Source organism: Klebsiella sp. RHBSTW-00484, assembly GCF_013705725.1.
Lineage (GTDB): Bacteria > Pseudomonadota > Gammaproteobacteria > Enterobacterales > Enterobacteriaceae > Klebsiella.
This window is the reverse complement of record NZ_CP055483.1, coordinates 1-57671: the sequence shown is the minus strand read 5'-3', so window position 1 is coordinate 57671 and position 57671 is coordinate 1. Positions and strand designations below refer to the sequence as shown.

The 57671-nt window shown below is 50.9% G+C and carries 51 protein-coding genes and 6 pseudogenes (1 of these 57 running past the window's edge); 24 read left to right on the top strand and 33 right to left on the bottom strand.

The window, feature by feature from the left end; all coding sequences use genetic code 11:
- A protein-coding gene (locus tag HV213_RS31490) for a non-heme ferritin-like protein (RefSeq protein ID WP_001752509.1) crosses the window boundary here: on the top strand, positions 1-51 show its end. The gene continues 450 nt to the left of window position 1, outside the view; only the last 51 of its 501 coding nucleotides appear in the window; its start codon lies off the left edge, out of view; it ends in the stop codon at positions 49-51.
- A gap of 316 nt (positions 52-367) precedes the next feature.
- Here the strand turns inward: HV213_RS31490 and HV213_RS31485 are convergent, their stop codons facing one another.
- From HV213_RS31485 to HV213_RS31465, 5 genes and pseudogenes are all read right to left on the bottom strand, one after another.
- Positions 368-1348, bottom strand: a complete 981-nt coding sequence (locus tag HV213_RS31485; RefSeq protein ID WP_000019450.1) for an IS5-like element ISKpn26 family transposase — start codon at positions 1346-1348, stop codon at positions 368-370.
- Positions 1349-1625: 277 nt separating this feature from the next.
- Complete coding sequence (locus tag HV213_RS31480; RefSeq protein WP_000780222.1) at positions 1626-1907, bottom strand: helix-turn-helix domain-containing protein; 282 nt, start codon at positions 1905-1907, stop codon at positions 1626-1628.
- Complete coding sequence (locus HV213_RS31475) at positions 1888-2217, bottom strand: type II toxin-antitoxin system RelE/ParE family toxin (RefSeq protein ID WP_000493286.1); 330 nt, start codon at positions 2215-2217, stop codon at positions 1888-1890. The genes HV213_RS31480 and HV213_RS31475 overlap by 20 nt, the downstream gene beginning before the upstream one ends.
- 1059 nt (positions 2218-3276) lie before the next feature.
- Entirely contained in the window at positions 3277-3981 is a 705-nt protein-coding gene (locus tag HV213_RS31470) for an IS6-like element IS26 family transposase (RefSeq protein WP_001067855.1), read from the bottom strand.
- 46 nt (positions 3982-4027) lie between these two features.
- Positions 4028-4725 (bottom strand): annotated as a pseudogene (locus HV213_RS31465) (IS6 family transposase).
- A 498-nt stretch (positions 4726-5223) separates the two neighbouring features.
- On the opposite strand from HV213_RS31465, the gene HV213_RS31460 reads away from it, so the two are divergent.
- Together HV213_RS31460 and HV213_RS31455 are read left to right on the top strand one after the other, a co-directional pair.
- A complete protein-coding gene (locus HV213_RS31460; protein ID WP_017900603.1) occupies positions 5224-5547 on the top strand; it encodes a type II toxin-antitoxin system TacA family antitoxin in 324 nt (107 codons plus the stop codon).
- Positions 5531-6079 (top strand): GNAT family N-acetyltransferase, encoded by a 549-nt coding sequence (locus HV213_RS31455; protein ID WP_017900604.1) that lies wholly within the window; start codon positions 5531-5533, stop codon positions 6077-6079. Before HV213_RS31460 ends, HV213_RS31455 begins: the two co-directional genes overlap by 17 nt.
- Before the next feature lie 264 nt (positions 6080-6343).
- On the opposite strand, the pseudogene HV213_RS31450 reads toward HV213_RS31455, so the two are convergent.
- The 6 genes and pseudogenes from HV213_RS31450 to cadR all read right to left on the bottom strand — a co-directional run.
- A pseudogene (locus tag HV213_RS31450) lies at positions 6344-6475 on the bottom strand (IS5/IS1182 family transposase); the annotation flags it as partial.
- 106 nt (positions 6476-6581) lie between these two features.
- The gene (locus HV213_RS31445) at positions 6582-9263 is read right to left on the bottom strand and encodes a TrlF family AAA-like ATPase (protein ID WP_032744126.1); all 2682 of its coding nucleotides are present in this window, start codon (positions 9261-9263) and stop codon (positions 6582-6584) included.
- Positions 9264-9548: 285 nt separating this feature from the next.
- Complete coding sequence (locus HV213_RS31440) at positions 9549-10481, bottom strand: S-4TM family putative pore-forming effector (RefSeq protein WP_020805035.1); 933 nt, start codon at positions 10479-10481, stop codon at positions 9549-9551.
- A 3-nt stretch (positions 10482-10484) separates the two neighbouring features.
- Positions 10485-11480: a nucleotidyltransferase family protein gene (locus HV213_RS31435; RefSeq protein ID WP_032744124.1), complete on the bottom strand. Its 996-nt coding sequence runs from the start codon at positions 11478-11480 to the stop codon at positions 10485-10487.
- Positions 11481-11910: 430 nt separating this feature from the next.
- Positions 11911-12015 (bottom strand): annotated as a pseudogene (locus HV213_RS31430) (reverse transcriptase/maturase); the annotation flags it as partial.
- 88 nt (positions 12016-12103) lie between these two features.
- Complete coding sequence (gene cadR, locus HV213_RS31425) at positions 12104-12511, bottom strand: Cd(II)/Pb(II)-responsive transcriptional regulator (RefSeq protein WP_004364961.1); 408 nt, start codon at positions 12509-12511, stop codon at positions 12104-12106.
- Positions 12512-12606: 95 nt separating this feature from the next.
- Here cadR and HV213_RS31420 point away from each other — a divergent pair, with 95 nt between their 5' ends.
- From HV213_RS31420 to HV213_RS31375, 10 genes and pseudogenes are all read left to right on the top strand, one after another.
- Positions 12607-13503 carry a cation efflux transmembrane domain-containing protein gene (locus tag HV213_RS31420; RefSeq protein WP_004364974.1) on the top strand — a complete coding sequence of 299 codons (897 nt, stop codon included), beginning with the start codon at positions 12607-12609 and terminating at the stop codon, positions 13501-13503.
- A gap of 3 nt (positions 13504-13506) precedes the next feature.
- The gene (gene lspA, locus HV213_RS31415) at positions 13507-14019 is read left to right on the top strand and encodes a signal peptidase II (protein WP_003821921.1); all 513 of its coding nucleotides are present in this window, start codon (positions 13507-13509) and stop codon (positions 14017-14019) included.
- A 21-nt stretch (positions 14020-14040) separates the two neighbouring features.
- Positions 14041-15330: an ISL3-like element ISPpu12 family transposase gene (locus tag HV213_RS31410; protein WP_004574636.1), complete on the top strand. Its 1290-nt coding sequence runs from the start codon at positions 14041-14043 to the stop codon at positions 15328-15330.
- Between the two features lie 135 nt (positions 15331-15465).
- A pseudogene (gene tnpA / locus HV213_RS33840) lies at positions 15466-15768 on the top strand (IS200/IS605 family transposase); the annotation flags it as partial.
- Positions 15769-16360: 592 nt separating this feature from the next.
- Complete coding sequence (glgB, locus tag HV213_RS31400) at positions 16361-18553, top strand: 1,4-alpha-glucan branching enzyme (protein ID WP_181486553.1); 2193 nt, start codon at positions 16361-16363, stop codon at positions 18551-18553.
- 129 nt (positions 18554-18682) lie between these two features.
- Complete coding sequence (glgC, locus tag HV213_RS31395; RefSeq protein WP_032690514.1) at positions 18683-19966, top strand: glucose-1-phosphate adenylyltransferase; 1284 nt, start codon at positions 18683-18685, stop codon at positions 19964-19966.
- Positions 19967-20055: 89 nt separating this feature from the next.
- Positions 20056-21489, top strand: coding sequence for a glycogen synthase GlgA (glgA, locus tag HV213_RS31390; RefSeq protein ID WP_004197677.1), 1434 nt, complete (start codon positions 20056-20058; stop codon positions 21487-21489).
- Between the two features lie 18 nt (positions 21490-21507).
- Positions 21508-23955, top strand: a complete 2448-nt coding sequence (glgP, locus tag HV213_RS31385) for a glycogen phosphorylase (protein ID WP_032690516.1) — start codon at positions 21508-21510, stop codon at positions 23953-23955.
- Positions 23956-24059: 104 nt separating this feature from the next.
- The gene (pgm, locus tag HV213_RS31380; RefSeq protein ID WP_032743938.1) at positions 24060-25703 is read left to right on the top strand and encodes a phosphoglucomutase (alpha-D-glucose-1,6-bisphosphate-dependent); all 1644 of its coding nucleotides are present in this window, start codon (positions 24060-24062) and stop codon (positions 25701-25703) included.
- Positions 25704-25849: 146 nt separating this feature from the next.
- Positions 25850-26419, top strand: coding sequence for a helix-turn-helix domain-containing protein (locus tag HV213_RS31375; RefSeq protein WP_032743937.1), 570 nt, complete (start codon positions 25850-25852; stop codon positions 26417-26419).
- An 83-nt stretch (positions 26420-26502) separates the two neighbouring features.
- Here the strand turns inward: HV213_RS31375 and HV213_RS31370 are convergent.
- The 6 genes and pseudogenes from HV213_RS31370 to HV213_RS31345 form a co-directional block, all read right to left on the bottom strand.
- Positions 26503-26952 (bottom strand): annotated as a pseudogene (locus HV213_RS31370) (MFS transporter); the annotation flags it as partial.
- Between the two features lie 151 nt (positions 26953-27103).
- Positions 27104-27307 carry an HHA domain-containing protein gene (locus HV213_RS31365; protein ID WP_049077905.1) on the bottom strand — a complete coding sequence of 68 codons (204 nt, stop codon included), beginning with the start codon at positions 27305-27307 and terminating at the stop codon, positions 27104-27106.
- 33 nt (positions 27308-27340) lie between these two features.
- The gene (locus tag HV213_RS31360; protein WP_049077904.1) at positions 27341-27709 is read right to left on the bottom strand and encodes a hypothetical protein; all 369 of its coding nucleotides are present in this window, start codon (positions 27707-27709) and stop codon (positions 27341-27343) included.
- 43 nt (positions 27710-27752) lie between these two features.
- The gene (locus tag HV213_RS31355; protein ID WP_135721020.1) at positions 27753-28247 is read right to left on the bottom strand and encodes a DNA-binding protein; all 495 of its coding nucleotides are present in this window, start codon (positions 28245-28247) and stop codon (positions 27753-27755) included.
- Between the two features lie 30 nt (positions 28248-28277).
- Positions 28278-28844 (bottom strand): hypothetical protein, encoded by a 567-nt coding sequence (locus HV213_RS31350; RefSeq protein ID WP_029497543.1) that lies wholly within the window; start codon positions 28842-28844, stop codon positions 28278-28280.
- Positions 28841-29104 carry a hypothetical protein gene (locus HV213_RS31345; RefSeq protein ID WP_004118691.1) on the bottom strand — a complete coding sequence of 88 codons (264 nt, stop codon included), beginning with the start codon at positions 29102-29104 and terminating at the stop codon, positions 28841-28843. The genes HV213_RS31350 and HV213_RS31345 overlap by 4 nt, the downstream gene beginning before the upstream one ends.
- Positions 29105-29417: 313 nt before the next feature.
- On the opposite strand from HV213_RS31345, the gene HV213_RS31340 reads away from it, so the two are divergent.
- Together HV213_RS31340 and HV213_RS31335 are read left to right on the top strand one after the other, a co-directional pair.
- Positions 29418-29678 (top strand): type II toxin-antitoxin system ParD family antitoxin, encoded by a 261-nt coding sequence (locus HV213_RS31340; RefSeq protein ID WP_017146633.1) that lies wholly within the window; start codon positions 29418-29420, stop codon positions 29676-29678.
- A complete protein-coding gene (locus HV213_RS31335) occupies positions 29665-29961 on the top strand; it encodes a type II toxin-antitoxin system RelE/ParE family toxin (protein ID WP_017146632.1) in 297 nt (98 codons plus the stop codon). The genes HV213_RS31340 and HV213_RS31335 overlap by 14 nt, the downstream gene beginning before the upstream one ends.
- A 179-nt stretch (positions 29962-30140) precedes the next feature.
- Here the strand turns inward: HV213_RS31335 and HV213_RS31330 are convergent, their stop codons facing one another.
- The 7 genes from HV213_RS31330 to pcoA all read right to left on the bottom strand — a co-directional run bounded on the left by HV213_RS31330 (position 30141) and on the right by pcoA (position 36990).
- Positions 30141-30575, bottom strand: coding sequence for a hypothetical protein (locus tag HV213_RS31330; RefSeq protein ID WP_004118347.1), 435 nt, complete (start codon positions 30573-30575; stop codon positions 30141-30143).
- A 215-nt stretch (positions 30576-30790) separates the two neighbouring features.
- Positions 30791-32191 (bottom strand): copper resistance membrane spanning protein PcoS, encoded by a 1401-nt coding sequence (gene pcoS, locus HV213_RS31325; protein WP_002436614.1) that lies wholly within the window; start codon positions 32189-32191, stop codon positions 30791-30793.
- Complete coding sequence (pcoR, locus tag HV213_RS31320) at positions 32188-32868, bottom strand: copper response regulator transcription factor PcoR (RefSeq protein ID WP_181486552.1); 681 nt, start codon at positions 32866-32868, stop codon at positions 32188-32190. The genes pcoS and pcoR overlap by 4 nt, the downstream gene beginning before the upstream one ends.
- Positions 32869-32922: 54 nt before the next feature.
- A complete protein-coding gene (pcoD, locus tag HV213_RS31315) occupies positions 32923-33801 on the bottom strand; it encodes a copper resistance inner membrane protein PcoD (RefSeq protein WP_080821469.1) in 879 nt (292 codons plus the stop codon).
- A 55-nt stretch (positions 33802-33856) separates the two neighbouring features.
- Entirely contained in the window at positions 33857-34237 is a 381-nt protein-coding gene (pcoC, locus tag HV213_RS31310) for a copper resistance system metallochaperone PcoC (RefSeq protein WP_000025662.1), read from the bottom strand.
- Positions 34238-34276: 39 nt separating this feature from the next.
- Positions 34277-35167 (bottom strand): copper resistance outer membrane transporter PcoB, encoded by an 891-nt coding sequence (gene pcoB / locus HV213_RS31305; RefSeq protein WP_001378118.1) that lies wholly within the window; start codon positions 35165-35167, stop codon positions 34277-34279.
- A gap of 5 nt (positions 35168-35172) precedes the next feature.
- On the bottom strand, positions 35173-36990 hold the full coding sequence (gene pcoA / locus HV213_RS31300; RefSeq protein ID WP_000925242.1) for a multicopper oxidase PcoA: 1818 nt from the start codon (positions 36988-36990) through the stop codon (positions 35173-35175).
- Positions 36991-37224: 234 nt separating this feature from the next.
- On the opposite strand from pcoA, the gene HV213_RS31295 reads away from it, so the two are divergent.
- Positions 37225-37674 (top strand): copper resistance protein, encoded by a 450-nt coding sequence (locus tag HV213_RS31295; protein WP_181486551.1) that lies wholly within the window; start codon positions 37225-37227, stop codon positions 37672-37674.
- Between the two features lie 288 nt (positions 37675-37962).
- Positions 37963-38700, top strand: a complete 738-nt coding sequence (locus HV213_RS31290; protein WP_004388332.1) for a peptidoglycan DD-metalloendopeptidase family protein — start codon at positions 37963-37965, stop codon at positions 38698-38700.
- Positions 38701-38733: 33 nt separating this feature from the next.
- Here HV213_RS31290 and HV213_RS31285 read toward each other — a convergent pair whose 3' ends face one another.
- The 7 genes from HV213_RS31285 to silC all read right to left on the bottom strand — a co-directional run bounded on the left by HV213_RS31285 (position 38734) and on the right by silC (position 48412).
- The gene (locus HV213_RS31285; protein ID WP_004388331.1) at positions 38734-38931 is read right to left on the bottom strand and encodes a DUF2933 domain-containing protein; all 198 of its coding nucleotides are present in this window, start codon (positions 38929-38931) and stop codon (positions 38734-38736) included.
- A 40-nt stretch (positions 38932-38971) separates the two neighbouring features.
- Complete coding sequence (gene silP / locus HV213_RS31280) at positions 38972-41419, bottom strand: Ag(+)-translocating P-type ATPase SilP (protein ID WP_181486550.1); 2448 nt, start codon at positions 41417-41419, stop codon at positions 38972-38974.
- 126 nt (positions 41420-41545) lie between these two features.
- Positions 41546-41986, bottom strand: a complete 441-nt coding sequence (locus HV213_RS31275) for a DUF411 domain-containing protein (protein WP_181486549.1) — start codon at positions 41984-41986, stop codon at positions 41546-41548.
- Between the two features lie 86 nt (positions 41987-42072).
- A complete protein-coding gene (gene silA / locus HV213_RS31270) occupies positions 42073-45219 on the bottom strand; it encodes a Cu(+)/Ag(+) efflux RND transporter permease subunit SilA (protein ID WP_167737060.1) in 3147 nt (1048 codons plus the stop codon).
- A 10-nt stretch (positions 45220-45229) separates the two neighbouring features.
- Entirely contained in the window at positions 45230-46522 is a 1293-nt protein-coding gene (silB, locus tag HV213_RS31265) for a Cu(+)/Ag(+) efflux RND transporter periplasmic adaptor subunit SilB (RefSeq protein WP_033939200.1), read from the bottom strand.
- A 113-nt stretch (positions 46523-46635) separates the two neighbouring features.
- Positions 46636-46998: a cation efflux system protein CusF gene (gene cusF, locus HV213_RS31260; RefSeq protein WP_110820886.1), complete on the bottom strand. Its 363-nt coding sequence runs from the start codon at positions 46996-46998 to the stop codon at positions 46636-46638.
- Between the two features lie 28 nt (positions 46999-47026).
- Positions 47027-48412 carry a Cu(+)/Ag(+) efflux RND transporter outer membrane channel SilC gene (gene silC / locus HV213_RS31255; protein WP_009654314.1) on the bottom strand — a complete coding sequence of 462 codons (1386 nt, stop codon included), beginning with the start codon at positions 48410-48412 and terminating at the stop codon, positions 47027-47029.
- A 189-nt stretch (positions 48413-48601) separates the two neighbouring features.
- On the opposite strand from silC, the gene silR reads away from it, so the two are divergent.
- The 6 genes and pseudogenes from silR (at position 48602) to HV213_RS31225 (ending at position 53105) form a co-directional block, all read left to right on the top strand.
- Positions 48602-49282, top strand: a complete 681-nt coding sequence (gene silR, locus HV213_RS31250; protein WP_181486548.1) for a copper/silver response regulator transcription factor SilR — start codon at positions 48602-48604, stop codon at positions 49280-49282.
- Entirely contained in the window at positions 49275-50750 is a 1476-nt protein-coding gene (silS, locus tag HV213_RS31245; protein WP_032433718.1) for a copper/silver sensor histidine kinase SilS, read from the top strand. The genes silR and silS overlap by 8 nt, the downstream gene beginning before the upstream one ends.
- 250 nt (positions 50751-51000) lie before the next feature.
- Positions 51001-51432, top strand: a complete 432-nt coding sequence (gene silE / locus HV213_RS31240; protein WP_000790483.1) for a silver-binding protein SilE — start codon at positions 51001-51003, stop codon at positions 51430-51432.
- A 143-nt stretch (positions 51433-51575) separates the two neighbouring features.
- Positions 51576-51707 (top strand): annotated as a pseudogene (locus HV213_RS31235) (CopM family metallochaperone); the annotation flags it as partial.
- A 59-nt stretch (positions 51708-51766) separates the two neighbouring features.
- Positions 51767-52914 (top strand): IS3 family transposase gene (locus tag HV213_RS31230; protein ID WP_181486547.1). Its coding sequence is split into 2 segments (ribosomal slippage): positions 51767-52004 and positions 52004-52914, totalling 1149 coding nucleotides; the frame shifts between segments, so codons are not numbered across the junction.
- 20 nt (positions 52915-52934) lie between these two features.
- Positions 52935-53105 (top strand): EAL domain-containing protein, encoded by a 171-nt coding sequence (locus HV213_RS31225; protein ID WP_004152066.1) that lies wholly within the window; start codon positions 52935-52937, stop codon positions 53103-53105.
- Between the two features lie 26 nt (positions 53106-53131).
- Here HV213_RS31225 and HV213_RS31220 read toward each other — a convergent pair whose 3' ends face one another.
- On the bottom strand, positions 53132-54079 hold the full coding sequence (locus HV213_RS31220) for a sensor domain-containing diguanylate cyclase (protein WP_022064516.1): 948 nt from the start codon (positions 54077-54079) through the stop codon (positions 53132-53134).
- 1143 nt (positions 54080-55222) lie between these two features.
- Between HV213_RS31220 and HV213_RS31215 the strand changes: the two genes are divergently transcribed.
- Entirely contained in the window at positions 55223-55963 is a 741-nt protein-coding gene (locus HV213_RS31215) for a tyrosine-type recombinase/integrase (RefSeq protein ID WP_001515717.1), read from the top strand.
- 697 nt (positions 55964-56660) lie between these two features.
- On the opposite strand, the gene HV213_RS31210 is transcribed toward HV213_RS31215, so the two are convergent.
- The gene (locus tag HV213_RS31210; protein WP_000200070.1) at positions 56661-57671 is read right to left on the bottom strand and encodes a RepB family plasmid replication initiator protein; all 1011 of its coding nucleotides are present in this window, start codon (positions 57669-57671) and stop codon (positions 56661-56663) included.

Here is a 57671-nt window from a genome sequence, read left to right as displayed (position 1 = left end):
ATGCAGCAAACCGACCACTATCTGGTTGGCGTGATCGATCGCTATCACTAAATCAATTTCGCAGTACGAGGAGGTTTTACGCCTCCTCAGAAAATCTGTTTTACATCAGAAACAGAGGTTTATGCCAGTGAACATTTGATACCCAACACGTCATAGTGATTTTTTAACTTAGCGTTTTTATATCGTGCCAAAAATGTCTCTGCTTGTGTCTTTATATTAAGGAAGGTGCGAATAAGCAGGTCATTTCTTCCCAAGCTGACTCGCTGATTAAAATTTCGCGGATCTGGGCCGATTTTTTTCCCGCAAACACATCGAATCAGCCTATTTAGGCTATTTTTTCCACCATTTCTGGCGTTATTTCCGGTTTTTACTGAGATCTCTCCCACTGACGTATCATTTGGTCCACCCGAAACAGGTTGGCCAGGGTGAATAACATCGCCAGTTGGTTATCGTTTTTCAGCAGCCCCTTGTATCTGGCTTTCACGAAGCCGAACTGCCGCTTGATGATGCGAAACGGGTGCTCCACCCTGGCACGGATGCTGGCTTTCATGTATTCGATGTTGATGGCCGTTTTGTTCTTGCGCGGATGCTGCTTCAAGGTTTTTACCCTGCCGGGACGCTCGGCGATCAGCCAGTCCACATCCACCTCGGCCAGCTCCTCGCGCTGTGGCGCTCCTTGGTAGCCGGCATCGGCTGAGACAAATTGCTCCTCTCCATGAAGCAGATTACCCAGCTGATTGAGGTCATGCTCGTTGGCCGCGGTGGTGACTAGGCTGTGGGTCAGGCCACTCTTGGCATCGACACCAATGTGGGCCTTCATGCCAAAGTGCCACTGATTGCCTTTCTTGGTCTGATGCATCTCCGGATCGCGTTGCTGCTCTTTGTTCTTGGTAGAGCTGGGTGCCTCAATGATGGTGGCATCCACCAAAGTGCCTTGGGTCATCATGACGCCTGCTTCGGCCAGCCAGCGATTGATGGTCTTGAACAATTGACGGGCCAGTTGATGCTGCTCGAGCAGGTGGCGGAAATTCATGATGGTGGTGCGATCCGGCAGGGCGCTATCCAGGGATAATCGGGCAAACAGGCGCATGGAGGCGATTTCGTACAGGGCATCTTCCATGGCACCGTCGCTCAGGTTGTACCAATGCTGCATGCAGTGAATACGCAGCATGGTCTCCAGCGGATAGGGCCGTCGGCCATTGCCCGCCTTGGGATAAAACGGCTCGATGACAGCGGTCATATTCTGCCATGGCAGAATCTGCTCCATGCGGGAGAGGAAAATCTCTTTTCGGGTCTGACGGCGCTTAGTGCTGAATTCACTATCGGCGAAGGTGAGTTGATGGCTCATGATGTCCCTCTGGGATGCGCTCCGGATGAATATGATGATCTCATATCAGGAACTTGTTCGCACCTTCCCTAAGTCACCGGCGGCTTGCCTGCCACACATTGAACATTACAGACCAATTAGCACTTTGTCACCGGGGAAAGATGTAAAGATTATGTATAAATAGATTGGCTTAGAAGTGACATTTCAACTTTGGAGAAACAGGTGACATTTTAAACTTGCTTTAACAAAATTTTGGGACTGACCGAAACAAAAAGGCCAGCCCCGGAGGGCTGGCTATTCAGTACAGGGCAATGACAGGTTTCTTGATGCCGCAGGCGTGAGCGTAGCGGGTCAGTGTGTCGATGCTGGCTTTGGTGATGTTGTTTTCCAGGCGAGAAATAACCGGAGGTGTAACCCCCATGCGTTCAGCAACCTGCGCTTTTGTCAGGTTGTCATGCTTGCGCCATTCAGCAAGCAGCTCCCTGAGCTTTTCCTTACGTTCTTCTTCCTGCCATGCAGCGCGATATTCATCGTCCTGCATCCACTCGTTATGCAGTTCTTTATGGCTTACCAGTTTCATTAAGTACCTCCGCTAACCGCTTTTTGGCGAGATCGATTTCTTTCGCTGGCGTTTTCTGTGACTTCTTGATGAAAACACGGAGCATGATGATGGTATTGCCTTTGTGGTATACCCAGATTCCCCTGGCTATGTCCGTCCCCATCGTGCGGATCTCAAAAAGTCCATCGCCCAGGGGCTTCGTGTCCGGCTCCCGCAGTAATCGGGCGTCATACTCCAGTTTGCCGATGAGACGGTCAAACTTCACCCTGATTTTTACGGGTAATGCTGTGGCTTCTTCCCTGGCTTCCGGGTGATAAACAACGCTAAACATGTGACCTCCCATTTCTATTAATATTAACCTATAGGCTAATTTCAGACAAGGTAGAATTAACCTATAAGCTAATTTTGTTGGCAGTTATCGTGGCTACCCGGTCACTACCCTGTTAGCGTGAGTTTTCGTTCCACTGAGGAACGGGGATTTATGCGCGTTAGCGCATGTAAGGCGGCAGGATGAAATGACAGGTAGCACCGAGGGTTAGCCGCCGATACCAGTGAGGGATCGAAAGGGATCGCCTATCCATCCCTTCACCTTGCAAAGCCATATTCCGCTAAAAGCGGCTCAGAGGCTTTTGTGCGCGGTCGGAGTGGTCACAACAAGGCGAAGCCGCAGTTGGGGCGTATCTCCGCGTTAGCGGGTCGTAAGAGCCGCTTACGAGCGTGTAAGCTAATTCTTCAGCGATATTTGCTGACGTATCCGGCGTGGCCGGATTTGTCCAATCCCTCGATGGCTAACAGGCGAGCTGTTAGCCATCGAGGGATTCCGTTCTGAATGCCCCGCGCTTTAGCGTGGGGAGCTACTTTTGAGGCGCTCGCGCCGATGCTGTTCGGTTATCCACTTTTTAAAGGGGATAACAGTAATGTCTTTTATTTTTTGGTTTATCTTTTAATACGTAAGTAATTAAAAGATAAACCAAAAGAGTATTTGCGCCATCTCGTTTGCACTTCATTATCACTTACCCACAAGCTATACAGCAGTTGTGGTGGGTCTACGCCGGAACCGCCGAAAAATCCGTCATTCCTGTAGGCGGGATGGGTTGGATTTCGAAAATTATTGTACTATAAGGGCTTCCCCGGCGTGTCAACGCCGGTGTTTATGGTTTCTGTCTGCTCTTCAGTAAAAATAAAGGGGAGAGACTGCGGTACTATAAACGGCCATGATGAATCGTCATCGATTCGGACCCTGATGAAAGACGCGCGTGAGGTTCTTGTTCGTTAAGCGGATACGTATATCCTGTACAATAGCCAGATAGGCCTCACGGGGTCTAACCCTTTATCATCGGCACTGTTGCAAAGTTAGCGATGAGGCAGCGTTTTGTCTTATTCAAAGGCCTTACATTTCAAAAACTCTGCTTACCAGGCGCATTTCGCCCAGGGGATCACCATAATAAAATGCTGAGGCCTGGCCTTTGCGTAGTGCACGCATCACCTCAATACCTTTGATGGTGGCGTAAGCCGTCTTCATGGATTTAAATCCCAGCGTGGCGCCGATTATCCGTTTCAGTTTGCCATGATCGCATTCAATCACGTTGTTCCGGTACTTAATCTGTCGGTGTTCAACGTCAGACGGGCACCGGCCTTCGCGTTTGAGCAGAGCAAGCGCGCGACCATAGGCGGGCGCTTTATCCGTGTTGATGAATCGCGGGATCTGCCACTTCTTCACGTTGTTGAGGATTTTACCCAGAAACCGGTATGCAGCTTTGCTGTTACGACGGGAGGAGAGATAAAAATCGACAGTGCGGCCCCGGCTGTCGACGGCCCGGTACAGATACGCCCAGCGGCCATTGACCTTCACGTAGGTTTCATCCATGTGCCACGGGCAAAGATCGGAAGGGTTACGCCAGTACCAGCGCAGCCGTTTTTCCATTTCAGGCGCATAACGCTGAACCCAGCGGTAAATCGTGGAGTGATCGACATTCACTCCGCGTTCAGCCAGCATCTCCTGCAGCTCACGGTAACTGATGCCGTATTTGCAGTACCAGCGTACGGCCCACAGAATGATGTCACGCTGAAAATGCCGGCCTTTGAATGGGTTCATGTGCAGCTCCATCAGCAAAAGGGGATGATAAGTTTATCACCACCGACTATTTGCAACAGTGCCAATAAAACTGTTCCGCAGGTGACATTCCATCACCTGCCGGATGTTGATATTGTCCTTTGCGTATCATGTGGAGCAATTCAATGCCGGCCAGAATGGCCTGTGCCCGGCGAAACGATTTAAATCCCAGCATCGGGCGTATTCGACGTTTGATATTTCGATCATCTTGCTCAACCAGGTTGTTCAGATACTTGCTTTGCCTGATGGTAATCGTTTCCTCATCGGGTTTGCCGGCGTTGAGCGTGGCCAACGCTGCGGTGTTGGCGCCACTTTTATCGATAGTGACCACTTCCGGTTCGCCGTGATGGCGAATCGCCTTGCAAAAGAAGCGTAAGGCGGCAGCAGAGTCCCGTCTGGCGGTCAGCAAAAAGTCGATGGTGTGCCCTGATGTATCGACCGCGCGATACAGATACTTCCACTAGCCTTTAATTATGTGTAGGTTTCATCCATTCGCCATCGACGACCTACCGCCCGTTTATGCCGACGAAACACAGTATCCAACAATGGTACCAGACGGATAACTCAGCGGTGAAGCGTGGAGTGGTCAACATGAAGACCACATTCCGCGATCATCTCTTCGAGATCACGCAGACTCAGTGAGTAAACCAGATACCAGCGGACACACTGAGCAATAACGTCGACGGGATCGTGCAGACGTTTGAAGGTATTTCGGATCAGAGACATTAACTGTAACTATCGGCAACATTACAAAAAAACAGCATGTTATCTGACGCGGCCTTAATGCGACAGAGCCTAAACGGCACCCGTACAACACCCGGATATATTGTACGTACAGCGTACGGCTTTAGTTGACACTGGTTACGAAGCATGCAAAACTATGTGGGTAGCTAAAGAAAGTTAGCTAAAAATTTAAATTCAATAAAACACGATTAAATTACTTAAATATCAATCATATATACTTATTCATGTCATCTACTATAAAAGGAAATTCTATGTCTATCAAAGCGACTTCTATTAATTCAGCTGGTAATGAGTCAATCAAACAGTCACGTGAAAATTATTTAAATATCAATCACATAATATGTAACAGTCAGATGAATGGAAACAGTAGGGCCATACGTCTTCTTATAGAAACCAACACAAAAGGAAATTTACGATGATCATTAATTGTGGAGGTATATAACTGAATTTTTTAATAAAAAAATTGTTCGTGGAGAATACATGATGAGAAACACCAATGTGACTGGTGGTTCCGCAAGCCTGGCTTTGGCTGGAGCCAAAGACACACGTGTCGAGCTGAGAACCAGCGCCGACATAAAAGAGAAGTTGAAAGAAGCAGCCTCGCTGGTTGGGGTGGATATGAGTGCGTTTATTTTGATGGCTGCTACACGCGCAGCTCAGCAGGCGCTAGATGAACAGCGAATGCGAGTGCTCAGCGAACAGGAGTGGAATCATCTAAACGACATCATTAATTCACCTCGTCAGCCGGGAGAGAAACTCCGTGCGCTAATGACAAGGGAAACAAGGTATGTCCGAGATTACTAATGAGCAGTTCCGCGTAATAAAGGCTGATTCCGATGTAGAAATCACCGGGATTAAGCAGTTCGATTGTGGCGAAAAAGTGCTGAATGGTTATTTACAGCAGTTAAAGCGCCAGTGTGGCCGTGACAACATCCACGGGTTATTGCTTCTTAAAGGCGATAAAGTTGTAGGGTTTGTGACGGCCTCTTTGTATCAGTTGGGCCGCGATGAAGTTCCTGATGGAACATTCCCATATTCGGTACCACCTGTGTTTGCGGTGATGAAAATCCCAATGATTGCCATCGATAAGCAATACCAAAGGCAGGGCTGGGGTGAAGAGTTGTTGCGCGCTATTCTCGATTACTGCGTCGAGAGCGCTGCATTTGTGAAGGGCATTAAAGGGGTTTACCTTGATGCTAAAGTTGGTGCAAGGGCTTTTTACGAAAGCTTCGATTTTGAAGCTACGCGTGAAGAGGTCTCTGCCAACGATACAATCCCAATGTTCATTTCAATGGACACGTTACGGGAAGCTAAAGAACTGGAAAAAAGCGCCTGATGGCCTTTTTACAGATCACAGTGGTGAAGCCATAGCAGTGTGGCTTCACAGCGACTCACTCATCGCTGTTTGAGTGACCTCATGGATTTGCTTCTCCCTTAGGTCAGGTGATGATGAGCCAAAAGCAGACAGCGTTTGCGATAACCACCCAATGGGTGGTTATCGCGTTTTTGGGGTTCCGAGCCTGTACCCTACACAACCCCTGAAAGGTTTTGTGGAATAAATCAGATTTGGGATAAGCATCCCCATAGCCGGTTGCTGATGTCAGGCAATACGCTCGCTTTCTGGCATTCCTGCCTTCGTCATTATGCTCAGCGCACGTATCATGGTCAGAGCCTTTGCAACCTGTCCATCCTAGTCCCGCAGCGTCAGTGAACCACCGAACAGCTGCTTCACGCTATCGGATGATATTTTAAACGGCGATCCGATGACATTAAATTTTAATTTAAACAATGAATTAAATCCTTAACGTACGTTTCCGTTCCATTGGCCCTCAGACCCCTTAGATGGCTTTAAGCCACAACATGCCGTATTTTTGCTCACGGGCTTCGAACGCCTGACGGCCTCCCTCAAGCACATCGCATATTGCCTTGCGCATGCTGTTTGGCGCATCATGATCTCCGTATTCAAGCGCCCCGCTACGGTAACTGATGACTTCATCATTATTAGTGGCGATGATGACCTGCTCAGCATCACAGTTCACCACCAGGTTGGCGTTATGCGTCACGATAATGACCTGCCTGTACTGTTTTATTTTTCTGAAGAGAGGTACCAGACTGTGCATGATGAAGTCATTGTCTAGGTCATCTTCTGGCTGATCGAATACAAATGGCGATCCGAAGGCGTCCGTCGCCAGTTTAAGGCAGACATAGAAGGTCCCCCGTTGACCGGCTGACAGTTTTTCGACCGTTTTGCCTTTGTATTCAAATTCCGCCCTGACGTTCAGATAGCGCTGGATCTGCTCCGGACTGAACAGATAACTGAGTAGTGAATCCGGTCCCTGACTGTTAAAATATTCATCACGCCAGAAGAACTCTTCGACGGTCAGTTTTTTGTCCGAAAATTCCGGCAGAACCAGCATGGGTTCATTTGCCTGCAGTGCCCGAAACTCATCAATACCGCTGACCCTGAACACCTCCCGAAGCCTGTCAACAGAGGTCAGCTCCCCGCTAGCCCTGAATCGTCCTCGGTTCAGACAACTGAGCATTCCATCATAAAAGGCCTTTATATCAAAGTGTGGCTGTCCATAAATGCGGATATCCGTAAGAATGTCTTTTATCAGGGCCTGCTGGTCCTGCGTCAGATGTGGTTTTTTGGTTAGCGACGCGAAAGCCGTATCGATCACACCCTGTCTGGACAGCAATCCATCCATGAATTCAGCCGCAACCTTGGCGCGTTGTTCCAGTCCGGTCTGGTACTGTGTCTCTCGACGCGCTATTTCACGCAAATGCGTTTCCGCAAGCTCCGTTTGACGCTGATATTCATGTACTTTTTCCAGCAACCCTGTGATGTCCTGTCCCAGTCCCTGCTCACGGAAAGCGCCAATAATCTCGTCGTTATCACGCCCGAACTGTGCCGTCTGCTCCTGCACGGATAGAAGCCTGCGCGCAACAGCCTCTGTCTGTGCTGACAGATCTACGAGCGGGATCGCTTCTTGAGCGGTAGAGTCAGCATTAATAGCCGCTATGCTGGCATTCAGGTTATGTTCGGCCGTCGCAATGTCCGCACGCACACCCGTTAATTTATCCCGCATCTGAACCAGCAATGTCTGACGCCGGCTGTTTTCACGAAACGTCTCAATCAATGCCTTATTGCGGTCACTTGTGAGAACCTCAATTTTTTCCTGAGCGCCTCTGATGATCTGCTGCTGAAACTCACGCGTATTCACCGGCTCTGAATGCTCATTCCTGTACAAACTGAATTCACGCCAGGCACGCCAGGCGCTGAGGTTTTCTGCCAGTTGTGTGGCCGTATCACCCGCCTCATGAACCGGTGTCAGCCTCAGCATTTTCTTGATCTCATCACTGATGAGCCCCGGCTCCTGGCAGAGTTTTTTGATTTCCCCCTGAGACACATGCAGATACTCATACCCTTCTGAACGGGCATCAAATCGTATCTTCTCACCATTGGCTTTATCCAATTCAATACTTAGATACTGAACATTCACTTCACGTTGCTCGCTTCCCCGTGCCGCGGTACCGGCAAAGCGGGAACGGAGCGCATCAAGCAGCAGGCTTTTACCTGTGCCCCGGCCGCCAATAATCGCCACCATATCCTGACTAAGGGGGATGGACAGCTTCCTGAAGCTGATTTCCTGGCCATCAAAAATCGTCCCTTCAATATCGATCTGACTGAAATGCGCTTTTGGCGTGAGCTCAGTCAGCCACTCATCCCCGAGCCTCAGTCGGCCTTCAGGCTCCAGTAACGCTTGGCGAAGCCCCTCGAAGGTCGGAAGCGCCTTTACCCAAGTGTAACGGCTGCCGATATCCTCCACCCGGTGTGCATCGGAGCAGAGGAAGACGGGTTTGACGCCAGCATCGTCATAACGATTCGTTTTCATAAAAAATTCACGATCGCCCTTTCCGCCGAAAATAATATGTCCCTGACGGTCGATCTCGGTTGCGATTGCCGCAGAGCGCCCATTTGCGTCGGGTCGATAACCGCCATACCCGTTCGGACAGACGGCCACTAGGTAATCCCTGAACGGGCGGAATGCGGAACTGAGATGCTCAAGCAGTGCACTGAACGCCACCACAATGGTATCCACACCATGGCCGCTTTCCATGACGCTCTTTTCACAGCAGTAAATGGCCTTTCTGTCGCCGTCTGTTAACCGGAGCGGAAAACGGGCTAGGGCTTCGTTAATACGTTCGGTGCTCACCTTATCTGAAAAAAGGATATGGACATTAATAAAATCCCCGGCCTTGTTCTGTTGATCAAGGCGGAATTCCACATTTCCCAGCACGGTTATATTGAGACCCTGACGGGCAATCTCTTCCCTGATCGTTTCCAGCTCATTCTGCCGGAAATAAAAATAGTTGGTCACGGCGACAAGAGAAAGTTGCTTTTCTCCGAGTAGATGTACATAGCGCTCTATATCACACTGGTCGGAGTAACCATTGGCCTGCCACGTCATCGGACTGTGAATATGTAAATCCCATTTATTCCATTCTGAACCTTTCACAGACGATCCTTTATAATGAGAATATTTCCCTTATAATAATGAGGATTTCGTTATGTTGCCATTTTATTTCACTATGCCTTCATGAATGCCACTGGCAGTGAAGATTATGGCTTTAAATGCAATAATTCTTATCTTCTTCCTCTGAGATCCGAAAAAAGGCAAAGCCGGATGCTAACTATCTGAGGAGAAGGTGACTATGTGTTTACGCTGAAAGTCAGGCAACCTGAATGGTTTATCGTGATGTGCTCCGGCATACGTAAATCCTATACCGGAGCTAAGGAGGGATTACTCCTGAAGGTGCAGCTCCTTCAGATTCGTTTCAAAGTAATCAACATAAATTTGCTCATTTTTGGGTTTCATTATCAGCTGAATACCGTTGGGAACGGGCGGACATGAAGCCCGGTAAGCGAACATCTCATCCTGGATATTCCGGAGCGTATAACCCAGTTGCTCTTCTTCTGCCCTTCCGGAAACCCTGATGCCGGATAATTCCTTCTCAACGTATTTTTTCAGCTTCTCGCTTCTTTTCATACTGCTGCGATTATCCAGAAACTGAAGCAAGAAATAGCGGATGACCGGCAATGTGAACACTACATAGAAAAGGATCTCATTCAGCCCAGATTTCATGGCGATGCCGTAAACAAGCATCGCGACAGGCGAGACAATGAATGCTGAAAGATAAAACACGTGCAGCACCTCCCTTAGCGATTTGTCCCAGCCGAGGTTTTTTCCGTGGCACAGGAGCGCCATTACGGCCTGCGGCGCGTCATACACCTTATTGACGTACCATCCCTCTTCACCAAATCGCTTTCGTGCTTTTTCCGGACTGTCTCTGAAATATGCCGCTGCCCGTATGATGTCATCCCGTGGGATCTCCTCCACCTTCAGTTCATTGCGACGGATGCCAAGTACCCGGCAGTCGTACATTTCCTGGATTGAGGCAGCCTTCCTGCGCAGTGCTGAGATGTGTCCACTGATGGCAATGTTAAAGGTAAGTACCAGAAGTCCATACAACCCCAACAGTGAAGACAACAGCTCTGAATCGACAAATCCCCGGCTCCGGTTGTATACGGTAACGAGCGAAAGCAGGAGCGGCACGATGATGCTGAAGAGAAAATTCAGCCTGTTCCAGTTTTTTACCCTGTCGTAGACACGGGCCTGCGCATACAGTAAATCCAGGTTTTCTCTGGTCGACTGGTTCGTGTAAATGGCATTCATGGTTCACCCGTAAACAGGAAAGGACGGCCCGAACACGTCGCGCCATTTATTGATGGATTTTTCATACTCTTTATTATCTTCAAACCGTCTCGCCTCCGATGCCTTCTGCGCATCGAGATAACATCTGTCCGATATCGCCTTACGAGCCTCGGCTGAAAGAGAGTTGATATCCCCCTGTATGCCTTTGGGATCGTTGACGGAGTACTGTACGAAAAGACCAAGATGGCGGAAAAGCGATTCCAGCTCCATATCGACAAACGATAAGCAGGATGTCCTGACGGCGTAATAGTCCAGAATCAGCGTCTCCAGCAGGTAGGAACTCATGGAAGGCATCGTCGGTCGCCGCTGCCAGTATTTAACTGCTCTGATGACATTGAGCACATTGCCGTCATTCTGCACATTGATAGTTGTGACTCTGTCCCTGTCTTTGCGGGGGTCGGTAAACTTCCAGTGGCCGTTGCCGTCGGGGATCAGATAGTAAGTCCGTCCAAAGGCATCTTCGCTCGTAATAAAGCAGGGTACGATGTCAAAATTCCAGTCCTTGCTGACCAGCTTAAGCGTGACGGCTTCCTGGTTACGCCTGATATCAGCCTGGGCATACTGGGCAACATCCTGCAGACGGCTTTTAAAGGCATTCAGAATTCTGACGGAGCAGACGGTGTCTGCCCCGGAATGGCGGTAACGGTGCAGACGTGAACCCTCTCCGGAGGAGGTTACAGTTACCCGGTCACTCAGGATGGTATAGGTGGCACCTTGCCCGGTTAAGCCAAACATCAGATCGATATCATCAAGCGGACGAATTTTGGTTCTTCTTGCGAATGAACCGAAAGCAATGTGGATCCCGGGATAACTCACCGGAAAAACCTCGTCGTTTTCAAAATCATTAATCTTACCGATTAGCCAGTCGCGACTTGCACGCGCGTCATCGGTGTCTGCCTTTTCGAGATTCACGGTATCTTTCATAAATTCGTTAAAGGCAGCTATTACTGTGGTCGCCATGTTCAGTCCTTTAATTTTTTCATACAAAACGCGCAGGGCTCTGCCGTAAACCTGAACACCTCAGTACCCCGGAAGAGTCGGTACATTTTATTCTTATTACCGCAAGTTCAAAACCGCCTCGCTCTCTACAAGGGCATATAATTTACACGGGAAATAAGAACCTCACTCTTTTATTGATAATTATGTAAATCGTTTAAGTTATTGATGCAAATTAAGCAATAATGCAATTATATTAAAAATCTATACTTAATGTTGCATTATCAGCACAGATCCTGCTGTATTCCACCTGAGATCCGGAAATTGTAATTTTCGGATCTGCACGGCGGGAAACGGGTATGTAATATGATAAATGTGCAAATCACACAAAATCATGTCGCGGTAGGGATACCCGTTACCGGATACCCCCCGCACAGATCCCGGCGTGCGCGATTTACGCACCGGGCTCCTGCCTCGGGTGTCTGGCGGTGAACCGCTCCACAGGCCATGGATGAAGAACCCGAACCCTTGGTAGCCATGCGGCTGCCAGTTTGTTTGCTGGGTAAGCGGATTAAATGGTTGATCTTACCTTTGCATGAGAGTGAGACAGACCGGCATCTCATCGGATTATCTGGTTGATGCTTCACCTACTGCTGGTGCATGTTTCCTTCGCTAATTCCAGCAAGAACCCCACACGCCTCAACTTCCCGGTCATCGTTGCAACTCGCTCTCAGTGAAACGAGTTGTTTCTCAAGCGCTTGCAGAGCGGTTATCTGCGACCGCACATGAGAGATGTGATCATCGAGCAAGGCGTTGACGGCGGTACAAGGCTGATGAGGGTCGTCCTGATAGCTCTGTAGTTCGTGAATCTCAGCCAGTGACAGGCCCAGGATTCTGCAGCGACGGATGAAGGCCAGCCCCTCACCATGCTTCTCGGTATAGACACGGTAACCGTTGTCCTGCCGATCAGGCGGCGGCAACAAGCCCTGCTGTTCATAGAAGCGGATCGTCTGTGTTTCGACCCCTACCAACTGCGCCAACTGACCAATGCGCATCAGCCTCCTCCCCAACGGATTCTTTACTCTATTGACCTTATAGTAGCTTTATAGTTTAAAATGGTACCACAACATTGTTCAAGTGGAGTCGTATCATGAGCAAATCCTGTGGTGGCGCCTGTGGCGGTGATGCAACGTCCGCAGCGGATACCGATATACAGGCCTCCTCCGAGGCGCCAGGGAGATGGGTCAGTGTTTATGCCGTGCCGAAGATGGACTGTCCATCAGAAGAACGAATGATTCGCCTAGCCCTGAACGGCTTTGAGGAGATTCGGGCGCTGTCCTTCGACTTGTCGAACCGCCGGCTGAAGGTCGTGCATGACGGCGAGGTCGAGCCCGTCACCTCGAAACTGAAGACCTTGGGGCTAGGCGCCTCGCTTCAGGAAACCGTCGCTGCAAATCCGGAGACCATCAAGGCCGCCGAGTTTTCGGCAGCTTCTGCTAAGCAAGAATCCGGGACCCTGCGCTGGTTGCTCGGCATCAATGCACTTCTGTTCGTGGTGGAAATGACTGCCGGTCTGATCGCCCGGTCCACCGGCCTGATTGGAGAATCCCTGGACAATTTTGCCGATGCGGCGGTGTACGGGCTTGCCCTTTATGCGGTTGGACATAGCGTGAAAATGCAGGTACGTGCCGCGCATCTTGCTGGTGTACTGCAACTGATCTTGGCTGTGGGCGTGCTCGTAGAGGTGGTGAGACGCTTTGTATTCGGTAGTGAGCCTGAATCGCTGGTGATGATGGCTATCGCATTCGTCGCATTGATTGCCAATACCAGTTGTCTGCTGCTCATATCCAAACATCGGGAAGGCGGGGCGCACATGAAGGCAAGCTGGATATTCTCGGCCAACGACGTGGTGATCAACCTGGGGGTCATCACCGCCGGCGCCCTGGTCGCGTGGACCGGTTCCAATTATCCGGATCTGATTATCGGCACCATCGCGGGGGGCATTGTACTTAACGGTGCCAGACGCATTTTGGCGTTGAAGGGTTAAATAATGCTCATTATTGGCAAAAAGCTCTCGCCGTATGCCCTATTGTCCATATCGGGCCTGCTGGCAGCGTCTGATCAGGCTGTAAAGTGGCTGGTGCAGCAATCAATGGCCTATGGCGAGTATGTTTCGGTGACCCCGTTCTTTAACTGGGTGCACCTATGGAACACCGGTGCCGCATTCAGTCTTTTTGCGAATGGTGGAGGCTGGCAGCGCTACTTTTTTATCGGAATCGCGGTAGTGGTCTCGATTTTTCTGATCAAGCTGATCCTTGAAAATCGTCATAAAGGAGAAGCCATCGCTTACAGTCTTATCCTCGGTGGCGCCATGGGCAACCTGATTGACCGGGTCTTTCGCGGCTATGTTGTGGATTCCTTTGATTTCTATTGGCGAGACTGGCATTGGCCGGCCTTCAACCTGGCTGATATTGCAATTGTCCTCGGTGCCTTACTTTTCGTTTCCAGCAGCTTGTTGGGTAAAAAAGCAAACACCAATGCCGAGTCGGATGGATCTGACTGACACCTACGCCTATACAACACCATGACCGAACTTCCCGACAACATCCTTCACCTGCCGCAATACCAAGTACTGGGCTGCAAATCAACCGACGACGAAATGCACTTCCAGGTGGACGTGCCCGATCCCATCGCCTGCGAGGAATGCGGCGTGCAGGGTGAGTTCGTACGGTTCGGCAAGCGTGACGTTCCCTATCGTGATCTGCCCATCCACGGCAAGCGGGTCACTCTCTGGGTGGTCCGCCGCCGATACACCTGCCGGGCCTGCAAGACAACATTCAGGCCCCAGCTACCGGAGATGGTGGACGGATTCCGTATGACACTGCGGCTGCATGAGTACGTGGAGAAGGAATCCTTCAACCACCCCTACACCTTTGTGGCGGCACAGACCGGCCTGGACGAGAAGACGGTGCGCGACATCTTCAACGCCCGCGCCGAGTTCCTGGGGCGCTGGCACCGCTTCGAGACGCCCCGCATCCTGGGCATTGACGAGCTATACCTGAACAAGCGCTACCGCTGCATTCTGACCAACATTGAGGAGCGAACCCTGCTCGACCTGCTGGCCACCCGCCGCCAGGACGTGGTGACCAACTACCTGATGAAGCTGAAAGACCGGCAGAAGGTCGAGATCGTCAGCATGGACATGTGGAACCCCTACCGGGCAGCGGTCAAGGCTGTGCTGCCCCAGGCCCGTATCGTGGTCGATAAGTTCCATGTGGTGCGCATGGCCAACGATGCCCTAGAGAGAGTGCGCAAGGGCCTCAGAAAGGAGCTGAAACCGTCCCAGAGCCGGACTCTCAAGGGAGACCGGAAAATCCTGCTGAAACGCGCTCACGAAGTCTCAGACCGGGAGCGCCTCATCATGGAGACCTGGACAGGCGCGTTCCCGCAACTGCTGGCCGCCTACGAGCACAAGGAGCGCTTCTACGGCATCTGGGACGCCACCACACGGCTCCAGGCAGAAGCCGCCCTGGACGAGTGGATAGCCACCATCCCGAAGGGCCAAAAGGAAGTCTGGAGCGATCTGGTCAGGGCAGTGGGAAACTGGCGCGAAGAGACCATGACCTACTTCGAGACGGACATGCCCGTCACCAACGCTTACACGGAGTCCATCAACCGACTGGCCAAGGACAAGAACCGTGAAGGGCGCGGTTACTCCTTCGAGGTGATGCGGGCACGAATGCTCTACACCACGAAGCACAAGAAGAAGGCACCGACTGCGAAGGTCTCTCCTTTCTACAAGAAAACCATCGGTTACGGACTGCCGGACTTCGCAGAGGAACTCAACTACGGAGTCGATCTATCAACCATCTGAGGGTGGTATCAGATTGATGGGGTGAAGGTGCCCCATCAACCATTAAATCCGTATACCCAAAAAACAAAGCGCATAATCCCAGTGCAAAAAAAACGCCATACTGCTCCCTGATTCTTTACATTCCCGACCGCGCGGTTTGTTACCCAATATCGACGGAATATATTTAATCTGGATGCCATCGAAAAGCTATGCAAATACTTTGCCAGTGTGGGCGCTGATTTTGATGTTGAGCTGGTTGAAATGGACGACGAGCGAGATCACGCGCATCTGCTGATTAACTCCTCCCAAAGCGGCTATCAGCAAGCTAACAGCTTGAAAGGGGGTTAGCCGTCGCAAGATCAAATGACACGACCCGAATGGCATAAACCCGTGTGGAAATCAGACGCGCTCTGGCCACCGCCTTACTGCGTTGGAAGTGATGAGCAAATAATAAATTGAAGAGCCAAATCGCCTTCACTGGCGTCCTGTCGGAGGCTCCGCTTTGCATCCCGTGCTTAAAAGGAAGGGGCTTTCCGCGAACTGCCTGAGTACTGAGTATACTGAGAGGCCGTCAAAAAAATCCGAAATAATTCTAGCATAGAGTTCTTGCCGTTTCCAGAGTATCCGCACGCCCCATCAACCAGTTATAAATGCTATTGAATGCGTGGTTAAAAGGTTTTTTATTCTACTCAGATGGCCTGTTTTCATTTTTTTGTATGAGATTCGAGTGGTGTTGCCATTAAGGGTGCTGCCCCTCTGATAATAACTTAAAAATAAGTTTTTCAATTCATAAAGAAATGAGTACTTACTCACAGAAAGAAAATCAGGAGTAATTATTCTGGAGTCAGATAATACAAAAAGCGTACGGCGCATTTAATTCACTTTTCAGGAGGTTAATCGCTCTATATTTGTGGACGACCGACATGTCTTAAGGCTCTGGAATAACGTGTTGATATTTCGATGCGCAGCATTGCAGCGGAATATTACCGGATCAATAAAGCAGAAAGAGGCGTTTTAATTCTTTCCGCAGGATGATAGTAGGGTGACTGACATGTCTGATTATAATGAAAAAAGTGCGATTTCAGCACTGCTCGCAGGTCATTGTTCCGATCCATTCTCTGTGCTTGGCATGCACTCAACCGCTGCTGGTCTGGAAGTGCGCGCATTATTACCCGATGCCACCGAGGTATGGGTGATTGAGCCGAAAACCGGGCGTAAAGCTGGCAAGCTCGAATGCCTCGATTCACGCGGATTCTTTAGCGGCGTTCTGCCGCGGCGAAAAAATGCTTTTCGTTACCAGCTGGCGGTCACCTGGCACGGCCAGCAAAACCTGATTGACGACCCTTATCGCTTTGGCCCGCTGCTGCAGGAGCTTGATGCCTGGCTGCTCGCCGAAGGAACCCATCTACGGCCCTACGAAACCCTGGGCGCCCATGCCGACATCATGGACGGGGTGACCGGGACGCGCTTTTCCGTCTGGGCGCCGAACGCCCGTCGGGTGTCGGTGGTCGGTCAGTTCAACTACTGGGATGGCCGTCGCCACCCGATGCGCCTGCGCAAAGAGTCTGGCATCTGGGAGCTGTTTGTTCCCGGCGCGCACAACGGCCAGCTGTATAAGTTCGAGCTGATTGACGCCCACGGGCACCTGCGGGTGAAATCCGACCCTTATGCTTTTGAAGCGCAGATGCGCCCGGAAACCGCCTCGCTGATCTGCGGCCTGCCGGAGAAAGTTGAGCAACCGCCGGCCCGTAAGCAGGCCAACCAGTTTGATGCACCGATTTCGATTTATGAAGTCCACCTCGGCTCCTGGCGTCGTCATACCGATAACCATTTCTGGCTGAGCTACCGCGAACTGGCCGATCGGCTGGTGCCCTACGTGAAGTGGATGGGCTTCACCCATCTCGAGCTGCTGCCGGTTAACGAACATCCGTTCGACGGCAGCTGGGGCTATCAGCCCACCGGGCTGTACGCGCCGACCCGTCGCTTTGGTACCCGGGAAGATTTCCGCTACTTCCTCCACGCCGCGCACGCCGCGGGCCTGAACGTGATCCTCGACTGGGTGCCGGGCCACTTCCCGGCCGATGACTTCGCCCTGGCGTTGTTTGACGGCACCGCGCTGTATGAACACAGCGACCCGCGCGAAGGCTATCACCAGGACTGGAACACGCTGATCTATAACTACGGCCGCCGTGAAGTCAGTAACTTCCTGGTGGGTAACGCGCTGTACTGGATCGAGCGCTTCGGCATCGATGCGCTGCGGGTGGATGCGGTGGCGTCGATGATCTACCGCGACTACAGCCGCAAGCAGGGTGAGTGGGTGCCCAACAAGTACGGCGGCCGGGAAAATCTCGAAGCGATCGAGTTCCTGCGCAATACCAACCGGGTGCTGGGCGAGCAGACGCCGGGGGCAGTGACGATGGCGGAGGAGTCCACCGATTTTGCCGGTGTCTCACGCCCTGCGTCGACGGGCGGCCTCGGCTTCTGGTTCAAATGGAACCTCGGCTGGATGCACGACACCCTCGACTATATGCAACTCGACCCGGTCCATCGTCGGCATCATCACGACAAGATGACCTTCGGGATACTCTACAACTACACCGAAAACTTCGTCCTGCCGCTGTCGCATGATGAAGTGGTCCACGGTAAAAAATCGCTTCTTGACCGCATGCCCGGCGATGCCTGGCAGAAGTTCGCCAACCTGCGCGCCTACTACGGCTGGATGTTCGCCTTCCCGGGGAAAAAACTGCTGTTTATGGGCAATGAATTCGCCCAGGGACGGGAGTGGAACCACGACGCCAGCCTCGACTGGCATCTGCTGGAAGGGGACGACAACTGGCATCACGGGGTGCAGCGTCTGGTGCGCGATCTGAACCATACCTATCGTCATCATAAGGCGCTGCACGAACTGGATTTTGACCCGTACGGCTTTGAGTGGCTGGTTGTCGATGATCACGAACGGTCGGTATTTATCTTTGTCCGTCGCGATAAAGCCGGGAACGAGATAATCGTTGCCAGCAACTTCACGCCGGTGCCGCGTCACGGCTATCGCTTCGGGGTTAATCAGCCGGGGCGCTGGCGTGAAGAGCTGAACACCGACTCGATGCACTACCACGGGAGCAATACCGGCAACGGCGGCGGCGTGGCAAGCGAGGCGATCGCCAGCCACGGTCGGGAGCATTCGCTGTCGGTGACGCTGCCGCCGCTGGCGACAATCTGGCTGGTGCGGGAGTCTGCTGGTCAATAAAACACGCAGTCGATCTATTGCAGTTTACTTATTACCGGAGGTGATCACTTCTGAATTCATTTGCAGAAGAGTGAGGCTTTTTCTTCATTATTTTCTTTTATGGCTTTTATTAAATAGCAGGACATAATTATGAGTAAAATTGAATATACTGACAACGTAATGCTGTCGCGCCAGTTACCGCTTAAATCCGTGGCCCTGATCCTCGCCGGCGGGCGCGGAACCCGATTAAAAGACCTGACCACTATTCGCGCAAAACCTGCGGTGCATTTTGGCGGTAAATTCAGAATTATTGATTTTGCCTTATCAAATTGTATTAACTCAGGAATAAGACGTATTGGGGTTATTACACAATATCAGTCGCATTCACTGGTGCAGCATATTCAACGCGGTTGGGCATTCTTTAACGAAGAAATGAATGAGTTCGTGGATTTATTACCGGCACAGCAGCGGGTGCATGGGGAGAACTGGTATCGGGGGACGGCGGATGCTGTGACCCAGAACCTGGATATTATCCGCCGCTATGATGCGGAATATGTCGTTATTCTGGCCGGGGACCATATCTATAAACAAGATTATTCGCGGATGCTGCTTGATCACGTTGAAAAAGGGGCGCGCTGCACCGTGGCCTGCATGCCGGTCCCGGTTGAAGAGGCAAACGCGTTTGGCGTCATGGCCGTGGATGAGAATGACAAAATCATTGAATTTGTTGAAAAACCGGCTAATCCACCCACCATGCCTGGCGATGAAACCCGCTCGCTTGCCAGTATGGGCATTTATGTGTTTGATGCGGAATATCTCTACCAGCTGCTGGCAGAAGACGATCGGGATGAAGGCTCCAGCCATGATTTTGGCAAAGATATTATTCCCAAAATAACGGCGGCAGGTGAAGCGTATGCGCATCCGTTCCCGCGCTCCTGCGTACAGTCCGATAATAATGCCGAGCCATACTGGCGCGATGTCGGGACACTGGAGGCGTACTGGAAAGCGAATCTGGATTTAGCCTCTGTGGTACCTGAACTGGATGTTTATGATCGTAACTGGCCTATCCGGACTTATGTCGAGTCGCTACCCAGCGCTAAATTTGTTCAGGACCGTTCCGGCAGTCATGGCATGACCATGAATTCTCTGGTCTCCGGCGGCTGTATTATTTCCGGCTCGGTGGTGGTGCAGTCGGTTTTATTCTCCAAAGTTCGCATTAACTCGTTTTGTAATATTGATTCGTCGGTTTTATTACCGGGCGTCTGGGTCGGTCGCTCCTGCCGGATAAGACGCTGCGTGATCGACAGGGGATGTGTTATTCCGGAGGGAATGGTGATTGGCGAAAATGCCGTTGAGGATGCGCAGCGTTTTTATCGTTCGGAAGAGGGGATCATCCTCGTTACCCAGGAAATGCTGAACCGACTTGAACTATGAAGCCGTTGGCGGAAATAAAAGCTGCCGCAGCTGTGATTGCCGTCATTGGCATCGCGTCGCCTTCATGCCTGAATAATTAAGGAGCATCCATGCGAGTTTTACATGTAGGAGCGGAGATGTTCCCTCTGTTGAAAACGGGGGGGCTGGCTGATGTGACCGGTGCTCTCCCGGCGGCGCAAATAGCCGAGGGCGTGGATACCCGCGTGCTGCTGCCGGGGTTTCCCGCGATCCGCGACGGAGTCGGGGAACCGCAGGTGGTGGCCAGCAGGGAGACCTTCGCCGGGCCGATGACACTGTTGTTTGGCGACTTTAACGGCGTGGGCATCTATCTGATTGATGCCCCGCATCTCTATGACCGGCCGGGTAATCCTTATCATGACCCGCAGATGCAGGATTATCCCGATAACGTCCTGCGTTTCGCGCTGTTGAGTTGGGTCGCGGCCGAGCTTGCTGGCGGTCTGGATCCGTTCTGGCGGCCTGAAATCGTCCACGCCCATGACTGGCATGCGGGCCTCACGCCGGCTTATCTGGCCGCCCGCGGCAACCCCGCCAGGTCAGTGTTTACGGTGCACAACATTGCCTATCAGGGCTTGTTCCTCGCCCGGCATATGGCGGAGATCGCTTTACCGTGGTCATTCTTCCAGATGCATGGGGTGGAGTTTAAAGGACAGATCTCCTTCCTTAAGGCGGGCCTCTATTTCGCTGACCATATCACCACCGTCAGCCCGACGTATGCCCGTGAAATTACCGAACCGCAGTACGCGTTCGGTCTGGAAGAGTTGCTGCGGCAACGTCAGCGGGAAGGGCGACTGTCGGGGATCCTTAACGGCGTCGACGAAAGCATCTGGGATCCGCGCCGCGATCCGCTGCTGGCTGCGCCTTACGACCGGAACTCGCTGGCTGAGAAAGCGAAGAACAAGCAGCAGCTGCAGACGACGCTGGGGCTGAAGGAGGACGGCCGGGCGCTGTTGTTCACCGTCGTGAGCCGGCTCACCAGCCAGAAGGGGCTGGATCTGCTCCTTGGCGCACTGCCGGGAATCATTGCGCAGGGAGGGCAGCTGGCGCTACTGGGATCCGGCGACCCGGATTTGCAGGCCCGTTTTCTTGCCGCTGCGGCGCAATACTCCGGGCAGGTGAGTATCCGGATCGGTTACGACGAGGCGCTGTCGCATCAGATGATTGGCGGCGCCGACGTCATCCTGGTGCCCAGCCGTTTTGAACCCTGCGGTCTGACCCAGCTCTATGGCCTTCGCTACGGCACATTGCCGCTGGTTCGTCGCACCGGCGGACTGGCGGATACCGTCGCCGACTGTTCGCTCGAAAACCTTGCTGACGGGATCGCGAGCGGATTTGTGTTTACCGACAGCGAGACTGAATCACTATTACATGCCATCCACCGGGCCTTTGTCCTGTGGTCCCGTCCATCGCTGTGGCGGTACGTGCAACGTCAGGCAATGAGCATGGATTTTAGCTGGCAAATTGCCGCTAAGTCTTTCCACCAGTTGTATCAGCGTATTATTTAATTGCTACGGATAAGAAAAATGGAACCACGCTTAAGTTATATTTCACCCAGTCTGAATGAAGAAGCGCTACAGCATGCTATCGCTTATAAGCTCATGTTTATTCTTGGTAAAGATCCCTCACTTGCCAATAAGCATGAATGGCTCAACGCCACGCTGTTCGCCGTTCGCGATCGGCTGGTAGAACGTTGGCTGCGGGCGCATCGGGCGCGGATCTCGCAGCAGGCCCGGCAGGTTTATTATCTGTCGATGGAGTTTCTCATCGGCCGAACCCTCTCTAATGCCTTACTGTCGCTGGGCATCTATGAGGATGTGAAAACGGCTCTGGCAGGGATGGGGCTGGATCTGGAAGAGCTGATTGATGAGGAGAACGATCCGGGGCTGGGCAACGGCGGTCTCGGTCGTCTGGCGGCCTGTTTTCTCGATTCCCTGGCCACACTGGGGCTGCCAGGCCGCGGCTATGGTATCCGCTACGACTACGGTATGTTCAAGCAAAACATCATCGACGGCCGGCAGATGGAGTCACCGGACTACTGGCTGGAGTACGGTAACCCGTGGGAATTCGAGCGCCATAAAACCCGCTATACCGTGCGCTTTGGCGGACGTGTTCAACATGAGGGCAAAAACTCACGCTGGCTGGAAACCGAAGAAATTATTGCCGTGGCCTACGATCAGATTATCCCGGGTTATGACACCGATGCCACCAACACCCTGCGTTTGTGGAGTGCCCAGGCCAGCAGTGAAATTAATCTCGGTAAATTTAACCAGGGGGACTATTTCGCCGCCGTGGAGGATAAGAACCACTCTGAGAACGTTTCCCGCGTGCTTTACCCGGACGACTCGACCTATTCCGGGCGTGAACTGCGCCTGCGTCAGGAGTATTTCCTTGTTTCGGCGACGGTACAGGACATCCTCACCCGTCATTACCAGCTGTATCAAACCTATGACAACCTGGCGGATAAAATTGCTATCCACCTCAATGACACCCATCCGGTGCTGTCGATCCCGGAGCTGATGCGTCTGCTGATTGACGAACACCGCTTCAGCTGGGATGACGCGTTTGAGGTGACCTGTCGGGTCTTCTCCTACACCAACCATACCCTGATGAGCGAAGCGCTGGAGACCTGGCCGGTCGATATGCTGGGGAAAATCCTGCCGCGCCATTTGCAGATTATCTTCGAGATTAATGACTATTTTCTGAAAACGATGCAGGAGCACTATCCCGATGATATGGCGTTGCTGAGCCGGACCTCGATTATTGATGAGTCCAATGGTCGCCGCGTGCGGATGGCCTGGCTGGCGGTAGTGGTCAGTCACAAGGTTAACGGCGTGTCGGAACTGCACTCCCGGCTGATGGTGGAGTCGCTGTTTGCCGATTTCGCCAAAATCTTTCCGCGACGCTTCACCAACGTCACCAACGGTGTCACGCCGCGCCGCTGGCTGGCGGCCGCTAATCCGTCCCTTTCCGGGGTTCTGGACCGTTATATTGGCCAGACCTGGCGCACAGATTTAAGTCAGCTGAGTGAACTGGGGGAATATCAGGATTATCCGCTGGTTAACCAGGCCGTCAGCGAAGCCAAACTGGCGAATAAACAGCGGCTGGCCGATTATATTGCCCGCCAGCTGGGGGTGGTGGTTAATCCGAAGGCGCTGTTTGATGTGCAAATTAAGCGCATTCACGAATACAAACGCCAGCTGATGAATGTGCTGCACGTGATCACCCGCTATAACCGTATCAAGGCTGACCCGCAGGCCGACTGGGTGCCGCGAGTGGTGATTTTCGCCGGCAAAGCCGCATCCGCTTACCACACGGCAAAACAGATAATCCATCTGATTAACGATGTAGCCAAAGTCATCAACAGCGATCCGCAGATCGGCGACAAGTTAAAGGTGGTGTTCATTCCCAACTACAGCGTCAGTCTGGCGCAGACCATCATTCCGGCCGCGGATCTTTCTGAGCAGATTTCGCTGGCAGGGACCGAAGCCTCCGGGACCAGTAACATGAAATTCGCCCTCAACGGCGCGCTGACCATTGGCACGCTGGACGGCGCCAACGTTGAAATGCTGGAGCACGTGGGGGAGGAGAATATCTTTATCTTCGGTAATACCGCCGAACAGGTTGAGGCGCTGCGCAGCAACGGCTACCAGCCGCATGATTACTACGACCATGATGAAGAGTTGCGCCAGGCGCTGACCCAGATGGGGACCGGGGTGTTCAGCCCACAGGAGCCGGACCGCTATCGCGGTCTGCTGGATTCGCTGATTAACTTTGGCGACCACTATCAGGTTCTGGCCGATTACCGCAGCTATGTTGACTGTCAGGACAGGGTGGATGCGCTCTACCGAACCCCGGAAGAGTGGACCGCCAAAACAATGCACAACATTACCAACATGGGCTATTTCTCATCGGACCGTACGGTGCGGGAGTATGCGCAAAAGATCTGGTATATCGACAAAACGCAGCTCTAGGCCACATTCACGCCCCCGGGAGCGCCGGGGGAAAGGGGGCACCATCGGTGAGCGACCCAGCAGGAACACATTAATAAGCCTGACGGATATGACAGGAGAGAAAAATGACGGACAGTAAACGCGCAGGGGAGCCTGCGCAACAAAGTGATTTGATTAACGTCGCTCAGCTGACCGCGCAGTACTACGTACTGAAGCCGGAAGCGGGCAACGCGGAGCATGCGGTGAAGTTTGGCACCTCTGGCCATCGTGGCAGCGCAGGGCGCCATAACTTCAATGAGCAGCATATTCTGGCGATCGCTCAGGCGATTGCGGAAGACCGCGCGAAGAACGGGATTACCGGTCCCTGCTACGTAGGTAAAGATACCCACGCGCTCTCCGAACCGGCCTTTATTTCGGTTCTGGAAGTGCTGGCAGCCAACGGCGTTGATGTTATCGTGCAGGAAAACAACGGTTTTACCCCGACGCCGGCCATTTCCAATGCCATCCTGGTGCACAACAAAAAAGGCGGTCCGCTGGCGGACGGCATCGTGATTACGCCGTCGCATAACCCGCCGGAAGATGGCGGTATCAAGTACAACCCGCCGAACGGCGGCCCGGCGGATACCAACGTCACCAAAGTGGTCGAGAATCGCGCTAACGAACTGCTGGCCTCGGGTCTGCAGGGCGTCAGGCGCCTCTCCCTCGACGCGGCACTGGCATCCGGTCATGTCAAAGAGCAGGATCTGGTGCAGCCGTTTATTGAAGGACTGGCGGATATCGTCGATATGGCGGCGATTCAGAAAGCCGGCCTCAGGCTCGGGGTCGATCCGCTGGGCGGGTCCGGTATCGAATACTGGAAGCGTATCGCCGGGCACTACAAGCTCGATCTGACCATCGTCAACGATCACGTCGATCAAACCTTCCGCTTTATGCACCTTGATAAAGACGGCGCCATTCGCATGGACTGCTCTTCGGAGTGCGCGATGGCAGGGCTGCTGGCGCTGCGCGATAAGTTCGATCTGGCTTTCGCTAACGATCCGGATTATGACCGTCACGGCATCGTCACGCCGGCAGGTCTGATGAACCCGAACCACTATCTGGCGGTGGCGATTAACTACCTGTTCCGGCATCGTCCGCAGTGGGGCCAGGATGTCGCCGTCGGTAAGACGCTGGTCTCCTCGGCGATGATCGATCGCGTGGTGAACGACCTCGGCCGTAAGCTGGTGGAAGTGCCGGTGGGCTTTAAATGGTTTGTTGACGGTCTGTTCGACGGCAGCTTCGGCTTCGGCGGCGAAGAGAGCGCGGGCGCCTCGTTCCTGCGTTTTGACGGAACCCCGTGGTCGACCGACAAAGACGGGATCATCATGTGCCTGCTGGCGGCAGAAATCACCGCCGTCACCGGTAAAAACCCGCAGGAGCACTACGACGAGCTGGCCGCCCGCTTCGGCGCGCCAAGCTATAACCGTCTGCAGGCTTCGGCCACTTCCGCACAGAAAGCGGCGCTGTCGAAGCTGTCGCCGGAAATGGTCAGCGCCAGCCAGCTGGCCGGCGACCCGATCACCGCACGTCTGACCGCCGCGCCGGGCAACGGCGCATCGATTGGTGGTCTGAAAGTGATGACCGACAACGGCTGGTTCGCCGCACGTCCGTCAGGTACGGAAGACGCTTACAAGATCTACTGCGAGAGCTTCCTCGGTGAAGCACATCGTAAGCAGATCGAGAAAGAAGCGGTGGAAATCGTAAATAGCGTGCTAGCAGCGCACCATTAGAGCAACTGACGTACTCCGGGGAGCCGGGGTACGTCACAGTTAACCGGCGATGAAATTCACTTCTACGCCGACACCAGTCCAGGCGTCACTTTGTCAGAACGTAAGGAACGGTACGATTCGCAAAAGGTTATTGCTGCGGGGACTCTATGAATATCTATGTTGTTACCAATAATAATTTCATGCTTGAAGGTCTGAAATGTATGTTTAGCGACAACAGCCTCTCCGTCAACAGGGTTTTATTTTCCCGGATCACCGAAATTGCTTTCAGCAACAGCGATGTGGTGATTGTGGAGTCAGAGCTGAAAACCTGCGATGCCGGGCGTCTCAAACACCTGCACATTTCACCAGTCAATATCATCTTTTTATTAAAACCGCGGTCAGGAATGAGGGGGGCAGATCGCGAAGCGGTATTCATTGATACCGAATTAACAGGTAATGAATATCTCATGATAAGGCAGGTTTTTAAAAAAATGCGGATTCATCTGAAGAGGGAAAAGTTGGCGTTTACCAAAAGAGAAGCGCATATCATCCATCTGATTTTAAATGGCTACTCGCTGGTGGAAATTTCCCGCCGCCTGCTAATCTCCATAAAAACGGTTCAGTCTTATGTCAATATTATTTTGCATAAACTGAATGCCACAAAAATAAGTGAAATATACCGTTGCAAAAGCCTCATCATTGACAGCTTTGTCAGGAAAAATTTGCATCTTCAATGAGATATGGATTTTTCCTGATACACTATCCATCGATAAACGACAAAGAAAAAGGCAATGTCAGCGGCGACATTGCCTCGCTAATATTATAAGGTTTCGTTTTGCACCACACCACTGCGTGGGCCTGTATTACGTCCATTGCTCAGGAAGACCACGCCAAACAGCAGAATCACCGAGACGATGGCGGAGAACAGATAGAATACAAAATGGTAGCCAAACGCATCAAACAACATCCCCACCGGGATCGATAACAACACGATACCCAGCGAGCTGGCGATCTGGAATCCCACGAGGAAGATGGTGGAAGATAAGCGAGAATCAAAGTTGGACACGCTGTATTTGAATACCGAGATCACAAACAGCGGTACTTCAATCGCATGAAATAGCTTAATCAGCGAGATGATGTAAGGGCTTTCTGAGGTTGCTGACACCAGAATGCGACAGATCATGATCATGCCTCCTGCAATCAGCGCTTTTTTCGCTCCCACCTTGTTTACAAAGAAGGGGATGACGGCCATTCCGATGGCTTCCAGCAAGAATAACTACCATAGTGCCTGCTACAGCGGCTAAGAAAAAAGTGGTGAAGAATGCGCATCCGACTACCAGTAACAATCCAATCAGTTCAAATATCATATTCATGATTGCGCTCCAGGTGAGATAACTGCGAACAGACTGATGCTGGCTGTATTATTTAACATATTTCCAAACGCCTGCAGGTATTTTATCATAAAACTTCCCCATTGCCATTTCCGCCAGCCGGTGATCAACCGCGGCATTGAAATGCTCAAGCTCATCATCTGACAGAGAATATTTATTTTTTTCTATTATCCTTTCCAGGGTTTCCTTTGATGTACAGCGCCGTAGTCGAAAAATCCATTCCTGTTTCGTCATTGGTTTTTTATATCCTGAGGTGTCCCGGTAATATCATTCTGGAAGATGCATTTCTTTCAGCCGGTTATGAGTGAACCATTTTGCATATATGATGTAACCCACAAAAGTTAAGAGTGCGGACAGGCTATATATCCGGAGAACAGGTACCACGTGATGAAAACGTATCATCTGACCGGATTCATCTGCCAGACTCATTAATGCATTGCTGTATGGTTCAGTCTGAAAGAACTCGTAGTAAGGTACCATCACAACGTGAAGAAAAAATAAATTAAGCAGATACGTCAGAGAGAACGCGTGCTCCTGCCCGTTATAGGGCGCATACTGCGCGAAGGCGAACATCCATCCTGTGAAAAGCAGAAAACACATCGTGAAATACACCACCACCCATATCGCTGTTTTCATCACTGCCCCTCAGTTATATAATTTTTCTGTAACGCAAATTTCTTCAGGCGTTATGGCCCGTGCCGTTCTGCTTCAGATAATCACTGATGCTCAGGCCGGACAAGCGAATTTTATCCGAAATCTCCCTGAACTGCTCCTCCCAGCCGTCCTGCAGCTCCCTGATTGCCGCGATCTGGAAAGCAACACTGAAAGGCGTTCTGCCCAGTTTCTCGGAAAGCCAGAACAGATGCCTGCCAATCTCTTCGTCCGGTACCGAATCGAGCGCATCACTCAGTAAGGTTTTTTCGTCTTCCTGCCAGGGATGACCGGCTCGCGGAAAACGCGGATCAGGCTGGCGGTCTTTTTTCTCCCTTTTTTCCCGTCTGGCAACGGCCGGCGCTTCGCCTTTTTTCAAGCCGACGCGCGCTTTCATGGCGCCGATGGCAGCGACGGCCAGTACCAGCGTTTCACGCTCCTTGCGCGTGAGCAGGCTGTCCTCGCAAATCAGGGTGTTCAGGTTATCGATCAGCTTATTCAGCCCGGGTTCAGTGACTTTCATTTTATGCTCCTGTTCCTTGTGTGGTGGCGATCAGTCCCGGCTCTCATTCACCTGGACGGTGACCGGCAGGCCTGCATCAAAACAGGCCTGATACCAGCTGGCCACCTGCAGGGGATCGCCCTCTTTTATCCGGCGTATGCCGCCGGCATCCGTCAGCTGCAGGCAGGTGGTACCGTCCAGACGGATCACGTAGGCCGCTTCCCTGATGGTGTAATGGCCGTCATCCAGCTGCAGCTCCACCGCGTCACCGGCAGCCGTCTGGCGTAACGGCAGACGCCGGACGTCTGTCAGTCGTTTTCGTGCCGTTTCAGCCTCGCGTTCTGCCTGGAAGAGCGGTTCTGCAATGCAGCGACCGTCCTGCGTCAGCTCGACGGCCAGCTGCAGGTTCGGGGCGCGCAGGGTGCGCAGCCAGCCCGCGGCTTCCATGCGCCGGCAGGAGGCGCGCAGGTTCGGCCCGTACACCGGGGCGTCCCCGCCCTGCTCCAGCACCCGCTCGATATCCCGCGTCGCCACCGGGCCCGGCCGTTTCGCATCGAGGGCGGCCAGCACAATCAGCACCCGCCGCTGCAGCGGCGATGGTCGGCGCGCCTGAGTCATTGCTTGTCCGCCTCCGGCCAGATGAGTTTTCTGAGGCGCAGGTGATCGGCGTCTATGAGCTCTTGCCTCTTTATGGCATTCACTGAGGCATAGCCATTTATGGCCAGTTCATACCAATAGCTCAGCACGGCACCGGCCTTGGCTGACTCGCTGATGTAAATCGCGCCCTGGCTGTCCAGATTGCACTCACGGATACGCTCTTCCGCTATCCGGGTCAGCTGCTCATAGCTGAGTGAAAAATTCACTTCTTTCTCATCCATCCTGCACGCTCCGTCTGATAATGTCCGGTTAGGTAAAAAATCATACCTCGAATGATTTATATCGCATTGAGCAAACATCATATCAGATATTATATTGTGATTTATGATAAATATCACATTAAGAATGACTTTATGTGTTTAGGACGATTATCATATCAATGGCAGGTTTCCCGCCGTGCAGATCCGAAAAGATGCTAAGTCGGATCTCCATACTACTGCAGTGTTGTTTTGGCTAAAATTCGGGAGATGGAAGCGGGGGAGTAAGCTGATATAATGATGTAAGAACTAATCTTACATAAGAAGCGGAGGGGTTATGGCCCGTACGATGACGGTGGACGTGGGTGATGAGCTGCGTGAATTTATCGATTCCCTGGTTAAGGCCGGTGATTACCGTACCCAGAGCGAGGTCATGCGTGACGCGCTGCGTCTACTGCGCGAGAAGCAGGCTGAATCACGCCTTCAGGAACTCCGCGATCTGCTGGCCGAAGGAATCAGCAGCGGCGAGGCGAAACCATGGAACAAGGATGCATTCCTGAAGAATGTCAGGGCCAGGGTGGCAAATGAAAGAGATTGAGCTGACACCAAAAGCAGAAGAGGATCTGGAGGCCATCTGGGACTACAGCTTCAGAGAGTTCGGGGTTGTTCAGGCGGATGCATACATCGGCCGTATAGCTGCAGTGTTTGATGTGCTGGCCATGCATGATATCGGCACGCATCGTGCAGAGCTGGGAGACGATATCTGCACACTGCCGGTGGAACAGCACATGATCTATTTTGTATCATCACATTCTATGGTTACGGTCATTCGTATTCTCAGCCAGTCTCAGGATACGGCGCGGCATGAACCCTGGAGATGACTGGGGAACAGGATTCTCAAACAACATAAGTTAATTGTAAGGTCGGCATGACCAAAAAAGACATTGTGTATGGACTCTTTCATTATTATTCATTTCGCTTATAAAAAAAACGCTCCCGGACGGGAGCGTAAGCCAGTGACTTCGGCGTCAAATCAGGGTCTGACAAGTGGAGCTGCGGGTTAATTCTGGGTGATCTGGCTGCGATGCTTTTCCGCCTGTTGCTGATGAATAACGGAAGACTGGCCATTATTCGCCTTCTCATGCACAACAGCGGCTTTCTCATGCTCGCTCATTTCGGAAAATGGCTTAGCAGTTTCTTGGGTGTTCTCAGGTTTGGCTTTCATCATTTTTTTATGCATTTCAGCCATGTCCTGATGGGCGGCAGAATTGCCGTTTTGCATCATTTCATGGGACATTGCGGCCTGATCGTGACCGCTCATATCCATCATTTTCATGCTCTCCCCCTGAACTGCACTTTTTTCAGCGGATGATTGCATCTGATGGGCAGGCGCCTGGGCATTATTTACCTGGTCATGCATGTTCATTGTCTCTGCAGCCCAGGCAGATGAAGCGACAGCCATCATGGCAATAAAGGATACAAGGATCTTTTTCATGGTTGGGTCTCCGGTGTTTTCATACCCGAACAATCAATGCTTATAACAGAGAAAGCATTTGATCTCAGGGCTGGTTGATCATCACGCCAGGAACCGGGCGATTGAATTATCACGCTGTCCTGATTTATGGCTGATTATAAAAAACCGCCTCTGTTTATCGCGTGACTGAACGATGACATTTTTGTCACCTTCCGGGTTTCTCCTGAATAACGGTATTAATCCATTAACAGACGCACACTGAACACAATTTCCCGCCCCTGCTGTTCTGCTGACAGCTCGCCGCCGTGAGCATGAATGATCGACCTTGTAATTGATAATCCCAGCCCCGCGCCTTCCGTGTTGTAGAACCTTGATGAGTCTGCGCGATAGAACCGGTCAAACAAACGTTCCAGATTAGCGGGAACCTGGCCGGACATCGTATTCGTAATCATCACGTTCACACAGTCACTGTCACGCTCAAGGTGTATCGCTGTACAGGTGTTATCGGGAGAATACTTGATTGCATTGGAAAGCAGGTTACTGAAAGCACGTCGGAGCATATCGCTGTCTCCGGCAACAACGCCCTCTCCTTCAACCGTGATTGTCTTTCCTGTTTCGTCTGCCAGGGGCTCGAACAACTCACGTAATTCATTCAGTTCGGCTGCCAGATCCACATCATGTTTATCCAGCCGCAGCAGACCATGCTCTGAACGTGCCAGAAAAAGCATGTCACTGGTCATTCGTGACAACCTTTTCAGTTCTTCCAGGTTAGCGAATAAAATTTCGCGGTAATGCGAAACATCCCTTTCCTTAGCCAGTGCAAACTGCGTCTGCATCATCAGATTACTGACTGGTGTGCGCAGCTCATGCGCGATGTCAGACGAGAAATCTGACAGTTTCCGGAATGCCCCCTCCAGGCGATCAAACATATTATTGAACTCCTGCATGGTCTCAGAGATTTCCGGCGGAGCCAGATCGGGATTTAGACGCTGATCCAGGCTGTGTACGGTCATGGAGGAAGCCAGACTGGTCATTTCCCGTAGCGGTTTCAGACCAATACGTGTGGTCAGCCAGCCCAGAAAAACAGAAATAAAGACCAGACCGATATTGAACCAGAACAGCCAGGTACTGAGTTTGTCCATAAACAGGGTGTGATACCCAGTATCCGTGGCAACCGTAATGATGACATGTTTGCTTTTACCCTGTTCCGGCGTCACGGCAACCCGCCGCGAGATACTGCGGTACACGGTGTTATTTTCTTCCGTCTGGATCATATAGTCGAGAATATCACCCGACTTATTAAGCAGGACCGCTGGAACAACAGAATTTTTGGCATAGAGTTCAACAATTTTTTCATTTTCCATGTTTTTTATAGAAATGAATAAGCCATTGTGCCCCACCATCGCATCGTTTATTTTTTCTGATAATGACTTAATATCCGTTTTGTTCCTGAACGTCTCTGTTTTAAGAAACTCTTCGGTGAGCTGAAGTTTACCTGTCAGAAAATCGCGGTCCTGATTATCGAAATAGCCATTCAGGGTGCTAATCAGGATAAAACTTGATAACCACCATACCGTAAGCATCACCGCAGAAAAAATCAGGCTCAGGCGTGTGGTCAGGGAAATTTTGAACCTCACTCTTCTCTGATCTCCAGGACATATCCGGCACCGCGAACGGTATGGATCAGTTTTGGCTCAAAGTCATCATCAATTTTACTTCTCAGACGTCTCACGGCGACATCAATCACATTCGTATCACTGTCAAAATTCATGTTCCAGACCAGGGACGAGATAAGACTCCTGGGTAACACTTCTCCGGTGCGTTGCAGCAGCAACTCAAGCAGAACGTATTCTTTACCGGTGAGATGGATCTTCTTCCCCGAACGGATCACGGTCCGGCGCACCATATCAACGGTCATATCGGCGATGGTGCAGACTGTTGCGGCCTGCGAGCGTGCCCGGCGCAGTAGGGTTCTTACACGTGCAACCAGCTCCGTAAAATCAAAGGGCTTAATCAGGTAGTCATCTGCGCCAAGCTCCAGTCCTTTCACTTTGTCCCGCACGTTGTCCTTTGCGGTTAAAAACAGGACCGGTTCTTTGTGCCCGGACTCCCTCAGTGCGCTGATGATTTGCCACCCGTCGAGGAAAGGCAGCATCACGTCCAGTATTATCAAATCATACTGTCCCTTCGACGCGGCCCCGAGACCATCGCGGCCATTATTAAAGAGATCGGCCTGATAGCCTTCCTCAACCAGTCCCTGCTGCAGGTAACGACCTGTTTTTTGTTCGTCTTCAACGATTAAAATACGCTGCATGGTCAACTCGCTGATATGAAAGTAAAAATCTCACGCATGAGCTTTGGCTGTCCCCTAGCTGATCTGAGACGGAGCAAGCATTCCAAGCCACGCTACGGCGCCCAGAATGATAATCGCAACAACGAATTCTGTCAGGATGCTGTTTCGCATCAGGGCAACGCTGCGATCATAATTCCCTTCCCTGACCATAACTTCAAGCCGGGGACCCAGGTGAAACCGGTTTGCTGCAGCCAGAAGAAGCATCAGAACAAACAGAGCCGTCTTGGCAAGCAATATCCTCCCCCAGGAACTGTTGAATAAGGGAGTTAAGTTACCCTCAGCAATATACAGATAGTTGACCAGCGCACTCAGGATCAGGGCTACAACAATCACCGTTCCTGCCGTGGCAAATTTTGCCAGGGAGTCAGATATCACAATGACGCTCTGTGCATTATGCTCGTTTCTGCGCATCAGCAGGATAGCAAATGCAACCAGAGCACCTGTCCAGGCACCTGCAGCGCCGAGATGGGTCAGATCGCTCAGTAAATGGAGATAGTAATGCAGACCGTCATGCATAACGGCGTGTCCTCCCCAGGCAAGTGTAGCCAGCGCCACGCCCCCACTCATCGTCATCAGCAGGCAGGACAATACTCTCTTATTAGTGTAAAGGAACAAAGCACCGAGTGTGGTAAACAGGGCACAGAGCCTGACAATCCAGCTAATACCCACATCAGTTTCTTCTATCACCATCTCGATAACATGGATGGATAATTCTCTGAGGTCAGTTACTCCACTCATGGCATTAGATACCAGGAGCATATTAATGCCAGTAAGAATGATGCCTGTAACAACAGCAAAGGTTATAAACGACCTGAAATTAGTCAGGTTATAGGTTTCATGTCTGACACCGCTTATTCCATATATCTGAAAAAATGGCAATCCAAATATTACCATCAAATCCAGATAAAGAAGAAAACGAATAACAATCATAATCAGGTCGTTCATAATATTACTTCACTGTAAAGGTGTAATTACCGGTAATAGGGTGCGTATCTGAAGAAACCGCGCGCCAGTCAACACGATAAGTGCCAGCGGGTAAAGGCTCTCGCGGAATAATGACCATCGATTTAGGGTCAGCGCCTGGCGCCACTTTTGCCGCGACCGGCATCGGAGAATGTGATGACATGCCTTTCATACCCGTCATCGTTAATTTTGCACCTGAGAATTTCACGGTCAGATTTTCCGAGAAATTAAGCTGAATCTTTTCCGGGGCCGCTACGGCTGAATCAGCCTGTGGCACAGAGCTTTTTAATTCCGGATGGGCCATAGCAGAGAAAGCAACGCCCATAACGAGGCCACCTGTAAGAATGGCTTTATTTAAAATCGACATTTTATTTACCTGTTTAGTTGAGTGTTTTATATCAGTGCGTTAAAACCAGATTCTGGCTCCCGCCAGGAATACTACCTGATGGTCTTTCTCACCTTCTCTTTTCGCCATATCGGATGTTTTCCCGTAAAGTTGATTCCAGGAAACGCCTATATAGGGTGCAAACTCACGGCGTATTTCATAGCGCAGCCGGAGCCCCAGCTCTGTGTCAGTCAGTCCCCTGCCGCGACCCCGCGATTCATCATCCTGACTGTAGAAATTCACCTCATAGGATGGCTGGAGTATGAGCCGGTTAGTCAGTAAAACGTCGTATTCTCCTCCCAGACGAAGGGCTGCTTTTCCGCCATTACTGACAAAACCCGTAATTTCAGACTCAAAATTATAGAGTGCCAGCCCCTGAAAACCGACAGCAGCCCAGGTCCGGGCAGAAGCAGGTCTGAAATCCTGCCTGACACCCGCAACCAAATCCCACCATGGGCCAACCGCATGTCCCCAGAGTAACTGCGCTTCAGCCGCCTCCGTTTCCCCATTGCTTCGTTCACCTTCACTCTTTAGCCAAATCCGATCTGTGTCGCCTCCAATCCAGCTGTTAACACTCCAGCTGAAATTGTTGGTGTTATCCGACCGTTGCCATTCCAGTTGATCCAGCAGAACCAGATAATTAATCGCACTGTCGTGAATCGCATGCCCCTGTAAATTGCCGAATGCAGCCTTCCGGTCGGCATCGGTAACAGGCGGAATTGGCGTTCTGCTCTCAGTTACAATGGGCTCCATTGACGTCATCTCAGTGAAATTCTCATCTGCTGGCATCTGCATGGCAGACATGTCGTGCCCGGCGTGGGGATCTGCAGAGACGGAGCCCGCCGCAATAGAAAGCTGTGAGGTAAACAAACCGGCGACCAGAACAGGTATGGCCTTCAAATTTCTCTTCATTCGCATCATTCCTCCACCCGGACTTCACGAAACATTCCCATTTCCATGTGATAGAGCAAATGGCAGTGATACGCCCAGCGGCCAAGCGCATCTGCTGTCACTCTGTAACTGCGTTTTGTACCAGGGGGAACATCTATTGTGTGTTTACGAACCATGAAATTACCGTTTTCATCTTCCAGATCGCTCCACATACCATGCAGGTGAATGGGGTGAGTCATCATGGTATCGTTGATCAGCGTGATCCTGAGCCGCTCACCGTATTTCAGCAGCACCGGTGCGGCATCTGAAAACTTGATTCCGTTAAATGACCAGGCAAACTTTTCCATGTGGCCGGTTAAATGCAGTTCTATGGTACGGCCAGGTTCACGTCCGTCAGGATCCTCAAAGCGGCTTTTCAAATCCGCGTACGTGAGAACCTTTCTTCCGTTATTTCGAAGACCAATACCCGGATCATTTAATTTCGGAGAGACGCTCATCGCCTGCATATCAACCAGTGGGTTATCCGTTTCTGACGCAGGATGACTTTGCATACCCGGCATTCCGGCCATCCGGGAATGATCCATACCGGCCATGCTGCTGTGATCCATGGGCGCGGAGGATGTCCCGCTATCCGGAAGGTCAGCACCGTCCATAGACATCATCTCTCCGCTGTTATCCATGCCTCCCATCTGGCTGTGGTCCATTCCTGCCATATCATGTCCCATTCCCCCCATACCCATATCTTCCATGGTCAACAGAGGACGGGGATCGAGGGGGGGAACGGCAGCACTTAACCCCTCTCTCGTGGCCAGTGTCCCTCGAGCGTAACCGGTCCTGTCCATGGATTGTGCGAAGATGGTATAGGCCTCACCCTGAGGCTCCACAATGACATCATAGGTTTCGGCAACGGCAATCCTGAATTCGTCAACGGTAACCGGGTTTACATACTGGCCATCTGCAGCCACGACCGTCATTTTCAGCCCGGGGATACGGATATCGAAATAGGTCATTGCCGAGCCGTTGATAAACCGTAAGCGTATCTTTTCACCGGGACGGAACAGTCCGGTCCAGTTTTTCAGCGGGGCCTGCCCGTTCATGAGATAGGTGTAGGTGTAGCCACTGACATCCGCGAGGTCAGTCGGATTCATTTTCATTTCAGCCCACATTTTCCGATCGGCAATGGTGGCTGACAGCCCCCTGGTATTCACGTCGCGGAAAAAAGAGCCAACGGTTGGTTTATTGAAATTGTAGTAATCCGACTGTTTTTTTAATTTTTTCAGCAGGCTGTGAGGATTTTCATCGGTCCAGTCAGACAACATGACCACATGCTCACGATCGTAAGCAAACGGTTCTGGCTCCCTGGCATCGATGATAATGGCACCGTATACCCCCTCCTGTTCCTGCAGACCGGAATGGCTGTGGTACCAGTAAGTCCCGTTCTGCTTAACCTTAAAGGTGTAAACGTAGGTATCATCAGGCTCTATGCCCATAAAACTCAGCCCCGGAACACCATCCATATTGGCCGGAAGAATAATGCCGTGCCAGTGAATGGACGTCTGTTCATTAAGACGGTTTTTGACCTTCAGGGTAATGGTGTCACCTTCTTTCCAGCGAAGAACGGGCCCCGGCAGGCCTCCATTGATTGTTTTGGCCTGACGCTCACTGCCCGTGATATTGACGGCCGTTTCACCAATGGTCAGGTCAAACTGAGTACCCTGCAGGGATGCGGCAACTGGCAGGCTCAGACTGGAACGCGCATTGAAACTCCATACGCCAAGACTTCCGGCTACGCCAGAGAGGGTTAACCCCTTCAGGAAAGTTCGTCGAGACGTTTTCAACAGCATGCGCATTCCCTTGTTTAAAGTATGGTTACTGACAGAATTCGAGAACCGATTTAAATTAAATTACTGGTTCATCCACTTACAATGAAATGAATCTAGCACACCTTAAGAAACAAATTCATTACAATCGTGTAATGTACATAGCTGTATTACATTTACGTCATCTTCCCCACAGGTTGATTATTTTTATATATGATCATAAGGACATCTTTTATGTACCTCAGAAGGTAATTACACATGAATATATTAATCACGACCACTGCGTTTACAGCTTTATTTTGTGGGGCAGCTTTTGCTCAGTCCAGTGATATTGCCCATGAAGCACATCGATTTGTTAATAATGCCTCAGCCGTCAGTCATGTGAATTCCTCGACGCATGAAAATTTACCGGACAGGGTTAATAAAAACAACACGCCCTCATTCTCTGAAATGAATGAACATGAAAGGGCCATTGTTGCTCATTCATTTATGAACAACAGCGCGTCCTATGCGCATCAGAAAATGATTGAGGAACATAAAAAAATGCTGTCCGGCAGTGATGCAAATTCAAAGACCTCGTCTTCTTCTTTTAACGAACTGAATGCCGGAGAAAAAGCCGCTCTCGTGCATGAGCAGGTCAATAATGCCGGTGTGGAAGCACATCAGACGCAGGCAAGAAAGCTTCGCGGGCTGTATTCGACCAGGTAACTGCAGGCGGGTTAGTGCTTAGCGTCAGGTGCGCAGCAGGGCTTTACTGACGGGTTACGTAGCAGGACATGAGCCCCATATTGCTCTGCCGTAACCTGTTTCAGTCCCGTTAATCATCACCGTCGGGCTGGTCATACAGTTCCCAGAGCTTCAGGAGCAAACGGGAAACAAGATATGTTACAAAAATGACGACCATCAACGGTGCTCCCGATTAACTGACAGATGACACGCCTCCTGAAAACCCCTAGCATACGCCGCAGTGTTCATGCTAACGGCGAATTCCAGTAAATGTATTCTACCGATGTCGTAAAAGAAAATGCCTACCTTTCAGCCACCCGCTCGGGGCTGGAATCGAACGAGATCGCTACTCTTCAGCGCTCCTTGCCTTCCCGGTTTAATCTGCGGCATTTGAAAAAAAATGAATCATTAAAACTCGTACTGCAAAAGAAAGCGGGAAAATCACGTGTCGTGGCCTATAAATTTACGTCCGGTTCATTTAATTACACGGCGTATCGTATATCAGATAAAAAGTTCTATAACCTTTCCGATACTTCCGGGAAAGGCAGTCTCGATTATCCGTTACCGGCCACAGCAAGACTCAGTTCGCCTTTCAATCCTGCAAGACTTAACCCGGTATCGGGAAAAGTGAGTCCCCATAATGGCATTGATTATTCCATGCCCATGAACACGAAAATAGTCAGCGTCATCGACGGAAAAATCACCCGGGCCGAATACAACAGTACCATGGGATATTTTGTTGAAGTAACGGGAAAAGCCGGTGTTAAAACTCGCTATCTCCACCTCAATAAAATACTCGTTACTAAAGGGGCCAGGGTTACCCGGGGAGACGCTATTGCGTTATCCGGTAACAGCGGACGTTCATCCGGTCCTCATCTGCATTACGAGCTGGTCATCAATAACAATCCTGTTAACTCACTGGCGTTCCGGACGGCGGCACCCGCTGATAACAAACTCGAACAGCATGCCTTTGCGCATGCCAGAGACTACGAACGATACCTGGACTGATAACGGGACCGCGACGCGGTCCCGTCTGCCGGATTAATTTTTTTTATCGTTTTCACTTCCGTGATGTTGATGATCTCCATGCCCCCCGTGACCGTGGAAAAGATGCATGAGCGGACAAAGCAGCAGTAACAGATATGGCCAGTAGCCTGCCACATGTGACCAGTGTTCGCGCAGGAGAGCAAATGCCGCAATCGCGGCGACAGCAATAAGCGCATAGGTGGTACTTTTCATACCGGACTCCTTCTGTTCGTAACTGACCCTTCACTCAGGGTTATTTCCCGAGCCTGACACTTTTCAGACGCAACGCATTCACAATGACGCTGACGGAGGAAAGAGCCATGGCCGCCGCCGCAATAACTGGCGACAGCAGTATTCCATACACAGGATAAAGCAGACCTGCAGCCACAGGCACGCCAAGTGCGTTGTAGATAAATGCAAAAAACAGATTCTGTCGGATATTTTTCATGGTGATTTCTGACAGATGACGGGCCCTGTTCAGTATCATCAAGTCGCCTTTGAGAAGGGTGACTCCGGCACTTTCAATTGCCACATCTGTACCCGTTCCCATGGCTATACCCACGTCAGCCGCTGCCAGCGCCGGGGCATCATTCACACCGTCTCCGGCCATCGCAACCACATGGCCAGACGCTTTCAGTCGGGTTATCACTGCTTTTTTGCCATCCGGCAGAATCCCGGCTTCAACCTCATCTATTCCCAGTTTCCGTGCGACTGCTTCAGCGGTAAGCTGGTTATCCCCGGTGAGCATAACGATGCGGATCCCCGCCTGACGCAAAGCTTTAAGCGCATCCGGCGTGGTTGCTTTCACGGGATCCGAGATAGCTATCAGGCCTGCAAGGTGCCCGTCTGTGGCCACATAGATAACGGTAGCGCCTTCCATCCGCAACGTATCCGCAACGGCCTTTTGATTATCAATAACGATACTGTTTTCCTGCATAGCCAGTTCATTACCAATAACAACCCGTTGACCTTCGACATCGCCTGAGACACCTTTACCCGACGGCGCATTGAAATGAGTGACTGCGGGTATTGCGATCCCCTTTTCCTGTGCTGCTTTAACTACTGCCATACCCAGCGGATGCTGCGAGCCTTTTTCCACTGCGGCCGTTACACGCAAAAGAGATGTTTCCCCACCCGGATTGAGACTGATAATCCCTGTCACCGTCGGCGAACCTTCCGTGAGCGTGCCTGTTTTGTCGACAACCAGCGTGTCCACTTTTTCAAGACGCTCAAGGGCTTCGGCATTCTTGATTAACACCCCGGCCTGGGCTCCTTTGCCCACCCCCACCATTATCGACATCGGCGTGGCCAGCCCCAGCGCGCAGGGACAGGCAATAATCAGGACCGACACAGCCGCAATGAGACCGTGCGCCATCCTGGGCTCGGGCCCCCAGACAGACCAGATCATGAAAGCAACAACCGCGATAAGTATCACCAGAGGAACAAACCAGCCTGAAACGCTGTCAGCCATTCTCTGGATGGGGGCCCGCGAACGCTGTGCATCAGCGACCATCTGAACAATTCGTGAGAGCATCGTTTCATCACCGACTTTCTCTGCACGGATGATAAGACTACCTGTCTGATTAATGGTCCCCCCGATGACAGGGTCACCCTCCGTTTTGGTAACAGGCATAGATTCCCCGGTCACCATCGATTCATCAACGGTTGTTTTGCCTTCGACCACGATACCGTCGACCGGAATACTCTCTCCTGGTCTGATGCGGAGCTTATCGCCAGGCAGAACATCTTCCGCATTAATATCCGTTTCATGACCGTCATGATCCAGCCGCCTGGCGGTTTTGGGGGCAAGATTCAGTAGTGCAGTAATGGCACCTGAGGTTTGTTCCCGTGCCCGCAGCTCAAGAACCTGTCCCAGCAGAACAAGCACCGTAATAACTGCTGCGGCTTCAAAATAAACGGCCACCAGGCCATCCATGTTTCTGAACGATGCAGGAAACCAGGAGGGGAAGACGGTTGCAATGACGCTGTACACCCAGGCTACGCCGGTGCCCATTGCAACAAGGGTAAACATATTCAGGGAGCGGTTACGTAACGACATTCCGGCCCGGGCGAAGAATGGCCAGCCACACCACAACACGACAGGAGAGGCCAGAAGCAGCTGCAGCCATGTGTTGTACTGTGGCGGTACTGTATTCCTCAAGGCGGGAAACAGATGAGATCCCATTTCGAGTACCAGAACCGGAAACGCCAGCAACAACCCCAGCCAGAAGCGTCTTGTCATGTCGCGAAGTTCATCACTTGGCCCCGTGGATGCCGTAGCTACGAGCGGCTCCAGTGCCATTCCACAGACAGGACAGCTTCCGGGACCACTGCGGCGTATCTCCGGGTGCATCGGACATGTCCACACACCTTCAGAATTCTCTTTCTCCGCCTGGTGGTGAGGCTGTTTTATCTGATCAGGGCTGACTTCGTGATGATCGTGGTGATGGTGATGGGAATGTTCACTGGCATCTTCGGTAAGATAACGATCGGGATGGGCTTTAAATTTACTCTCACAGCTGGCGGAGCAGAAATAAAGTTGATGGTCCTGGTATCGAATGCTGCTGTGCGCCCTGTCGGGCAGGATGGCCATCCCGCACACGGGATCTCTCACCTTATGCAATACGTGGCTCTCGTCCGGGGATAATGTCTGCTCAGAAGCAGTCTGGTTGTTGTGTTGCACTGCATTGTCATTTTTCACAGTAACTCTCCTTATGCATAACGAAGCATCTTCTGTCTTCAGGGTATGTCATGGATGCGATTACCACGAATGCCGCCGGCATAAGAGTGCCTGCTGCCGGCGTCCCGTTATCAGCCGTTCCGCTGACTATTCGATTCGCTGGAAGACTTTTTTACTTCCCTCCGGTGAGAATGCGATAACATCGTAAGCCTCTTTTCGGGCTCCCATCTCCATTCCAGGACTTCCTGCTGGCATACCGGGGGTGGCGAGACCGTATATACCTGAACCAGACTGCATTGCCTTATGTATCGTTGTCGCAGGCACATGGCCTTCAATGATCAAATTACCGGCAACCGCGGTATGACAACTTCGCAGTCCTGCAGGAACAGCATGCTTTTCTTTCAGGGCTGACAGCGCCTGATCATTCATGACGTGAGTTCGTACTTCAAACCCGTCTTTTTCCATCGCTTTGCCCCACAGGGAACAACAGCCACAGTTTTCAGATTTGTACATATCAATCACTTTTTCACTCGCCATCGCGGGCAGTGAAAGGCCGAGAGCCAGCGCCATCAGAACCACTTTTTTCATACTCACCTCTGTATATTATCGATTTAAACCCTGACGTCAGGGTGAATCAGTAAAGAAGGACACCCACAGGGGGTGCCCTTTCAGGTTCAGGACACGCTTTTTTTATGTCTGCGCAGCCAGATTAATTTGTAGGCGGCAGGAATAATGAACAGGGACAGCAGCGGAGCCGTGATCATCCCACCAATCATGGGTGCCGCGATACGGCTCATGACTTCTGAACCTGCACCGGTTCCCCAGAGTATTGGCAGCAGACCCGCAATGATCACCGCCACGGTCATGGCTTTCGGCCGGACACGCAGTACGGCACCATGATAGAGGGCTTCATCAAGGCCTTCCGGTGTGAACGTCTCTTTACGGGACAATTCCGGGTGCGCTTCAATGGCATGACGCAGATACATCAGCATGACCACGCCAAACTCTGCTGCCACCCCGGCCAGGGCGATAAATCCGGTTCCGGTCGCCACAGACATATGGAAGCCCTGCCAGTACAGGAACCATATCCCGCCAATCAACGCAAACGGCAGACTCATCAGGATCAGCAGGGCTTCGTCAACACGGCGAAATGCCAGATATAACAGGATGAAAATGATCATCACCGTCATCGGTACCATCAGTTTTAATTTCTTGCTGGCGTGCTCGAGTAATTCAAACTGTCCTGAGAATGCCACACTGGTCCCCGGTCTCAGTTTCACTTTCTCGCTGATGACCGTCTTAATATCGTTAACCACTGACACCATGTCCCTGCCGCGGGCATCAACATAAATCCAGCTGGCTGGCCGGGCATTTTCGGTTTTCAGCATGGTTGGTCCGGAAACGACTTTAATATCGGCAACATCGCCCAGTGTGATCTGCTGCTTCATCGGGGTCAGGATCGGCATCTGTTTCAGCGCCTGCGGACTGTTGCGGTAATCCTGTGGGTAACGAATGTTAATAGGGTACCGGGCCACGCCTTCCACCGTTTCCCCTACCGTCGCACCGCCGATGGCTGATGAGACGAACAGCTGGACATCACCTACTGTCATCCCGTACCGGGAAGCTTTTTCCCGGTTAATGTCCACATCAATGTAACGTCCACCTTCCAGTCGCTCAGCCAGGACAGACACCACACCCGGTACCGTTTTGGTTACCGCCTCGATACTCTGCGCCGTCGCGTCGATATCCGACAGAACAGTCCCGGACACTTTGATACCTATCGGGCTTTTGATCCCGGTTGAGAGCATATCAATACGGTTACGGATTGGCGGCACCCAGAGGTTTGCCAGCCCCGGTAAACGGACGGTCCTGTCGAGTTCTTCAATAATCTTGTCAATCGTCATGCCTGGACGCCACTGATCCTCAGGTTTGAGCTGGATCGTGGTTTCCACCATTTCGAGCGGCGCGGAATCCGTTGCGGTCTGTGCTTTACCGGTCTTGCCAAATACAGAAGCCACTTCAGGAACGCTTTTGATTAACTTGTCTGTTGTCTGCAGGAGCGCTGCAGCTTCTGCCGGAGAGACGCCAGGCAAGGTCGACGGCATATACAGCAGATCGCCCTCGTTAATCTTCGGCAGAAATTCACCGCCCACCTGACTCAGTGGCCAGATAACCGTGAAAATGGACAAGGCCGCAACCAGCAGGGTTGTTTTTGGCCAGTGGAGGACCCGCAGCAGCAAAGGATGATACGCTTTGATCAGCACCCGGTTCAGGGGGTTACTTGTCTCGGCAGGAATTTTCCCCCGGATCCAGAATCCCATCAGAATAGGAATGACGATGATGGCCAGTGCGGCCGCTCCCGCCATGGAGTACGTTTTCGTGAATGCCAGCGGGCCAAACAGACGACCTTCCTGCCCTTCCAGGGTAAAGATAGGAATAAAGGACAGGGTGATGATCAGCAGGCTAATGAACAACGCGGGTCCCACTTCCACGGAGGCGTCGGTAATCACCTTCCAGCGGGTGGCGTTGTCAATCTGCTCACCCGGATGCTGATGATCCCACTCCTCAAGCCGTTTGTGCGCATTTTCAATCATCACAATGGCGGCATCCACCATCGCACCGACGGCAATCGCTATCCCTCCCAGCGACATGATATTGGCGTTCAGTCCCTGGAAGTGCATGACGATAAAGGCGATACACAGGCCAAGCGGCAGAGAAATAATTGCCACCAGGGCAGAACGTACGTGCCACAGGAACAGGGCACAGACGATGGCCACCACGATAAACTCTTCCAGGAGTTTGTAGCTGAGGTTATCAATGGCCCGATCGATTAACTGGCTGCGATCGTAGGTGGTCACAATTTCAACACCTTCCGGCAGGCTGGCCTTCAGCGTCTCCAGTTTATCCCTCACTGCCGTGATAACGTCGCGCGCATTCTTACCCGACCGCAGGATCACCACGCCGCCAGCGACTTCCCCCTGGCCGTTCAGTTCGGCAATACCTCGCCGCATTTCAGGCCCGGTCTGCACGCGGGCAACATCCCGCAGATAAACCGGTACACCGTTCTCGCCGGTTTTCAGGACAATGTTATTGAAATCATCAATGGTCTGAAGATATCCGCTGGCCCGGACCATATACTCCGCTTCGGCCATTTCAACGGATGAACCACCGGCCTCCTGGTTAGACGATTCAAGAGCCTGTTTCACTTCAGGCAGGCTGACACCGTACTGGGACAATTTCTCCGGATTGACCTGGATCTGATACTGTTTCACCACGCCGCCAACCGAAGCTACTTCCGCCACGTTCGGGATGGTTTTCAGTTCAAATTTCAGGAACCAGTCCTGCAAAGAACGCAGTTCTGAAAGGTCGTGTTTTCCGCTGCGATCGACCAGGGCATATTCAAATATCCAGCCCACTCCCGTGGCGTCCGGACCGATTTCAGAGCTCACACCCGCAGGCAGTTTGCCCTGAACCTGATTCAGGTATTCCAGCACGCGCGAACGGGCCCAGTACAGATCGGTCCCGTCTTCAAAAATGACATACACATACGAATCCCCGAACTGTGAGAAACCACGCACGGTTTTTGCGCCAGGTACGGACAGCATGGTGGTGGTAAGTGGATAGGTGACCTGGTTTTCTACAATCTGCGGGGCCTGTCCGGGATAGCTGGTTTTAATAATGACCTGCACATCTGACAGGTCAGGCAGCGCATCGACCGGCGTGTTAATTATCGTCCATGTGCCCCAGATGCTGAGAAACAGTGCGCCCATCATGACCAGGAAACGGTTGGCGACAGAGCGCCGGATAATCCATTCAATCATCGTCGTCTCCTCAGTGCCCTGAATGCATATTTACAGGCTGGTCAGACATTGCTGGCATACTGCTTTCTGTTTTTTCAGGGTGGCGCATACGTTCCAGCGCGCCCGTAATATTGGCTTCGGAGTCAATGAGGAACAGGCCACTGACCACCACGGTATCGCCTTCATTCAGGCCGGAACCGATGCCGGACTGTTGCTGTGATTCATGCAGAACGTGGATCTGTTTCGGCACAAACTTGCCTTCATCATCAACAGTAATCACGCGCTGTTCTTTGCCGGTATCGATAACGGCCTGGCTTGGTATCAGCAGCATCTCCTGGCTCTTGGTATTCAGTTTCAGATAGGCATTCATGCCCGGCTTGAGAAACTCATCCTTATTAGAAACCTGGAGACGGACCTGAAGCGTACGGGTTGTCTGATCCACGCTGGGAAGAATGTTCCATTTTTCGACATGGAATGTTTTATCCGGATAAGCCGGTACCGAAATTTCAAACTGCGACGTATCTTTCAGCAGATATGCGATAGATTCTGGCACTGCAGCGCTGATCCAGACCGGGTCCATTCCCTGAATCTGAGCCACAACCTTATCTTTCGAAATATTCATGCCGGTGCGCAGGTCAAATGCAGTAATGACACCATCAATAGGTGCTTTAATGGTAAAACGGGTCTGAATGCTCCGGGTAGAACGCAGTCTCTGAATATCCTCTTCCGGCATACCTGCCAGGCGAAGCCGTTCCAGAACGCCTTTAATTTGCGTGGAAGTACCACCGGTGCTGGATAACAGAAGGAATTCGCTCTGTGCTTCCACCCAGTCCGGAATGGTAATATCGATAAGTGGCGTCCCCTTCTTCACATGATCGCCAATCGTCATGGGGTAGACTTTTTCGACAAACCCGTCAGAACGCGCCTGCACAATAACAAACTGATACTCGTTATAGCTGACATTAGCCGGGATTGTCTGAGAATAATTCAGCATTCCTCGCGTGACTTTTTGCGTTTTTAATCCCAGATTCTGAACCTGGGTTGGGTCGATACGGATCCCGCCACTGCTTTTATCGCCACTGTCATCAGCATATTTTGGCAACAGGTCCATATCCATAAAGGGCGATTTTCCGGGTTTATCAAATTTGGTATCCGGTTTCATTGGGTCATACCAGAAAAGCACCTTTCGTTCCGGTGCCTTTTGTTCTGTTTTTTCTGTCTTTTGTGCTGAGTTTACATACTGCCAGGCAGTAACCGATATCAGCCCCCCTGCTATGAGGCTGCTGATAATTATTGCAGCATATTTTATCTTTAAAGAAGCCATACAATTTTCCGCTAAAAAATCAAAACACCTGTCATATGCGCCTGACGGTTAACTCACACATATACCTATGTGAATGTACAGGCGCACAGGATGTAATCGCTCCGGACTGCCAATCAGGACTGCGTCACGTTAATGCTTTTAAGTAAAGAAATATTACCCTGCTGAATAAACGAGAAATCAACGTGGCTGCCAGTTTTCAGGGCATTAATAGCGTCAATAGCGTCGTCTGCATTAACAAAAGTGAAGCGCATGGTCATTGCAGGCCAGCCCACATCAGGGATAGCTTCGTGCGAAATGGTGATTTTTTTACTATTCATATCAATGGCTTTAACGACACCGGAGCCCCTGATAACCTGCTGTACCGAAGCGTCACTGGCAGCATTCATATCACCATGCTGATGTGTTTCAGCATGAAGACCGGCAGAAAATATGACAGAGAAGGCACCAAATAAAACGGCTTTAAATGAATTACGCATTTTAAATTTCCTGATTAATTAAATAAATTTACTCTACCCAACCGCCACCCAGTGCGGTAAACAGATTAATTTCGTTAACCTGCCGGGAATAGGTAAGATCGAGAATGGTTTGCTGCGTAGCGAAGAGAGAACGCTCTGCATCCAGCACTTCAATGTAACTGACAGCACCACTGGAATATAATCCTCTGGCACGCTGGAGAGTTATCTGAAGTGAATCAAGATAACGCTGCTGTGACTCAAGTTGCTGGCTAAGGCTGTCGCGCAGCGCAAGCGTGTCGGAAACATCCTTAAAGGCTGACTGAATTTTTTGTTCGTAATTAACCACCGACTGTTGCTGGCGAATTTCAGCCAGCTTCAGATTGGCTTTATTCCTGCCAGCATTAAATATAGGAATTTCAATTTTAGGGATAAAATTCCACATTCCACTTCCTGACGTAAACAGGCTGGACAGCTCCGTACTGCTTGCGGAAAGACCACTGGTCAGGGTAATTGAGGGGAAAAAGGCCGCTCGCGCTGCGCCAATATTGGCATCAGCCGCTTTCAGCTGATATTCCGCTTCCATAATATCCGGTCGCTGCAGCAAAATTTGTGAAGACAGATTTGGTGGCAATTTTACTGGGGCTATCTCCCCGCCTTTCATCCCTTTTTCTGACGGAAGTGCGCGGTACGTTCCCAGCACCAGTTGCAGGGCATTGTTTGCCTGAGCCAGATCGCCTTCTCGTTTGGCTATTTCGGCGCGGGTACTTTCGATTTGTCCTCGCGCCTGTTCAAGTGCCAGAACGTTCGTACTCCCGGTCACGAGCTGCTGCTCAACGAAAGCATAGGACTGTTGATAATTTTTCAGCGTTTCCCGCGCAATACGAAGTTGTTCGTACGCCAGTTGCTGGCTGAAATAGCTTTGTGAAACGCTGGAGACCAGCAGGATGTGTACGGCCCGACGGGCTTCTTCGCTGGCAAAGTAGTTCTGGCGATCAGCATCACTCATGTTCTTAAGTTTGCCGAAAAAATCGAGCTCATAACTGAACTCCAGACCTGCGTCGTACTCCTGTGTGGTCGGCTTGTCACCTTTCAGACCACCGCTGTATGTGATCCCGGATGAGGCATTCAGCTGGGGATAACGATCTGCATCCGTGACGTTGAACTGGGCCCGGGCCTCTTCAACCTTCAGTGCAGCCATTCTCAAATCACGGTTATTAGTCAGGGCTTCAGTAATCAGCCGGGTGACCTGGGGATCGACAAAAAAGTTACGCCAGCCCGTATCCTGATAGCCATTCACCGCTGGCGTCAGGCTGTTACGGGACAGTGAAAACTGCTGGGGTACCGGTGCTGCCGGACGCTGATATTCAGGCGCCAGAGAGACACAACCAGCCAGAATGAAGATTGTGCTGATGCTGAGTAGTTTTAATTTGAACATATTGCTTCTCGTCCAGGCAGACCTGGTAAATGGTTCAAATGAAGTCCAGAGTATTACCAGGTTTACTTTACAGAATGCACTCTGTTTGTCGGGTGACAGAATAATGACAATGTTGTCATTTTTACGGTAATTCGTTGATTACGATCGTGTGCGCAATAGAATGACATTAGCAGCCAGACGGGGAGCAAGATGAAAATATTGATCGTCGAAGACGAAATTAAAACAGGTGAATATCTCAGCAAAGGGCTTACAGAGGCAGGGTTCGTGGTGGATCACGCTGATAATGGTCTTACCGGATATCATCTCGCCATGACAGCCGAGTATGATTTAGTCATTCTGGACATCATGCTGCCTGATGTGAACGGCTGGGATATCATCCGCATGCTGCGCACTGCCGGAAAGGGTATGCCGGTCTTACTACTGACGGCCCTCGGCACGATCGAACACAGGGTCAAAGGACTGGAACTGGGTGCGGACGATTATCTGGTTAAACCCTTTGCGTTTGCCGAACTGCTGGCCCGGGTGAGAACCCTTCTGAGGCGGGGAAACACGATGATCACGGAAAACCAGTTTAGGGTGGCTGATCTCTCGATGGATCTCGTATCCAGAAAAGTCAGTCGCGCCGGAAACCGCATTGTGCTCACCAGTAAAGAGTTCAGCCTGCTGGAATTCTTCATTCGCCATCAGGGCGAGGTTCTTCCCCGCTCCCTGATTGCCTCTCAGGTCTGGGACATGAATTTTGACAGCGACACTAACGCGATTGATGTCGCCGTAAAGCGACTCCGCGCTAAAATAGACAACGATTACGGGACAAAGCTGATCCAGACTGTCCGGGGCGTGGGCTATATACTGGAGGCCCCGGATGCATAGCAAACCTTCCAGGCGCCCTTTCTCACTCGCCCTGCGGCTGACCTTTTTTATCAGCCTGTCCACGATACTGGCTTTTATCGCCTTCACCTGGTTTATGCTGCATTCTGTTGAAAATCATTTTGCCGAGCAGGATGTCAGCGATCTTCAACAAATCAGCACTACCCTGAACCGTATACTGCAGTCCCCGGTGGATCCGGATGAAAAAAAAGTAAGCAAAATAAAGGAGTCGATTGCCAGCTACCGCAACGTTGCCCTTTTGCTCCTCAATCCCAGGGGGGAAGTGCTCTTTAGTTCAGCGCAGGGGGCGGCACTACACCCGGCCGTGAATTCCGCAGATTTTAGCGAGCACAGCCGCGCACGGGATGTCTTTCTCTGGACGGTGGAGGATCCTGCGAGACCGATGGATACCGGGTCTGAAATGAAGATGGAAACATACCGGATTATCGCCTCCTCTGGCCAGGCGATATTTCAGGGCAAACAGCAGAATTATGTCATGCTGACTGGCCTCTCCATTAATTTCCATCTCCATTACCTCGATGCGCTGAAAAAAAATCTGATTGCGATCGCCGTCGTGATAAGCCTGCTGATTGTTCTGATCATTCGCATCGCTGTCCGTCAGGGGCACCTGCCCCTTCGTAATGTCAGCAATGCCATTAAAAACATCACCTCCGAGAATCTTGATGCGCGGCTGGAACCGACACGCGTTCCCATTGAGCTGGAGCAACTGGTTATCTCGTTCAATCATATGATTGGAAAGATTGAGGACGTCTTTACCCGCCAGGCCAATTTCTCTGCCGATATCGCGCATGAGATCAGAACGCCCATCACCAATCTGGTGACGCAGACTGAAATCGCACTGAGTCAGGATCGAACCCAGAAGGAACTTGAGGATGTCCTCTACTCCAGTCTTGAAGAGTATAACCGGATGACCAAAATGGTCAGCGACATGCTGTTTCTGGCACAGGCGGACAATAACCAGCTTATACCTGACAGGGTCCGTTTTGACCTCAGAGCAGAAGTCATGAAAGTCTTCGAGTTTTTCGAAGCCTGGGCCGAAGAACGCAATATCACGCTCAAATTTAACGGGATGCCCTGCCTGGTTGAGGGAGATCCACAAATGTTCAGAAGAGCGATCAATAATCTGTTATCCAATGCCCTGCGTTATACCCCGGAGGGACAGGCCATCACCGTCTCAATAAGAAAGCAGGAGAGCTTTTTTGACCTTGTGATTGAAAATCCAGGGAAACCGATCCCTGAAGAACATTTATCAAGGCTGTTTGACCGTTTTTATCGGGTGGATCCATCCAGACAACGAAAAGGAGAAGGCAGCGGCATCGGCCTTGCGATTGTGAAGTCAATCGTGGAAGCACATCACGGAAGAGTGCAGGTGGAATCAGACGTACGCTCCACGCGTTTTATCTTATCCGTGCCCAGACTGGAGAAAATGATCCCGGAAACCCAATGCTGAAAATAAAGATGTAAATGACAAAGATGTCATTAGCCTGTCATGCAGCAAACAGAAGCCATTCGATATAATTAGTGCAACTTATCAGGAAGGCTGGATTGCTTCATCAATACCCGGCGTCAGAGTACGCCAGGAAATGAATATCCAGCCCTCTTCCGGAGAAATAAACGCTGCCGAACTTGTTTCAGTTATGGAACTGAAAACACCGGTTGTACTTCCCCGGACATCACTAATTCAGAAATGGAGAGTTATCATGAAAAATATCGTATTAGCATCTTTGCTGGGCTTTGGTTTAATTTCATCGGCCTGGGCCACTGAAACCGTGAATATCCATGATCGCGTCAACAATGCACAGGCTCCTGCTCACCAGATGCAGTCTGCTGCGGCTCCTGTCGGGATCCAGGGGACTGCTCCTCGTATGACCGGTATGGACCAGCATGAACAGGCCATTATTGCTCATGAAACCATGACGAACGGCTCGGCGGATGCGCACCAGAAAATGGTGGAAAGTCATCAGAAGATGATGGGAAATAACACGGTATCCACGACCGTCCCGTCAACGTCTTACGCGGCGATGAATGAGCATGAAAGAGCAGCGGTTGCCCATGAATTCATGAATAACGGGCAATCCGGCCCACATCAGGCCATGGCCGAAGCGCACCGCCGCATGATCAATGCAGGCTGAATGCGACGGTAGTATCCGTGCTGTTACCTTTTCCCTGATAGATTTTCCTGAAACAACGTTGCTACATTTTTGCCCCCCGTCAGGGGGCTTTTTTGTCTGACTCAGCTACACTTAACCGGTACCTGTCTGAAAGGAATTATTATATGAAAATCAAAAACACCCTTTTTGTAATATTAATGTTATCCCTGCCAGCCATTTCTGCTGAACATTCTGAAATGAACATGTCAGATATGACCTCATCAGCATCGTCACAGGAATACATGGCGGGGATTGAATCGTCACGGGTTTAACAGACACCTCAGAGTCATTTAAGATGGCTTAAAGAGAGGTGCCCATGAGCGGTAAGCGTTATCCCGAAGAGTTTAAAACTGAAGCAGTTAAACAGGTTGTTGATCGCGGTTATTCTGTTGCCAGCGTTGCAACACGTCTCGATATCACCACCCACAGCCTTTATGCCTGGATAAAGAAGTACGGTCCGGATTCTTCCACTAATAAAGAACAGTCAGATGCTCAGGCCGAGATCCGCCGTCTCCAGAAAGAGCTGAAACGGGTTACCGACGAACGGGACATATTAAAAAAAGCCGCGGCGTACTTCGCAAAGCTGTCCGACTGAGGTACGCCTTTATCCGTGACAACTCCTGTTGCTGGCCTGTTCGCCTGCTCTGTCGGGTGCTGGATGTTCATCCCAGTGGTTTTTACGCCTGGCTTCAGCAGCCGCATTCACAACGCCATCAGGCAGACCTGAGACTGACAGGACAGATTAAACAGTTCTGGCTGGAATCGGGATGCGTCTATGGTTATCGCAAAATCCATCTGGATCTGCGTGACAGCGGGCAACAGTGCGGAGTAAACAGAGTCTGGAGACTGATGAAACGTGTCGGAATAAAGGCTCAGGTCGGATACCGGAGCCCGCGGGCACGTAAAGGCGAGGCCAGTATCGTGTCACCCAACAGGCTCCAGCGACAGTTCAATCCGGATGCTCCTGATGAGCGTTGGGTAACGGACATAACCTACATCAGGACCCACGAAGGCTGGCTGTATCTTGCCGTTGTTGTTGATCTGTTCTCACGCAAAATTATCGGCTGGTCCATGCAATCCCGGATGACAAAGGACATTGTCCTGAACGCACTGCTGATGGCTGTATGGCGGCGTAATCCCGAAAATCAGGTGCTGGTTCATTCGGATCAGGGCAGTCAGTACACAAGCCATGAGTGGCAGTCGTTCCTGAAATCACACGGCCTGGAGGGTAGCATGAGCCGTCGCGGTAACTGCCATGATAATGCGGTTGCAGAAAGTTTTTTCCAGTTGTTGAAACGTGAACGGATAAAGAAAAAGATCTACGGAACGCGGGAAGAAGCCCGCAGTGATATTTTTGATTACATCGAAATGTTTTATAACAGTAAGCGTCGGCATGGTTCTAGCGAACAGATGTCATCGACAGAATATGAAAACCAGTATTATCAACGGCTCGGAAGTGTCTAGATTATCCGTGGCGATTCATAGTGTCTCTTGGAAAAGCTTTCAGTTTAGGTATAGTAGCAGAAGGTGTGGAAAATAATGAACAGTTTGAATTGCTTAAAAATATGAATTGCGATGAATTTCAAGGTTATTATTATTCGAAGCCTTTGTCAGGTGATCAACTGATTGATTTTTTGAGGGGCCAAAAAAAATAGGGCTGTATGCCCTATTTTTTCATATACTATCGTTTTCCCTTTTTAATTTCATACATTCTTTCGTCTGCATCCTGCATGATAGCAGAGCGTTCAGTATGAATTTTCTCATCATATTCAATAATCCCTGCAGAAAAATCTATGTTGTATTTTTTTTGAGAATTAAGATTGTAGCTGGTAATCCCGGCCCTCAATTTATGAAGGAATTCTTCTGCTTCTTTATAGGTTGACTCGGGTAATAGAACACCAAATTCATCACCTCCTAATCTTGCAACAACGCTTTTTGAACTACTAAGATCTTCCAGCATATCTGCAAAATTGCAAAGTACTTCATTACCTTCTGAATGACCGAAGTTATCATTGATTGGTTTAAAATTATCGAGATCTATGATCAGAACACAGAATGTTTTTTTCTTTTTTTTGGCTTTTCTTAACGATTCATCCGTCATTAGGGCGAAAGAACGCCGGTTACATATACCTGTCAAAGGATCAGTAGTTGCTTCGTTTATTATTCTAAACTCATCCTCTACGATTTCTGCTAAATCTTTAAGCAATAAGAAGTCATCTCTTGTTAATACTCTTGGTTCTGTATCAATAATACATATTGTTCCAGCTATCTCACCATCTGGCAGTCTTACGGGATGCCCTGCATAAAACCGGATATAAGGATCATTTTTAACTAATTTATTTTCTTTGAATCTTGGATCAAGGCTTGCATCGGGCACTATTAATGGTTCACTAAGATCTACTGCTATTGTACAAAATGAATCACTTCTATCTGTCTCTTTTATCTTCAGCCCATAACATGACTTAAACCATTGCCTGTCTCTATCAATTAATGAAACAAGTGCTATTGGTACATCAAAGAGTTTGGTGGCAATCCTCGTCAATCTGTCAAATCGTTCTTCAGATTTTGTATCAAGGATCCCCATAGAATATAATGATAATAACCTGTTCTCTTCTTTATGGTTTGTCATAATTTTCATCTTGAGTGGTTATTGCAGGGTAGTGTTGGTTATCGCTATCTTATCAGAATTGTCCTGGAACTCAATAATCCCAATATCTCATAATCATATAAAACTTAACAAGTTTCCAATACATCATGATGAATAGTGAACTGTTACATCTAATCATCTGTGACCTGAAGCGCTCATTATACACTTCCATGTATTCAGAATGCATAATGATTTGTATATTAAAAATCGCCATAACTTACAATGACTTATTTTTTGTGGCACAATTAAAGCTCATCTGTTCAAATAAATGTAAAGACATTAATGCTTGATCTACATGGTTTCTTATGAAAACCAGTGGCTGAAGAAACGTATGGCAGTTCTGAATCTGAACAAGACGAAACGGCATGAAAGGCTCAAGAAAATTGTCCAGGAAGGTGCATAGTTTCCTTATCCAATATTTTCTACTGAGGGTATATTGTATCAGCTTAAGACAGGAACTGTTGATACAGAACAGAAAAGTCCAACACAGCCTGAATCTGCGCGACGCTAAATTTTTTCCTTCTGGCGAACCAACAAACAGCCCGTTTATAGATAGATTCTGCAGACGACAAAAGGATTAACCCCTGAAATTGCACTGAATTGTCACCTGAAGATGTGCAGGACAAGCCAGATTACTCTGACAAGGGATACCATCGTAATTTAGCAAAAACACCTAAGACCTAAACGACAGCTAAGTACATAGTGCCGGACGGATCATGATTTTTTATTTAACTTACGGACTTCATTTTTCAGCAAATATCTTTTCTCTTCTGTTGTAAACTTATGAAAGCGTTACGCAAAATCCCGCAAGGTTACAGGGGTGTACCAGGCCGGAAATCGCGTAGCGCTCTCTTCTCTTCTTTTTCCTGCCTAACATGTACATCCTGGCATTACTCCAATTCTCCCAAAAACCGTAAAACAGCCATCAACCCGCGTCATTACTGGCTTCATGGAGGATCTGAGCAGAAAAAGGATCCTTTACGTATTTGGTTTTACCCGCAATAATGCGGGATAAGACAACAAAAGGATCCGCGCGCTGCGATTTATTGTCATGGCAGGATCGGCCCGTCAGGTGCAAAATACCTGTATCCATAAACAGTGCGTGCGCTACGTGAAAAATAACTCATGAACAGCATCATTCCCTTGCAGAATTCACCAGAACGCGTCTCCCTGCTGCCGATCGCCCCGGGCGTTGATTTTGCGACCGCGGTGGCACTCCGGCGGATGGCCACCTCAACAGGTGCCACGCCGGCTTACCTCCTGGCGCCGGAAGTGAGCGCCCTCCTCTGGTATATGCCTGACCAGCGTCACCACATGTTGTTCGCCACCATGTGGAATACCGGGATCCGTATCGGTGAAGCCCGGACGCTCACCCCGGAATCGTTCGACCTGGATGGTCTGCGCCCTTTTGTTCGGGTGCTGTCGGAAAAAGTGCGGGCACGTCGTGGCCGGCCGCCAAAAGATGAAGTGCGTCTGGTACCGCTGACGGATGCCAGTTTTGTGCGTCAGATGGAAAGCTGGATGGTCACCACCCGCCCCCGCCGGCGTGAGCCGTTATGGCCGGTCACGGATGAGACAATGCGCAACTGGCTGAAACAGGCGGTGAAGCGGGCTGAAGCTGACGGCGTGCATTTTTCGATCCCCGTGACGCCGCATACTTTCCGTCACAGCTATATTATGCACATGCTTTATCACCGGCAGCCCAGGAAGGTCATCCAGGCACTGGCCGGGCATAAGGATCCGCGCTCGATGGAAGTCTATACCCGGGTATTTGCGCTGGACATGGCTGCCACCTTGGCCGTTCCCTTTACCGGTGATGGGCGAGATGCCGCGGAGATCCTTCGCTCCCTGCCCCCGGCCGGCTGAGATTGACGGCCCTGGCATGACGTCCTGTATTCCGCTAATACGAAATACAGGAGCAGAGCGCATTCAGTGCCCCTCCCTGCTCCAGCACACCAGGACATCATTCGGATGACTGAACAGCCGTGGTCTTGCACGGTGACCTGCAAGCCTGCAGGCATCGACATACCGCAGACAAGACAGGACACAGGCCGTACATCCCACAGTGTATTGTTTCCTGAAAGCTCAGTGAATCATCCCGTTAATTGCGAAAGTCATTCACCCCTGTGGCTCACTCCCTTCTGCCATCGGTCTCCTGTTCGCATTTAGCAGTGTGAAGCTGGCGCCGGGTTATACAGACAGCTGCAGTCTCATCCTGCCGGGCTAAACCTGCAATACACAGGGGAACGGATACCGTCAGGTAACATGACCGTCTCAGCATCCGATTGAGATTTTCGTAAGGGGTATAGAGCTTTACTGAAAAATTGACTGTGGCATGTTAACACGTGTGGAGCAGTGCACAGACCTGGGAATATCGCCGTTAAACCCGCATACCGTAGTCAATATCTGCGTATCACGGCCTGAAATCACATATGACAGTCAATATTGTTCGATCATGGCAGACATGATGGAGAACACATATTGACTGCGGTATGCGTGATGCATATCACAGTCAATGGAATGTCCTTAGCGGCATCCGGCAGTCATGTTATGCATATCGCAGTCAATTTTCTGGCTTCATCGCTGAGAGAGCTTCGGCCAGTTTAAGGGGATCGATGCCAGCAGCCTTCAGCGCCTTAATGACTTCGTCATAATTTTGCTCTGGCGCCTTCTCTTCTTCCTCTTTGCGCGGAACCTTCACAGGACCACTGATGAGTTTGGGGTTGCGATAATGCACGCTGAAATAGGTGGCTCGGCCACGTTTAAACTCAGTGTAATCCAGATAACCAATATCCCGCAGCTGCTCCATCGCCTTACGCACCGTGTGGTTCTGCGTATAGACATTTGAGGTGAGATTCAGCCGGTCACGCATCCGTTTCATGGAAATAGGTGCAGGATTCTGGGGAAGACTTTCGATGTAGGTATAAAGCGCCTGGGCTGATTCCTTGCGCTGCAGGGCGTCAATGGCTTTCAGCCGCAGCAGTACCCTTCTGTCCATGTGGTAAAGCTCAAACAGCTTAGGTTCAGCCTTGATCTCAACGATATCCTCGTTGATATCATAATAGGCTGACTGCACCAGATGGGTGGTCCATCCTTTGGTCTCGCTCTGGAACTTCAGCGTAACCGAGGCGAGTTTAAACAGGGAATTACTGATGCGATCGCGCATTTTTTTGTTTGAACGACGGGAGTCAAATCCGCACATCTTAACGAATTCGACGAACGACAGTTCCAGGGTGTCACTTTTTACCCCATACTCCGACATGGAGCGAATTATCCCCAGCCAGACTTTAAAATCCGTGTCCATATCAAGACGCGAACCGGTGATCTTAACGTCAGTGTATCCTTCGCTTTTGGCAATGGACAGCTGTACAAGCTCCTCAGTCGCGTCTGTAACGTTTTTCCGGTTCGCCTTGCTCTTCCCTGTTGATTTCAGAGTTGGGACGAAGAGACCGAGTCTCATGAGCGCTACTGGCTGCACGGTACTGGTGCTGTTGACATCCAGCTTAACAACTTCACCGGTTGTCTTATCAACCTCCTGAAGGTTCAGAAGTAAGCTGTTATTTTCGCTCGTCAT

Bases quoted from the DNA above. Each gene is read 5' to 3' on its own strand.
- HV213_RS31485 (WP_000019450.1), bottom strand. From the start codon at position 1,348: ATGAGCCATCAACTCACCTTCGCCGATAGTGAATTCAGCACTAAGCGC.
- HV213_RS31480 (WP_000780222.1), bottom strand. From the start codon at position 1,907: ATGAAACTGGTAAGCCATAAAGAACTGCATAACGAGTGGATGCAGGAC.
- HV213_RS31475 (WP_000493286.1), bottom strand. From the start codon at position 2,217: ATGTTTAGCGTTGTTTATCACCCGGAAGCCAGGGAAGAAGCCACAGCA.
- HV213_RS31470 (WP_001067855.1), bottom strand. From the start codon at position 3,981: ATGAACCCATTCAAAGGCCGGCATTTTCAGCGTGACATCATTCTGTGG.
- HV213_RS31460 (WP_017900603.1), top strand. From the start codon at position 5,224: ATGATGAGAAACACCAATGTGACTGGTGGTTCCGCAAGCCTGGCTTTG.
- HV213_RS31455 (WP_017900604.1), top strand. From the start codon at position 5,531: ATGTCCGAGATTACTAATGAGCAGTTCCGCGTAATAAAGGCTGATTCC.
- HV213_RS31440 (WP_020805035.1), bottom strand. From the start codon at position 10,481: ATGAATGCCATTTACACGAACCAGTCGACCAGAGAAAACCTGGATTTA.
- HV213_RS31435 (WP_032744124.1), bottom strand. From the start codon at position 11,480: ATGGCGACCACAGTAATAGCTGCCTTTAACGAATTTATGAAAGATACC.
- cadR (WP_004364961.1), bottom strand. From the start codon at position 12,511: ATGCGCATTGGTCAGTTGGCGCAGTTGGTAGGGGTCGAAACACAGACG.
- HV213_RS31420 (WP_004364974.1), top strand. From the start codon at position 12,607: ATGAGCAAATCCTGTGGTGGCGCCTGTGGCGGTGATGCAACGTCCGCA.
- lspA (WP_003821921.1), top strand. From the start codon at position 13,507: ATGCTCATTATTGGCAAAAAGCTCTCGCCGTATGCCCTATTGTCCATA.
- HV213_RS31410 (WP_004574636.1), top strand. From the start codon at position 14,041: ATGACCGAACTTCCCGACAACATCCTTCACCTGCCGCAATACCAAGTA.
- glgB (WP_181486553.1), top strand. From the start codon at position 16,361: ATGTCTGATTATAATGAAAAAAGTGCGATTTCAGCACTGCTCGCAGGT.
- glgC (WP_032690514.1), top strand. From the start codon at position 18,683: ATGAGTAAAATTGAATATACTGACAACGTAATGCTGTCGCGCCAGTTA.
- glgA (WP_004197677.1), top strand. From the start codon at position 20,056: ATGCGAGTTTTACATGTAGGAGCGGAGATGTTCCCTCTGTTGAAAACG.
- glgP (WP_032690516.1), top strand. From the start codon at position 21,508: ATGGAACCACGCTTAAGTTATATTTCACCCAGTCTGAATGAAGAAGCG.
- pgm (WP_032743938.1), top strand. From the start codon at position 24,060: ATGACGGACAGTAAACGCGCAGGGGAGCCTGCGCAACAAAGTGATTTG.
- HV213_RS31375 (WP_032743937.1), top strand. From the start codon at position 25,850: ATGAATATCTATGTTGTTACCAATAATAATTTCATGCTTGAAGGTCTG.
- HV213_RS31365 (WP_049077905.1), bottom strand. From the start codon at position 27,307: ATGACGAAACAGGAATGGATTTTTCGACTACGGCGCTGTACATCAAAG.
- HV213_RS31360 (WP_049077904.1), bottom strand. From the start codon at position 27,709: ATGAAAACAGCGATATGGGTGGTGGTGTATTTCACGATGTGTTTTCTG.
- HV213_RS31355 (WP_135721020.1), bottom strand. From the start codon at position 28,247: ATGAAAGTCACTGAACCCGGGCTGAATAAGCTGATCGATAACCTGAAC.
- HV213_RS31350 (WP_029497543.1), bottom strand. From the start codon at position 28,844: ATGACTCAGGCGCGCCGACCATCGCCGCTGCAGCGGCGGGTGCTGATT.
- HV213_RS31345 (WP_004118691.1), bottom strand. From the start codon at position 29,104: ATGGATGAGAAAGAAGTGAATTTTTCACTCAGCTATGAGCAGCTGACC.
- HV213_RS31340 (WP_017146633.1), top strand. From the start codon at position 29,418: ATGGCCCGTACGATGACGGTGGACGTGGGTGATGAGCTGCGTGAATTT.
- HV213_RS31335 (WP_017146632.1), top strand. From the start codon at position 29,665: ATGAAAGAGATTGAGCTGACACCAAAAGCAGAAGAGGATCTGGAGGCC.
- HV213_RS31330 (WP_004118347.1), bottom strand. From the start codon at position 30,575: ATGAAAAAGATCCTTGTATCCTTTATTGCCATGATGGCTGTCGCTTCA.
- pcoR (WP_181486552.1), bottom strand. From the start codon at position 32,868: ATGCAGCGTATTTTAATCGTTGAAGACGAACAAAAAACAGGTCGTTAC.
- pcoD (WP_080821469.1), bottom strand. From the start codon at position 33,801: ATGGTAATATTTGGATTGCCATTTTTTCAGATATATGGAATAAGCGGT.
- pcoC (WP_000025662.1), bottom strand. From the start codon at position 34,237: ATGTCGATTTTAAATAAAGCCATTCTTACAGGTGGCCTCGTTATGGGC.
- pcoB (WP_001378118.1), bottom strand. From the start codon at position 35,167: ATGAAGAGAAATTTGAAGGCCATACCTGTTCTGGTCGCCGGTTTGTTT.
- pcoA (WP_000925242.1), bottom strand. From the start codon at position 36,990: ATGCTGTTGAAAACGTCTCGACGAACTTTCCTGAAGGGGTTAACCCTC.
- HV213_RS31295 (WP_181486551.1), top strand. From the start codon at position 37,225: ATGAATATATTAATCACGACCACTGCGTTTACAGCTTTATTTTGTGGG.
- HV213_RS31290 (WP_004388332.1), top strand. From the start codon at position 37,963: ATGTATTCTACCGATGTCGTAAAAGAAAATGCCTACCTTTCAGCCACC.
- HV213_RS31285 (WP_004388331.1), bottom strand. From the start codon at position 38,931: ATGAAAAGTACCACCTATGCGCTTATTGCTGTCGCCGCGATTGCGGCA.
- HV213_RS31275 (WP_181486549.1), bottom strand. From the start codon at position 41,986: ATGAAAAAAGTGGTTCTGATGGCGCTGGCTCTCGGCCTTTCACTGCCC.
- silA (WP_167737060.1), bottom strand. From the start codon at position 45,219: ATGATTGAATGGATTATCCGGCGCTCTGTCGCCAACCGTTTCCTGGTC.
- silB (WP_033939200.1), bottom strand. From the start codon at position 46,522: ATGGCTTCTTTAAAGATAAAATATGCTGCAATAATTATCAGCAGCCTC.
- cusF (WP_110820886.1), bottom strand. From the start codon at position 46,998: ATGCGTAATTCATTTAAAGCCGTTTTATTTGGTGCCTTCTCTGTCATA.
- silC (WP_009654314.1), bottom strand. From the start codon at position 48,412: ATGTTCAAATTAAAACTACTCAGCATCAGCACAATCTTCATTCTGGCT.
- silR (WP_181486548.1), top strand. From the start codon at position 48,602: ATGAAAATATTGATCGTCGAAGACGAAATTAAAACAGGTGAATATCTC.
- silS (WP_032433718.1), top strand. From the start codon at position 49,275: ATGCATAGCAAACCTTCCAGGCGCCCTTTCTCACTCGCCCTGCGGCTG.
- silE (WP_000790483.1), top strand. From the start codon at position 51,001: ATGAAAAATATCGTATTAGCATCTTTGCTGGGCTTTGGTTTAATTTCA.
- HV213_RS31220 (WP_022064516.1), bottom strand. From the start codon at position 54,079: ATGACAAACCATAAAGAAGAGAACAGGTTATTATCATTATATTCTATG.
- HV213_RS31215 (WP_001515717.1), top strand. From the start codon at position 55,223: ATGAACAGCATCATTCCCTTGCAGAATTCACCAGAACGCGTCTCCCTG.
- HV213_RS31210 (WP_000200070.1), bottom strand. From the start codon at position 57,671: ATGACGAGCGAAAATAACAGCTTACTTCTGAACCTTCAGGAGGTTGAT.